Source organism: Kitasatospora sp. NPDC004531 (assembly GCF_053602195.1).
Genome location: NZ_JBSGDD010000014.1, coordinates 1 through 55,707 on the forward strand (window position 1 = coordinate 1; position 55,707 = coordinate 55,707).

General features: G+C 73.8%; 48 protein-coding genes and 1 pseudogene (1 of these 49 only partly in view). 21 read left to right on the forward strand and 28 right to left on the reverse strand.

Annotated elements, in window-relative coordinates; genetic code table 11:
• Together ACWEMJ_RS08945 and ACWEMJ_RS08950 are read right to left on the reverse strand one after the other, a co-directional pair.
• The coding region (locus tag ACWEMJ_RS08945) for a serine hydrolase domain-containing protein (RefSeq protein ID WP_452136296.1) at positions 1 to 641 on the reverse strand (641 nt) is incomplete at its 3' end.
• 84 nt (positions 642 to 725) lie between these two features.
• Entirely contained in the window at positions 726 to 1,124 is a 399-nt protein-coding gene (locus ACWEMJ_RS08950; protein WP_452136297.1) for an ACT domain-containing protein, read from the reverse strand.
• Between the two features lie 274 nt (positions 1,125 to 1,398).
• On the opposite strand from ACWEMJ_RS08950, the gene ACWEMJ_RS08955 reads away from it, so the two are divergent.
• Genes ACWEMJ_RS08955 through ACWEMJ_RS08975 form a run of 5 tightly spaced genes read left to right on the forward strand, consistent with a single transcriptional unit; the run spans position 1,399 to position 6,813 of the window.
• Positions 1,399 to 3,090 carry a hypothetical protein gene (locus tag ACWEMJ_RS08955; protein WP_452136298.1) on the forward strand — a complete coding sequence of 564 codons (1,692 nt, stop codon included), beginning with the start codon at positions 1,399 to 1,401 and terminating at the stop codon, positions 3,088 to 3,090.
• Complete coding sequence (locus ACWEMJ_RS08960; RefSeq protein ID WP_452136299.1) at positions 3,087 to 3,446, forward strand: hypothetical protein; 360 nt, start codon at positions 3,087 to 3,089, stop codon at positions 3,444 to 3,446. The genes ACWEMJ_RS08955 and ACWEMJ_RS08960 overlap by 4 nt, the downstream gene beginning before the upstream one ends.
• Before the next feature lie 60 nt (positions 3,447 to 3,506).
• Positions 3,507 to 4,190, forward strand: a complete 684-nt coding sequence (locus ACWEMJ_RS08965; protein WP_452136300.1) for a vWA domain-containing protein — start codon at positions 3,507 to 3,509, stop codon at positions 4,188 to 4,190.
• Complete coding sequence (locus ACWEMJ_RS08970) at positions 4,187 to 5,092, forward strand: protein phosphatase 2C domain-containing protein (protein WP_452136301.1); 906 nt, start codon at positions 4,187 to 4,189, stop codon at positions 5,090 to 5,092. The genes ACWEMJ_RS08965 and ACWEMJ_RS08970 overlap by 4 nt, the downstream gene beginning before the upstream one ends.
• Entirely contained in the window at positions 5,089 to 6,813 is a 1,725-nt protein-coding gene (locus ACWEMJ_RS08975) for a hypothetical protein (protein WP_452136302.1), read from the forward strand. Before ACWEMJ_RS08970 ends, ACWEMJ_RS08975 begins: the two co-directional genes overlap by 4 nt.
• A 60-nt stretch (positions 6,814 to 6,873) precedes the next feature.
• Here the strand turns inward: ACWEMJ_RS08975 and ACWEMJ_RS08980 are convergent, their stop codons facing one another.
• Positions 6,874 to 7,179 (reverse strand): barstar family protein, encoded by a 306-nt coding sequence (locus tag ACWEMJ_RS08980; protein WP_452136380.1) that lies wholly within the window; start codon positions 7,177 to 7,179, stop codon positions 6,874 to 6,876.
• 141 nt (positions 7,180 to 7,320) lie between these two features.
• Between ACWEMJ_RS08980 and ACWEMJ_RS08985 the strand changes: the two genes are divergently transcribed.
• Entirely contained in the window at positions 7,321 to 7,962 is a 642-nt protein-coding gene (locus tag ACWEMJ_RS08985) for a PadR family transcriptional regulator (RefSeq protein ID WP_452136303.1), read from the forward strand.
• 8 nt (positions 7,963 to 7,970) lie between these two features.
• Here ACWEMJ_RS08985 and ACWEMJ_RS08990 read toward each other — a convergent pair whose 3' ends face one another.
• Positions 7,971 to 8,192, reverse strand: a complete 222-nt coding sequence (locus ACWEMJ_RS08990) for a hypothetical protein (RefSeq protein ID WP_452136304.1) — start codon at positions 8,190 to 8,192, stop codon at positions 7,971 to 7,973.
• A 404-nt stretch (positions 8,193 to 8,596) separates the two neighbouring features.
• Here ACWEMJ_RS08990 and ACWEMJ_RS08995 point away from each other — a divergent pair, with 404 nt between their 5' ends.
• Positions 8,597 to 9,295 carry a bifunctional DNA primase/polymerase gene (locus tag ACWEMJ_RS08995; RefSeq protein ID WP_452136305.1) on the forward strand — a complete coding sequence of 233 codons (699 nt, stop codon included), beginning with the start codon at positions 8,597 to 8,599 and terminating at the stop codon, positions 9,293 to 9,295.
• A gap of 73 nt (positions 9,296 to 9,368) precedes the next feature.
• On the opposite strand, the gene map is transcribed toward ACWEMJ_RS08995, so the two are convergent.
• On the reverse strand, positions 9,369 to 10,214 hold the full coding sequence (map, locus tag ACWEMJ_RS09000) for a type I methionyl aminopeptidase (protein ID WP_452136306.1): 846 nt from the start codon (positions 10,212 to 10,214) through the stop codon (positions 9,369 to 9,371).
• A gap of 125 nt (positions 10,215 to 10,339) precedes the next feature.
• Here map and ACWEMJ_RS09005 point away from each other — a divergent pair, with 125 nt between their 5' ends.
• A complete protein-coding gene (locus tag ACWEMJ_RS09005; protein ID WP_452136307.1) occupies positions 10,340 to 10,558 on the forward strand; it encodes a hypothetical protein in 219 nt (72 codons plus the stop codon).
• 7 nt (positions 10,559 to 10,565) lie between these two features.
• On the opposite strand, the gene ACWEMJ_RS09010 is transcribed toward ACWEMJ_RS09005, so the two are convergent.
• Complete coding sequence (locus tag ACWEMJ_RS09010) at positions 10,566 to 11,876, reverse strand: MFS transporter (protein ID WP_452136308.1); 1,311 nt, start codon at positions 11,874 to 11,876, stop codon at positions 10,566 to 10,568.
• A 58-nt stretch (positions 11,877 to 11,934) separates the two neighbouring features.
• Entirely contained in the window at positions 11,935 to 12,513 is a 579-nt protein-coding gene (locus ACWEMJ_RS09015; RefSeq protein ID WP_452136309.1) for a hypothetical protein, read from the reverse strand.
• A 47-nt stretch (positions 12,514 to 12,560) separates the two neighbouring features.
• Here ACWEMJ_RS09015 and npdG point away from each other — a divergent pair, with 47 nt between their 5' ends.
• Together npdG and ACWEMJ_RS09025 are read left to right on the forward strand one after the other, a co-directional pair.
• On the forward strand, positions 12,561 to 13,262 hold the full coding sequence (gene npdG / locus ACWEMJ_RS09020; protein WP_452136310.1) for an NADPH-dependent F420 reductase: 702 nt from the start codon (positions 12,561 to 12,563) through the stop codon (positions 13,260 to 13,262).
• A gap of 118 nt (positions 13,263 to 13,380) precedes the next feature.
• Positions 13,381 to 13,569, forward strand: a complete 189-nt coding sequence (locus ACWEMJ_RS09025; RefSeq protein WP_452136311.1) for a hypothetical protein — start codon at positions 13,381 to 13,383, stop codon at positions 13,567 to 13,569.
• Between the two features lie 13 nt (positions 13,570 to 13,582).
• Here the strand turns inward: ACWEMJ_RS09025 and ACWEMJ_RS09030 are convergent, their stop codons facing one another.
• The gene (locus tag ACWEMJ_RS09030) at positions 13,583 to 14,398 is read right to left on the reverse strand and encodes a site-2 protease family protein (RefSeq protein ID WP_452136312.1); all 816 of its coding nucleotides are present in this window, start codon (positions 14,396 to 14,398) and stop codon (positions 13,583 to 13,585) included.
• Positions 14,399 to 14,552: 154 nt separating this feature from the next.
• Between ACWEMJ_RS09030 and ACWEMJ_RS09035 the strand changes: the two genes are divergently transcribed.
• Positions 14,553 to 17,858 (forward strand): ATP-binding protein, encoded by a 3,306-nt coding sequence (locus tag ACWEMJ_RS09035; protein WP_452136313.1) that lies wholly within the window; start codon positions 14,553 to 14,555, stop codon positions 17,856 to 17,858.
• A 16-nt stretch (positions 17,859 to 17,874) separates the two neighbouring features.
• On the opposite strand, the gene ACWEMJ_RS09040 is transcribed toward ACWEMJ_RS09035, so the two are convergent.
• From ACWEMJ_RS09040 to pdxH, 8 genes are all read right to left on the reverse strand, one after another.
• The gene (locus tag ACWEMJ_RS09040) at positions 17,875 to 18,705 is read right to left on the reverse strand and encodes an ABC transporter permease (RefSeq protein ID WP_452136314.1); all 831 of its coding nucleotides are present in this window, start codon (positions 18,703 to 18,705) and stop codon (positions 17,875 to 17,877) included.
• Entirely contained in the window at positions 18,702 to 19,682 is a 981-nt protein-coding gene (locus ACWEMJ_RS09045) for an ATP-binding cassette domain-containing protein (RefSeq protein WP_452136315.1), read from the reverse strand. Before ACWEMJ_RS09045 ends, ACWEMJ_RS09040 begins: the two co-directional genes overlap by 4 nt.
• Before the next feature lie 238 nt (positions 19,683 to 19,920).
• Positions 19,921 to 23,922 carry an FxSxx-COOH system tetratricopeptide repeat protein gene (fxsT, locus tag ACWEMJ_RS09050; protein ID WP_452136316.1) on the reverse strand — a complete coding sequence of 1,334 codons (4,002 nt, stop codon included), beginning with the start codon at positions 23,920 to 23,922 and terminating at the stop codon, positions 19,921 to 19,923.
• Between the two features lie 94 nt (positions 23,923 to 24,016).
• Positions 24,017 to 25,267 carry a TIR-like protein FxsC gene (locus ACWEMJ_RS09055; protein WP_452136317.1) on the reverse strand — a complete coding sequence of 417 codons (1,251 nt, stop codon included), beginning with the start codon at positions 25,265 to 25,267 and terminating at the stop codon, positions 24,017 to 24,019.
• A 102-nt stretch (positions 25,268 to 25,369) separates the two neighbouring features.
• A complete protein-coding gene (locus ACWEMJ_RS09060; RefSeq protein ID WP_452136318.1) occupies positions 25,370 to 26,227 on the reverse strand; it encodes an aminoglycoside N(3)-acetyltransferase in 858 nt (285 codons plus the stop codon).
• Positions 26,224 to 28,605, reverse strand: coding sequence for an FxsB family cyclophane-forming radical SAM/SPASM peptide maturase (locus ACWEMJ_RS09065; protein WP_452136319.1), 2,382 nt, complete (start codon positions 28,603 to 28,605; stop codon positions 26,224 to 26,226). Before ACWEMJ_RS09065 ends, ACWEMJ_RS09060 begins: the two co-directional genes overlap by 4 nt.
• Positions 28,606 to 28,638: 33 nt before the next feature.
• Positions 28,639 to 28,824 (reverse strand): FxSxx-COOH cyclophane-containing RiPP peptide, encoded by a 186-nt coding sequence (gene fxsA / locus ACWEMJ_RS09070; RefSeq protein ID WP_452136320.1) that lies wholly within the window; start codon positions 28,822 to 28,824, stop codon positions 28,639 to 28,641.
• A 277-nt stretch (positions 28,825 to 29,101) separates the two neighbouring features.
• Positions 29,102 to 29,725 (reverse strand): pyridoxamine 5'-phosphate oxidase, encoded by a 624-nt coding sequence (gene pdxH, locus ACWEMJ_RS09075; protein WP_452136381.1) that lies wholly within the window; start codon positions 29,723 to 29,725, stop codon positions 29,102 to 29,104.
• 394 nt (positions 29,726 to 30,119) lie between these two features.
• Between pdxH and ACWEMJ_RS09080 the strand changes: the two genes are divergently transcribed.
• Both ACWEMJ_RS09080 and serC read left to right on the forward strand, forming a co-directional pair.
• A complete protein-coding gene (locus ACWEMJ_RS09080) occupies positions 30,120 to 31,220 on the forward strand; it encodes a citrate synthase 2 (RefSeq protein ID WP_380467153.1) in 1,101 nt (366 codons plus the stop codon).
• A 182-nt stretch (positions 31,221 to 31,402) separates the two neighbouring features.
• Positions 31,403 to 32,527, forward strand: coding sequence for a phosphoserine transaminase (serC, locus tag ACWEMJ_RS09085; protein ID WP_452136321.1), 1,125 nt, complete (start codon positions 31,403 to 31,405; stop codon positions 32,525 to 32,527).
• A 58-nt stretch (positions 32,528 to 32,585) separates the two neighbouring features.
• On the opposite strand, the gene ACWEMJ_RS09090 is transcribed toward serC, so the two are convergent.
• The gene (locus tag ACWEMJ_RS09090; RefSeq protein WP_452136322.1) at positions 32,586 to 33,683 is read right to left on the reverse strand and encodes an NAD(P)/FAD-dependent oxidoreductase; all 1,098 of its coding nucleotides are present in this window, start codon (positions 33,681 to 33,683) and stop codon (positions 32,586 to 32,588) included.
• 142 nt (positions 33,684 to 33,825) lie between these two features.
• Between ACWEMJ_RS09090 and ACWEMJ_RS09095 the strand changes: the two genes are divergently transcribed.
• Complete coding sequence (locus ACWEMJ_RS09095) at positions 33,826 to 34,287, forward strand: MarR family winged helix-turn-helix transcriptional regulator (protein WP_452136323.1); 462 nt, start codon at positions 33,826 to 33,828, stop codon at positions 34,285 to 34,287.
• Positions 34,288 to 34,311: 24 nt separating this feature from the next.
• On the opposite strand, the gene ACWEMJ_RS09100 is transcribed toward ACWEMJ_RS09095, so the two are convergent.
• Together ACWEMJ_RS09100 and ACWEMJ_RS09105 are read right to left on the reverse strand one after the other, a co-directional pair.
• Positions 34,312 to 35,304, reverse strand: coding sequence for an aldo/keto reductase (locus tag ACWEMJ_RS09100; RefSeq protein ID WP_452136324.1), 993 nt, complete (start codon positions 35,302 to 35,304; stop codon positions 34,312 to 34,314).
• A 232-nt stretch (positions 35,305 to 35,536) separates the two neighbouring features.
• Complete coding sequence (locus ACWEMJ_RS09105; protein WP_452136325.1) at positions 35,537 to 36,382, reverse strand: AraC family transcriptional regulator; 846 nt, start codon at positions 36,380 to 36,382, stop codon at positions 35,537 to 35,539.
• 94 nt (positions 36,383 to 36,476) lie between these two features.
• On the opposite strand from ACWEMJ_RS09105, the gene ACWEMJ_RS09110 reads away from it, so the two are divergent.
• Positions 36,477 to 38,243 carry a glycoside hydrolase family 35 protein gene (locus tag ACWEMJ_RS09110; protein WP_452136326.1) on the forward strand — a complete coding sequence of 589 codons (1,767 nt, stop codon included), beginning with the start codon at positions 36,477 to 36,479 and terminating at the stop codon, positions 38,241 to 38,243.
• A 114-nt stretch (positions 38,244 to 38,357) separates the two neighbouring features.
• On the opposite strand, the gene thpR is transcribed toward ACWEMJ_RS09110, so the two are convergent.
• The 4 genes from thpR to ACWEMJ_RS09130 form a co-directional block, all read right to left on the reverse strand.
• Positions 38,358 to 38,951, reverse strand: a complete 594-nt coding sequence (gene thpR, locus ACWEMJ_RS09115) for an RNA 2',3'-cyclic phosphodiesterase (RefSeq protein WP_452136327.1) — start codon at positions 38,949 to 38,951, stop codon at positions 38,358 to 38,360.
• A gap of 50 nt (positions 38,952 to 39,001) precedes the next feature.
• The gene (locus tag ACWEMJ_RS09120; RefSeq protein ID WP_452136328.1) at positions 39,002 to 40,564 is read right to left on the reverse strand and encodes an MFS transporter; all 1,563 of its coding nucleotides are present in this window, start codon (positions 40,562 to 40,564) and stop codon (positions 39,002 to 39,004) included.
• Between the two features lie 123 nt (positions 40,565 to 40,687).
• Positions 40,688 to 41,122 carry a MarR family winged helix-turn-helix transcriptional regulator gene (locus ACWEMJ_RS09125; protein WP_100587541.1) on the reverse strand — a complete coding sequence of 145 codons (435 nt, stop codon included), beginning with the start codon at positions 41,120 to 41,122 and terminating at the stop codon, positions 40,688 to 40,690.
• Positions 41,123 to 41,199: 77 nt separating this feature from the next.
• Positions 41,200 to 41,745, reverse strand: coding sequence for an FHA domain-containing protein (locus ACWEMJ_RS09130; RefSeq protein ID WP_452136329.1), 546 nt, complete (start codon positions 41,743 to 41,745; stop codon positions 41,200 to 41,202).
• 168 nt (positions 41,746 to 41,913) lie between these two features.
• On the opposite strand from ACWEMJ_RS09130, the gene ACWEMJ_RS09135 reads away from it, so the two are divergent.
• Positions 41,914 to 42,405, forward strand: a complete 492-nt coding sequence (locus ACWEMJ_RS09135) for a hypothetical protein (RefSeq protein WP_452136330.1) — start codon at positions 41,914 to 41,916, stop codon at positions 42,403 to 42,405.
• A gap of 6 nt (positions 42,406 to 42,411) precedes the next feature.
• On the opposite strand, the gene aspS is transcribed toward ACWEMJ_RS09135, so the two are convergent.
• Positions 42,412 to 43,728: an aspartate--tRNA(Asn) ligase gene (gene aspS, locus ACWEMJ_RS09140; protein ID WP_452136331.1), complete on the reverse strand. Its 1,317-nt coding sequence runs from the start codon at positions 43,726 to 43,728 to the stop codon at positions 42,412 to 42,414.
• Positions 43,729 to 43,960: 232 nt separating this feature from the next.
• Between aspS and ACWEMJ_RS09145 the strand changes: the two genes are divergently transcribed.
• From ACWEMJ_RS09145 to ACWEMJ_RS09155, 3 genes are all read left to right on the forward strand, one after another.
• Complete coding sequence (locus ACWEMJ_RS09145) at positions 43,961 to 45,607, forward strand: helix-turn-helix domain-containing protein (protein WP_452136332.1); 1,647 nt, start codon at positions 43,961 to 43,963, stop codon at positions 45,605 to 45,607.
• A 281-nt stretch (positions 45,608 to 45,888) separates the two neighbouring features.
• Positions 45,889 to 47,199 (forward strand): diaminopimelate decarboxylase, encoded by a 1,311-nt coding sequence (locus ACWEMJ_RS09150; RefSeq protein ID WP_452136333.1) that lies wholly within the window; start codon positions 45,889 to 45,891, stop codon positions 47,197 to 47,199.
• A 27-nt stretch (positions 47,200 to 47,226) separates the two neighbouring features.
• A complete protein-coding gene (locus ACWEMJ_RS09155) occupies positions 47,227 to 47,373 on the forward strand; it encodes a hypothetical protein (RefSeq protein ID WP_452136334.1) in 147 nt (48 codons plus the stop codon).
• Positions 47,374 to 47,435: 62 nt separating this feature from the next.
• On the opposite strand, the pseudogene ACWEMJ_RS09160 reads toward ACWEMJ_RS09155, so the two are convergent.
• From ACWEMJ_RS09160 to ACWEMJ_RS09170, 3 genes and pseudogenes are all read right to left on the reverse strand, one after another.
• Positions 47,436 to 47,582 (reverse strand): annotated as a pseudogene (locus tag ACWEMJ_RS09160) (PIN domain-containing protein); the annotation flags it as partial.
• Between the two features lie 69 nt (positions 47,583 to 47,651).
• Positions 47,652 to 47,867: a type II toxin-antitoxin system VapB family antitoxin gene (locus ACWEMJ_RS09165; protein ID WP_452136335.1), complete on the reverse strand. Its 216-nt coding sequence runs from the start codon at positions 47,865 to 47,867 to the stop codon at positions 47,652 to 47,654.
• 113 nt (positions 47,868 to 47,980) lie between these two features.
• A complete protein-coding gene (locus ACWEMJ_RS09170; protein ID WP_452136336.1) occupies positions 47,981 to 49,441 on the reverse strand; it encodes an NCS2 family permease in 1,461 nt (486 codons plus the stop codon).
• 185 nt (positions 49,442 to 49,626) lie between these two features.
• Here ACWEMJ_RS09170 and ACWEMJ_RS09175 point away from each other — a divergent pair, with 185 nt between their 5' ends.
• Positions 49,627 to 49,893 carry a DUF2530 domain-containing protein gene (locus tag ACWEMJ_RS09175; protein WP_452136337.1) on the forward strand — a complete coding sequence of 89 codons (267 nt, stop codon included), beginning with the start codon at positions 49,627 to 49,629 and terminating at the stop codon, positions 49,891 to 49,893.
• 94 nt (positions 49,894 to 49,987) lie between these two features.
• Positions 49,988 to 52,435, forward strand: a complete 2,448-nt coding sequence (locus ACWEMJ_RS09180) for an HAD-IC family P-type ATPase (RefSeq protein ID WP_452136338.1) — start codon at positions 49,988 to 49,990, stop codon at positions 52,433 to 52,435.
• Here ACWEMJ_RS09180 and ACWEMJ_RS09185 read toward each other — a convergent pair.
• Positions 52,426 to 55,707, reverse strand: the 3' portion of a protein-coding gene (locus ACWEMJ_RS09185) for a sacsin N-terminal ATP-binding-like domain-containing protein (protein ID WP_452136339.1). Its footprint extends 6 nt past the window's final position; 3,282 of the gene's 3,288 nt are visible here — the last part of the coding sequence; the start codon falls outside the window, past its right edge; its stop codon occupies positions 52,426 to 52,428. The genes ACWEMJ_RS09180 and ACWEMJ_RS09185 overlap by 10 nt on opposite strands.

The window sequence follows — 55,707 nt, forward strand, 5'->3', positions numbered from 1 at the left end:
GTGCGGGGCGCGCCGAGCAGCCGCTGCTCGGTCGGGGCGACCTGCGGGCCGCGGGCCAGCGGGCCGTAGGCGGTGCGGCGCAGGCCGAGCTCGTTCCACAGTTCTTCGGCGAGCAGGTGCAGGGGCCTGCCGAGCAGGGCGGGCAGCAGCAGGCCGAGCAGGATGAAGCCGCGGTCGATGTAGCGGTGCCGGCTGCCGGGCGGGCTGACCAGCGGCTCCGCGCACAGGTGCTCGGCCAGCGGGCGGCCGGTGTGCTCGTAGCGGGCCAGGCCGGTCTGCGGGAGCAGGCCGGAGGTGTGGGTGAGCAGCTGCCGGGCGGTCAACTCCCCGCCTGGCGAGGGGAGTTCGGGAAGCCGTTCGCGCAGTGGGGCGTCCAGGTCGAGCCGGCCGGTGCGGACGGCGGCGCCGACCAGCGGCCAGGCGGCGAGCACCTTGGTGAGCGACGCCAGGTCGTACCGGGTGTGCGGGCCGGGCCGGGCGTCGCCGCACTCGGGCGCGACCAGGCCGTGTCCGACGGTGGCCCGCCCGGCGCCGGCCTGGCCGACGGTCAGCACTCCGCCGGGGAACATCCCGTCGTCCACCAGTTCGGCGAGGGCGGCGCCGAGCGCGTCGGCGGTGGCGGTGGTCCAGGCGTTATGCACGGTGTCCCTCTCGTCCGAGCCGGTGTTCTTCTCGGATTGTCACCGCGCCCGGGGGTGCCCGCCAGGGGCCGCCCGTGCCGTTCGTCAGGTGCTCCGGGCGGCCAGTGCGTCGAGGGCGGCCAGGGCCCGGTCGGCGTCGTCGGCGGGGACGAACAGGTGGTCGTGGTGGAAGCCGGCCACCACGTTGCAGCTGATGCCCTGCTCGGCGAGCGCCGTCGCGACGGCGGCGGTGAGGCCGACGGCGTCCAGCGCGGAGTGCACCCGCAGCGTGATCCAGGCGGCGGTGAACGCGTGCGGCAGGCCGAGCGACTCGGCCTCCTGCTCCGCGACCACGAAGGTCACGCCTTCGGGCTCGGCCACCGTGACGACCGGCCGCAACCCGGCGGGCACCCGCCCGGGGAGCGTGCAGTACACATAGCGGCCCGGATTGAGGACGGGACTCAACCCGGACAGCAGCTGTCGAAGATCGCGTTCGCCTGCCATGGCCAGCACCGTAGTGGCTCCACCCACCCGCGCAGAACCCCTGCGGCCGCGTGTCGAGGATGGCCCGGAGTTTCGGCCGGGCCGCCCCGGCAGGCCCCGGAGGGCACTTCGGCCACCTGCTCCCCGGGTGTCCCGGTGGTCGCATGCAGCCGACAACTCCCTTTTCCTGCAACGCACTTGGTTAATCCTTGGCGTGCGTGGTACCACCTTTGTGGTGAGCTCCGTCACGTGTCGCACCCTGTGCCGCAGCCGGTGCTCTCCAAGGGGGGCAGAGATGACCACGGACCCGGACGACAAGGCGGCCAAGCACGGGAAGGCCGTGCCGCCGATGAGACCCACCTTCGCGCCAGCCGACCCACCGCCCGCCCCGCCGCCGGTTCCGCAGGCCAAGGTCCCACAGGCCAAGGGCGTCGCGGGGCCGTCGTCGAGCACCTGGGCGGCGCCGCCGTACCGGGCCCCGGTCGGTCGGACCCCGACCGGCCAGAGCCCGACCGGCCGGACCTCGCCGTCGGCGACGGACGCCACCCGCTACCTCTGCGTCGCCGTCCAGCTGAACAGCGACCTGTCCGCGCGGGCCGTCGACTCCGTCCTGAAGGAGCCGTATCGCGCCGTCGCGTTCTCGCCCGGGGTCGACCTGGCCTGTGTGCTGCGGTACGCGCTGGCCGCGCGGACCCGGCAGGCCACCGTCCAGGTCCTGCTCGCGCTCGTCGCGATCGGCGTGCTGGCGTCGCTCGTCTTCCAGCCCTTCCCGGACAGCTCGGAGACCGTCCTCCCGGTGCCGCTGCCGCCGCTCGTCCTCCCGCTGCTGCTGGCGGCCTGGGCGATCGTGCTGGCCGAGCGGCTGCTCACCTTCTACGGAGTGCTGCGGGCCAAGCTGAGCCGGGACAACTTCGACCCGGACGCGGCTCCCCGGGCCAACCCGGACGACGAGAGGGTGCTGCAGCACGTCGCCGCACCGGGCCGGCAGGGGAACGTGTCCATCTTCGCGGGCTACGACCCGTTCCTCGGCTACGGCGGGCTCGCCAACCCGTGGAACTTCGCCATCGCCGTGGACCGGCCCGACGAGCAGTCCGACCACGTCGTGCCGTTCACCGTCCGGGAGTTGACCACCGAGATCACCGGCGCGCTCCAGGCGCTCGGACTGCCCGGCGTGGCGGTGTCCGAGCGGGTCTTCGTGAACGGTGCCGACCTCGCCCAGCGCCTGGACCCGGCGCTCCGCCGGCTGCTCCTTCCCCGCCCCGACGACCGGCCGCAGACCGAACTGCGCCAGGCCGTGGTCGACAAGCTGTGGGAGAGCGGCTCGGAGCCGGCCCGCCCCTACCTGGTCGCCACCGTCTCCGGGTGGAACGGCGAGCTGGTGGCGGGCTTCGTGGTCCGCTTCTCGCTGAGCGCGGCCCGGGACCTGCTCTTCGTCGAGGGCGGCAGCACCCTGCTCCCGCCGTTCCAGCGGCGCTACCACCAGGTCGACCACCTGCTCGACCGCCCCACCTGGTGGCAGCTGCTCGCCCTCCTCAACGCCTCGGCCCTCGCGGTGCCGGGCCGGCTGCTCAGCAGCCCGTTCCTGGCGTACGGGCTGCTGTTCGGCGGCGCGGCCGACCGGCAGAAGAAGAAGGAGCAGCTGCGGCAGATCACGCTCGGGGCGTTCAACCACGGCGCCGAGCTGAGCCTGCGGGAGCTGGCGGCCGAGACCTCGTTCCACCGGTACTTCCAGCAGGTCGACAGCCAGATGTACACCAAGATCGTCGAGCGGCGCGTCCTGGACACCCTCACCGACTTCCTCGCCGACCGGCAGGTGGACGTCTCCGAGCTCCGGGAGCGCCAGAGCGTGATCTACAACGGGGGCGTGTTCGCCTCCGGCAACGCCAAGGTCAGCTTCGTCAACTCCGCGGTGGCCGCCGGCGCGGGCAGCAGGCTCGCGCGCCTGGCCGGCCGTGCCGCGGACGGGATGAGAAAGGAAGGCCGATGACCGAGGACCGGCACATCACCGGCGGTCTCCACATCAGCGGCAACGCCCAGGTCACCATCAGCGGCGGCGCGATCGCGGCGGGCCAGGACTCCTCCGCCACGATCCACGCCCCGGCGGTGGACGAGGAAGCCGTCGCCCGCCGGGTGCTCGCCCTCGTCGAGCAGCTGCGGCAGAGCCAGGACCCGGCCGCGGTCCGGACGGCGGACGAGCTCGAACAGGTGGTGGCGGGGCCCACCAGGCGCTGGGACCAGGTCCTGCGGTTCCTTGCCCGGGCCGGCCGGGGCGTGGCCGCGACCACCGCGGTGGCCACCGAGATCCAGGGGCTGGAGCAGGCCGTCACGGCCCTGCTCTCCTAGCCGGCAACACCGTAGAAGTTCGGATACCAGGCGCCGCTCGGGCGCCGCGAGGGGGACGCAATGGCCGAGATCAAGGGTGTACTGCTGCCGGCCTACGTGCTGGCGGACGAGTCAGCGTCGATGGGCCCGTACCTGGACGAGCTGTCGGACGGCCTGGTCTCGCTCTGCGAGGGGCTGCGGGCGGAGCCGATGATCGCCGCGAAGCTGCGGCTCGCGGTGCTCGGGTTCTCCGACGACGTGCAGGTCCGGCTCGCGGTCGCCGACATGCGCACCGAGACCAGCCTGCCCGAGGTGGTGATCCGCGGGTCCACCCGCTACCGGGCGGTCTTCGACGACCTGCTGCAGCGCATCCCCACCGATGTGCAGTGGCTCCGCGGCCAGGGGTACCGGGTGCACCGCCCGGTGGTGTTCTTCCTCAGCGACGGCCAGCCGACCGACGGCAACGCCTGGCGGCGGCCGCACGCCGAGCTGGTCGACCGGGCCCGCACCCCCACCGCCCCCAACATCATCGCCTGCGGCATCGGCAGCGCCGAGGCCCGGACCATGCTGGAGGTCGCGACCCGGCCGGAGTTCGCGTTCGTGGCCGTGCCGGGGGCCGACATCGGCCGGGCCATCGCGGAGTTCTTCCACTCGCTCACGGCGAGCCTGGTCGCCTCCGGCCACGCGCTGAACTCCGCCGACCCGCGGCTCGTCGTCAACCGGCCGGACCAGTTCACCCTGGCCATCGACGAGGTCGGCCTGTGAGCCCGAACGGCGTCGAGGTCCCGCCGTGGCGGCGGATCGCGGTGGGCACCCCCGGCGTCGCGTTCGAGGCCCGGCCGCCCGGCGAGGAGGCCTTCGACGTGCCGGACGCCGAGTGCGACGGCTGGTCGACGGAGGCCCTCACGCTGCGGCTGGCGTCGGTGCGGGGCGCCCAGCACCGCTACTACGGCAAGCCGCGCCAGGACGCCGCCCGCGCCGTGCCGCACCGGCCGAGCGGCGCCGTCGTGTTCGCCGTCGCGGACGGCGTCTCCAGCGCCGCCCGGGCCGAGCAGGGCGCCGCCGAGGCGTGCCGGGCCGCGCTGGACCGGATCCTGCTCCAACTCGCCTGGAGCCCGGCCTCGTTGGACCTCCGCGACGTCGCCCTGCACGCCGCCGAACGGCTGCGGCGGCTGGCCGGCGTGCGGCTCAACAAGGCCGAGCCCGACCCGGCCGAGGTCGCGGCGCTGTACGCGACCACGCTGGTCACCGGCGTGGTCCGCCCCCACCCGGAGGGGCCGGTGGTCGAGCTGTGCCGGATCGGGGACTCGGGCGCCTGGCTGCTCGACGGCCGGCAGGCTGCCTACCGGCCGGTCTTCCCGTCGAAGACCGGCTCGGACACCCTGCTGGTCTCCAACGAGGTCAGGGCGCTGCCCGCGGTGCCCGCCGCGGTCGAACAGGTCACCGGGCGCCTCGCGCCCGACCAGGTGCTGCTGATCGGCACCGACGGCTTCGGCGACCCGCTCGGCGACGGCGACGGCCTGGTCGGCGCCCTGTTCGCCGACCAACTCGCCACGCCCCCGGCCCCGTTGTGGCTCGCGCACGTGCTGGACTTCGACCGGGAGACCTTCGACGACGACCGGACGCTGCTGGCCGTCTGGCGGCGAAGCCCCGCCGCGCCGCGATGAGCCCCGACGCCGGAAGGGCCGTCGACCGGGGAGCCCTGGTGCTGGACGGCCGCCTCGGGCAGGGCGGGCAGGGCGTCGTCCACCGGGTCGCCAACCGCAGGATCAACCGGGCCGCGGAGGACGGCGGTTGGGAGGTCGTCTACAAGGAGTACGCGCCCGACCTGCTGCCCGAGCTCGACGCCGCCGTGCTGACCGCGATGGTGGACCTGCGCGGCGAGCTGAGCGCCCACGAGGGCCGCTGGCTGTTCGAGAAGACCGCCTGGCCGGCGGCCGTGGTCCGGGTGGAGGGCCGGGTCGGCGGATTCCTCATGCGGGCCGCCCCGGACCGCTTCCGGTTCGACTTCCGCAGCCTGGGCGGGGCGGGCGCCACCCGCCGGCTGGCGAACCTGGAGTTCCTGCTCAACAGCGACGCGTACGCCACCGGGATCGGACTCGCCGTCGGGGACCGGGACCGCCTGCTGCTGCTGGCCGACCTCGCGGCGACGCTCGGCCGGCTGCACCGCATCGGCATCGGCGTCGGGGACCTGTCGCCGAAGAACCTGCTGTTCGCCGCCGCGGACCCGCCCGAGTGCTTCCTCATCGACTGCGACGCGATGCGGCTGCGCGGCGCCAGCGTCCTGCCGCAGGCCGAGACCCCGGACTGGCAGCTCCCGGAGGGCGAGGAGAAGGCCACCCCGGCCGGCGACGTCCACAAACTCGGGCTGCTCGCGGTCCGCCTGATCGCCCGCGACCAGATCACCACCGACCCCACCGCGCTGGCCGCGCTCGACCCCGGCCTCGGCGGGCTCGCCCGGCGGAGCCTCGACGCCGACCCGGCCCGCCGGCCGTCGCCGGGCGAGTGGGAGGAGCACCTGCGGGCGGTCGCCCCGACCGTTCCGCTTCCCGCCCCCGCCACCGCCGTCGCAGCGGATGACGACGAGGCGGACGACGGGCCGTCGAAGCCGTCGAAGCCGTCGAGCAGTGCGGGCCCGATTCTCGCCGCCGTCCTGGTGGCGGCGCTGCTGCTCCTGGTGTACCTGGTCAACCGGCCCTCCGACCCCGTCCGCTCCGCCGAGCCGACCGCCACCGCGAGCCGCTCGTCGACCCCCTCCCCGACGCCGTCCTCGACACCGTCCCCGACCCCCGAGCGCACCACCCGCCCGCCCTCGCCGACGGTCACCACCCCCACGTTCGACCCCAGGTCGCTCGACAGCGGGCAGACCGACCGGACGCCGCTGAGCGTGGACGCGCTGCTGCCCCGCTCCTTCACCGACTCCAAGGGCGTGACGTACACCCTGACCAGCGGCGGCGCGAAGGGCTGCACCGACGGCACCTCGGGAAAGGCCTCGTCCGTGCTGCGCGCGGCCGACTGCGACCAGGCGATGATCGGGACGTACGGCGACTCCCAGGGCCGGGTGCTGGTGATGGTGACGGTGATCCCGCTGGCGGACGCGCAGACCGCCAAGGACGCCTACGACGCGCTCGACGACGCCTACACCACGGACTGGGGCCTGTGGTGCCCGAAGGAAGGCCCCGGCTCCGAGCCCTGCGCCAGCACCGACGCGACCATCCGCCGGGCCGCCCAGAGCGGCTACCGCAAGCAGTACCACCGCTACCTGATGTCCTCCCGGGCGCTGTACGCCAACCTGACCACCGACTCCAGCGCCGAGGAGTGGACGGCGACGGCCGCCGAAGGAGCGGTCGACGGGGCCGGGCCGCAGAACTGGTTCGGCAATCGCTGACAGCGGGGGCGGACGGTTCCCGCCGACTCCTGGGCCGGGACCGCTGCACCGGTGACACGGTCACACAGGCAGCGCCGGCCCGTGGACGACGAGCCGGTTCTGCTCGCCGTCGAAGGTCGAAGCCAGGATGAGGGCTTCCTCCCGGTGCCCTTCGAACAGGCCCCGCCGGTCGACGTGCACGACCAGGCGGTCGTGGCCGTCGATCACCTCGGAGATGCCCCGGGTCTCGATCGTGTCCGACCACGCGTTCAGATTCCGGCCGAACCACGTCGGCAGCCCGCAGGGCCCGCTCACCGCGTCCCAGAAGTCGTTCAGTGTCTCGATCCGCCGACCGCGCAGGTCAACGATCAGCTCGCTGTTCATCACCACCACTGTATGTGCCCCTCGACCGACTGGACGTCGACCTTGACGGGCGGTAGTGGTTGTCGAACGACAGTTACCGATATATCGTCGAGTTATCGAGATGCTTCGACGATCGGGGTGTCCGACAATCAAGGGGAGTGGCACATGCGCTTCGAGAAGCGCCGTGGTGAAGAGCGTCGGGGCCGTTGGGCGGAGGCCCCGGGCGGTGAGGGCGAGGAGTTCGGGATGCGGGCGGCGTTCGGGCCGTTCGGGGTGCCGGGGCGGCCGATGCCGCCGTTCGGGCCGCGCGGGCGGGGGTTCGGCGGGCACGGGATGCGGGGGCACGGTGGTGGTCGGCGCGGCGGGCGGGCGCGGCGGGGCGATGTGCGGGCCTCGCTGCTCGCGCTGCTGCGGGAGCGGCCGATGCACGGCTACGAGATGATCACCGAGATCGGCGAGCGCACCGGCGGGGTCTGGCGGCCCAGCCCGGGCTCGGTGTACCCGACGCTCCAGCTGCTGGAGGAGGAGGGGCTGATCAGGGCCGACGAGGAGTCCGGCAAGAAGCTGTTCGAGCTGACCGAGCAGGGCCGGGCCGAGGCCGAGCAGGGCCCGGAGTCGCCGTGGGACGAGGCCGGCCGGCGGGACGAGTGGGAGGCCGTGCAGGAGGTCGGCGCCGCGCTGGCGGCGGTGGAGCACGCGGTGCGCCAGGTGATGATGACCGGCACCGAGGAGCAGCGCGCCAAGGGCCTGGTGGTGCTGGCCGAGGCGAAGAAGAAGCTGTACCTGATCCTGGCCGAGGAGGCCTGAGCGGCCCGTCAGCCGCTGGCGGCGTCGTCGTACTCGTAGCGCCAGCGGAACCGGCCCTTGGCGTTGTACTCCTTGGCGCGCCGGTAGACCAGCGTGGTCGCGGGGGTGTCGCCGTGCGCGGGCACGGGCACCCGGTAGACCTTCGGCACGGAGTGCAGCGGGCTGAGCAGGATCGGCAGGACCCGGCCGTCCAGCGGGCCCCCGAGGAATGCGGTGTCGGCGCTCTTCACCGCTCCAGGGTAGGCGCACGGGCGGGATGCCCGGCGTGGGCGGGTGTGTCCGCCGCCCGGCGGCGAGTGTGACGCGGACGGCACCGCGGGCGGTCATGCGCGGGCCTCCGGGAGCCTTATCCTGCTACGTACGCCCCCGGGGGTTGCCCCGGGTCCGCGGGCCCGTACGGGCCGGGTGGGGCGCGCCGAGGTGCGCCCGTCCGCCGAGCGCGACTCTCGAACTCCGTACCCGTCCCCGGACGTCGGCCGGCCGGAGAACCCGGCACCGGTCGACGGCAGACGCCCCCCGCGCGTGGTGCACCGATTCGGGAAGCAGCGAGCGGCCGCGTGCGTTGGCGTCGTTTGTTGCGTCGGTGGCCGTGCCGTACCTGGCACGGCAGCTCAGCAGGTGCGGAAGGGGCCAGATGGAAGCCAGCAGCAGGTGGACGTCCTGGTGGCGGCGGGACCGGAAGCAGGACGACCCGGGCGCCGGAGGGGACGCGGCTGTGAAGCTGGACCTGCTGCTGGGGGCGGTCCGGGCGGGGTTCCCGGTGGCGCCGGCGGCGCACCCGGCCGGGTACCGGTGTTCGTGCGACCGGGTCGGCTGTCCGGCGCCGGCCCAGCATCCGGTCTCGTTCGCCTGGCAGTCCCAGGCCACCACCGACGCCGAGCAGTTGGCGCACTGGCTGACGCGCGACCCGGAGGCGAACTTCGTCACGGCGACGGGCCGCGCGCACGACGTGCTGGACGTGCCGGCCGAGGCCGGGGTGCTGGCGCTGCGGCGGCTGGACGCGCTCGGCGTGGGCGGTCCGGTGGCGGCGGTCGGCGGCGACCGGTACCTGTTCTTCACCGCCACCCGCGGCACCCCGCAGGACGAGGACGAGTGGTGGCCCAGCGCGCTGGACGCCACCCCCGAGACGGTCTCCGAGCACCCGGGGCTGCGCTGGCACTGCCGCGGCTCGTACACGCTCGTCCCGCCGGCCGCGCTGACCGACGGCTCCCGGGTGCGCTGGCTGCGCGGCCCGGACCAGCCGCTGCCGGACCCGCTGCGGGTGCTGGACGTGCTGACCGACGCGTGCACCGAGGTCGGCGCGGTCGCCGAGGAGCAGTGGCTGATCGGCTGAGCCGGAGAGCGGAGCAGGAACGATAAAGCGGCCCGTCACCCCTGCGGGGGAGGCGGGCCGCTTCCGTCGCCGGTCACGGCAGGGTGAGGATCTCCGCGCCGTCGGCGGTGACCACCAGGGTGTGCTCGAACTGGGCGGTGCGCCTGCGGTCCTTGGTGACCACCGTCCAGCCGTCCGGCCAGATGTCGTAGTCGTAGCTGCCCAGGGTGAGCATCGGCTCGATGGTGAAGGTCATGCCCGGCTTGATCACCTGGGTGGCCCGCTCGCTGTCGTAGTGCGGGACGATCAGGCCGGAGTGGAACGAGGTGTTGATGCCGTGGCCGGTGAAGTCGCGGACCACGCCGTAGCCGAACCGCTTGGCGTAGGACTCGATGACCCGCCCGATCACGTTGATCTGCCGTCCGGGCTTGACCGCCCTGATCGCCCGGTCGAGGGATTCCCGGGTGCGCTCCACCAGCAGCCGGGACTCCTCGTCCACGTCGCCGCACAGGTAGGTGGCGTTCAGGTCGCCGTGCACCCCGTGGATGTACGCGGTGGCGTCGATGTTGACGATGTCGCCGTCCTGCAGCACGGTCGAGTCCGGGATGCCGTGGCAGATCACCTCGTTGATCGAGGTGCAGATCGACTTCGGGAAGCCCCGGTAGCCGAGGTCGGACGGGTAGGCGCCGTGGTCGCACATGTACTCGTGGGCGACGGCGTCGAGCGCGTCGGTGGTGACGCCGGGGGCGATCAGCTTGGCAGCCTCCGCCATCGCCTGCGCCGCGATCCGGCCGGCGATCCGCATCTTCTCGACGGTCTCCGCGGTCTGCACCTCGGGGCCGGTGTACGGCGTCGGCGCGGGCTTGCCGACGTACTCCGGACGCGCGATGTGCGCCGGGACCTTGCGGGTGGGGGACTGCGTGCCGGGTACCAGAGCCATGACCGCGAGTGTAACGGCCGCCATCCGTCCGCCCCGGGCCGTGTGCGCGGCCGGGCCACCGGGAATGATCACCACTGACCGCCGCGGCCGCCGCCGCGGGGTCCACCAGGACGGGAGACGAGACGATGGCGTTCGGTCGCGGCAAGCCCACCGGGAAGCCGGGGGAGTGGTTCTACTGCATCAAGCACGGCAAGGTCGAGGAGGGCCCCGAGTGCCCGGCCAAGGACCGGCTCGGCCCGTACGCCACCCGCGAGGAGGCCGCGCGCGCCCTGGAGACCGCCGCCGAGCGCAACGAGGAGTGGAAGCAGGACCCGCGCTGGAACGACGAGGCGCCCGGGGCCTGACGCCCCCTCACACCTCGGCGGCCGCGGCCGCCTCGGCCTGCTGCTTCTCGTGCTGCGCCCGCACCGCCAGTACGTGCGGATCGGTGCGGGAGTCCCAGGCCAGCAGCTTCGGGATGGACGCCGTCAGGGCCAGCACGCCCAGCACGCACATCACGCCGCCCGTCCAGATCGAGGCCCGGGTGCCGACCAGCGCGGCCATGCCGCCGGCCCGGACCTGGCCGAGCTGCGGGCCGACCGAGTACGACAGCAGCTCCACCCCGGCGAGGCGGCCGCGCAGCTCGTCGGGGATGGACTGGTTCCAGATCGTCGACCGGGCGACGCCGCTGATCTGGTCGGCCGCGCCCGCCAGCGCCAGGCACAGCAGCACCAGCCAGACGTTCCCGGCCAGGCCGGCCAGCGCCATCGAGCCGCCCCAGCCGAGCGCCGCGAACAGCAGCATCCGCCCGTGCCGGTGGACCCGCGACAGCCAGCCGCCGGTCGCCGACACCAGCAGCGCGCCGACCGCCGTCGCCGCGTACAGCAGGCCCAGCGCCCACTCGGCGTCCAGCGAGTCCGCCAGGAACGGGAAGACCGCGACCGGGAAGGCGAACAGCATCGCCACCGTGTCGATCGCGTAGGTGCCCAGCAGGTCCTTGCGGCTCCACGCGTAGGCCAGGCCCTGCCCGAGGCTGCGCAGCGAGGGCCGGTCGGCGCTCTCGGCGGGCGGGATCGGACGCATCCGGGCGATCAGCGCCAGCGACACCAGGAACGTCAGCACGTCCAGCGCGTAGGCGCTGCGCGCCCCGGCCACCGCGACGACCACGCCCGCCAGCGCCGGGCCGGCCACCGAGGCGGCGTTGCGGTACAGCGAGACGAGGGTGAACGCGGCGGGCAGCTGGTCGTGCGCCACCACCCGGGGGAACATCGAGTCCAGCGCCGGGCGCTGGATGCCGTCCAGCGCCGCGGTCAGCGCCCCCACCAGGTAGATCGGCCACAGCATCGGGTGCGGCAGCAGCGAGTTGGCCAGCAGCAGCACCGCCATCAGCGTCAGCCCCGCCTCGCTGAGCAGCACCAGGCGGCGGCGGTCCAGGGCGTCCGCCAGCGCCCCGCCCCACAGGCCGAACACCACCAGCGGCACCAGCTCGAAGGCGCCGGCCAGGCCGACCGCGAGGGTCGAGTCGGTCAGCTGCTTGATCTGGATCGGCACCGCGATGTACGTGAGGAAGCTGCCGAACGCGGTGACGCACCCCGACGTCCAGAGCAGCCGGAACTCCCGGGAGGCGCGCCAGGGCGTCAGATCCGGGATCAACTTGCGCACGAAGCGGGCAGCAGCGGTCACATGACCGGATGCTGACGGAGCGGGACGGATCGGGGCAAGCGATTTTTCCGCCGCCCCGTCACCAGCGCACCACCGGCGAGGCGGCCAGCCGCTCCGCCAGCCGGGCCAGCCGGGAGCGCGGCGGCACCGTCGAGGTGGCCGAGCTGACCAGGTGCTGCACCAGCTCGAACGGCTCGGGCTCGACGTCGGGCACGGTCAGCCGCTCGTGCGCCAGCGCCGTCAGCTCGGGGTCGCCGTCGTCCAGGGTGAGCAGCACCGCGCCGGCCCGGCGGGCGCCGTCCAGCCGCTCCAGCAGGGGCGCGTCGGCGGGCGCGGGGGCGACCAGCAGCACCGTCGCGCCGCCCCGCGCCTCTTCGAGCCGGGGCAGTCCGCACGCCAGATGGCCCGGCGCGCCGGCCGGGACGGTGTGCCGCACCAGGGTCGGGACGAGCTCCGGCACACCGCTGTACGCGGCCTCGTCGCTCAGGTGCGCGGCCAGGTGCCAGGGCTCGTAGCGCGGGGTGCCGACCAGCAGCAGGCCGCTGGCGCTGCGCCTGGTCACCGAGCCGCGCAGCGCGGCGGCGAAGGCGCCCGCTCGTTCGGGCCAGCCGGTGCCGGCCAGCGACTGCCGGAGTGCGGAAACTCTCACCGCGTCCATGCGCGACAGCATGCTGGCCGGGCGCGGCGTTTGGCAGGATCTTCCGCATGACGCAACCCGATTCAGTGAACCCGACGGCCGGCCCGGGCCGTGAACTGCCCGACGTCTCCGACCTCGTGGTAGGAGTCCTCGGCGGCACCGGCCCCCAGGGCCGCGGCCTCGCCTACCGGCTCGCCAGGGCGGGCCAGCAGGTGGTGATCGGCTCCCGCAGCGCCGAGCGCGCCGAGGACTGCGCCACGCAGCTCGGCCTGGGCATCCGCGGCGCCGACAACGCGCGCTGCGCCCGGGAGAGCGACGTGGTGATCGTCGCGGTGCCGTGGGACGGCCACGCCGAGACGCTGACCGCGCTGCGCGCCGAACTCGCCGGGAAGATCGTGGTGGACTGCGTCAACCCGCTGGGCTTCGACAAGCAGGGCGCCTACGCGCTGCCCGTCCCGGAGGGCTCGGCCGCCCAGCAGGCCGCCGCGCTGCTGCCGGACTCCACCGTCACCGCGGCCTTCCACCACCTGTCGGCGGTGCTGCTCCAGGACGAGTCGCTGGAGACCATCGACACCGACGTGATGGTGCTCGGCGAGGACCGCGCCGCCACCGACACCGTGCAGGCGCTGGCCGGCCGGATCCCCGGCATGCGCGGCGTCTTCGCCGGGCGGCTGCGCAACGCCCACCAGGTGGAGGGGCTGGTGGCCAATCTGATCTCGGTCAACCGCCGCTACAAGGCGCACGCCGGCCTGCGGATCACCGACGTGTGACCGCCCGCGCCGCGGTGTGACCGACGCCGCGGCGCGCTCCGGCCACCCCCGGCCGGAGCGGGGTGTTCGGTCGGCGAGAATGGCGGGGCCACACCGCGCCCGCCCGAGGAGTCCCGTCATGCCCCGCAACGCCCTGTACGCCGTGATCGTCCTGGTCCTGGCGGTGGCCGCCGCCGTGGTCTCGTTCGTCCAGGGCAACTGGCTCGGCGTGGTGTGGGTGCTGATGGCCGGGGTGGCCAGCAACATCGCCTGGTACTACCTGCGCAAGGACCGCGCCACCCGGGCCGCCGCCCAGCAGGCGCGGTAGCCGCGCCCCGGGCTCAGTCGGTCGTCCAGAAGGTGAACATCTTGTGGCCCATCCCGGCGAGCCACGGGTCGGCGCCGAACAGGTCGAAGACCGAGGCGGTGAGGTCGAACAGCCACGCGCCGACCTGGCTCTGCCACACCAGCGCGAACAGCAGCAGCATGCCGTAGGGCGCGTACGGGGCGACCGCCCGGCGGACCTTGTACGACAGCCAGGGCTCGACGATGCCGTAGCCGTCCAGGCCGGGCACCGGCAGCAGGTTCAGGATCGCCGCCGTCACCTGCAGGTAGCCGAGGAAGGCCAGCGCGGCGGGCAGCGGGGAGAAGTACTGCTCCTGCCCGTCGTAGTGGGCCGGCACGTCCGGGTTGTCGAACCAGCCCTGGCCGACCGCCACCAGCAGCAGGACGCCGAACACCGCGTTCACCAGCGGGCCGGCCGCCGAGATCAGGCTGTGCTTGAGCCGGCCGGAGATCCGGTCCCGCTCGATGTACACCGCGCCGCCGGGCAGGCCGATGCCGCCCATCAGCACGAACACCACCGGCAGCACGAAACTCAGCACCACGTGCCCGTACTTGAGCGGGTTCAGCGTCAGGTAGCCCTTGGTGCCGACCGTGATGTCGCCGCCCGCCAGCGCGGTGCGGGCGTGCGCGAACTCGTGCAGGCACAGCGACACCATCCAGCCCGCCACCACGAACAGGAATATCCCGAGCCGGTCGTTGCCCCAGCCGGTGGCCAGCGCGACGCCGGACGCGAGGAAGGCGGCGGCCAGCGCCAGGAAGATCGGGCTGACCCGGCTCTCCGCGCTGCGCTGGCCGGTACTGGCGTAGGTCATGGCGAGGGGCTCCGGAACTGGGGGTGGGGCGGACGTCCGATCATGCCGGGTGCCCGGCGCACCGGACAAGCGGCCCCGGATGAACGGACGGCGGCGGCCGGTCGTTCCGCACGGACGTACGCCCGGGGTTCCGCGCGTCCCCCAGAATGGGCGGGTGCATTACGGCATCCTCGGCACCACCACCGCCCACCACGACGACGGCACCCCGGTCGCGCTCGGCGGCGCCCGGCTGCGCGCCCTGCTGGCCGCGCTCGCGCTGCGCCAGGGCCGGCCCGTCCCGGCCGAACTGCTCGCCGACGAGGTGTGGGCCGAGGAACCGCCGCAGGACGCCGCCGCCGCGCTGCAGACCCTGGTCGGCCGGCTGCGCCGCACCGTCGGCCGGGCCGAGATCGGCTCCGGACCGGCCGGCTACTGGCTGACCGGCCCGCACACCGACGTCGCCGAGTTCCAGCGGCTGGCCGCCGACGGCGCCCGCGCCCTCACCGACGGCGACCCGGCCGCCGCCGCCGACCGGCTCACCGCCGCCCTCGCCCTGTGGCGCGGCCCCGCGCTCGCCGACCTGCCCGACCGCACCGCCCCCGCCGCCCGCCTGGAGGCCCAGCGCGAAGAGGCCCGCCGGCACCGGCTGAACGCCCAGCTCGCCCTCGGCCGGGCCGCCGAGGTCGCCGCCGAACTCGCCGAACTCTGCCGCGACCACCCCCTCGACGAACAGCTCCACGCGCTGCGCCTGCGCGCCCTGCGCGCGGCCGGCCGCACCGCCGAGGCGCTCGCCCGCTACGAGGAGGTCCGGCGCACCCTCGCCGAGCAGCTCGGCACCGACCCCGGCCCCGAACTGCGCGCCCTGCACCGCGAGTTGCTCACCACCGCGCCCGAACCCGCAGCCCCGCCCGCCACCGCCCCCGCGCCGGGCAACCTGCGCCCCGGCCGCACCAGCTTCGTCGGCCGCGAGGACGAACTCGCCACCGTCGCCCGGGCGTTGACCGCCGGACGGCTCACCACCCTGACCGGGCCCGGCGGCTCCGGCAAGACCCGGCTGTCCGTCGAGGCCGGCCGCCGCGAACAGGACGCCGCCCGCTGGCCCGGCGGCATCTGGCAGATCGAACTCGCCCCGCTGGAGGACCCGGCCGCCGTCCCCGACGCCGTCGCCGCCGCGCTCGGCCTGCGGGAGACCGTCCTGCACACCGGCGGCACCGTCGCCGAAGCCATCGAGGGCGGCCGCAAGGACCCGGCCTCCCGACTGGTCGACCACCTCGGCCGCCGCCGCGTCCTGCTGCTGCTCGACAACTGCGAGCACGTCGTCCAGGCCGCCGCCGACCTCGCCGACCGGCTGCTCGCCGACTGCCCCGGCGTCACCGTCCTCGCCACCAGCCGCGAACCGCTCGGCGTCCCCGGCGAGACCGTGCTGCCCGTCGAACCGCTGCCCGACCCGACCGCGCTGCGCCTGCTCGCCGAACGCGGCGCCGCCGCCCGCCCCGGCTTCCGCACCGACCAGGACCCGGAGGCCTGCGCCGAACTCTGCCGCCGCCTCGACGGACTGCCGCTGGCCATCGAACTCGCCGCCGCCCGGCTGCGCGGCCTCACCCCGCGCCAGCTCGCCGACCGCCTCGACTCCCGGTTCGCGCTGCTCACCGCCGGCTCCCGCACCCTGCTGCCCCGCCAGCAGACCCTGCGCGCCGTGGTCGACTGGTCCTGGGACCTGCTCGGGCCGCGCGAGCGCGCCGTGCTGCGCCGGCTGGCGGTGTTCGCCGGCGGCTGCACCCTGGAGTCCGCCGAGGCCGTGGTCGCGGACGCCGAGGTGCCCCGCGAGGAGGTCGCCGACCTGCTGCTCTCGCTGGTCGACAAGTCCCTGCTGGTGGCCGGGCTCGGCGACCGGCCCCGCTACTGGATGCTGGAGACCATCCACGAGTACGCCGCCGAACGCCTCGCCGAAGCGGCCGAACCCGAGGTCGGCCACCGCCACACCGCCCACTACCGCGAACTCAGCCGCACCGCCTACCTGAACCTGCACGGACCCGGGCAGCTCGACGAACTCGCCCGCCTCGACCGCGAACAGGAGAACGTCCGCGCCGCGCTGCGCCGGGCCGTCGACACCGGCCAGGAGCAGGAGGGCCTGGCGCTGGTCCTGTCGATGGCCGGCTACTGGATGCTGCGCGACTACCGCACCGAGTCCGGGAGTTGGTTCCAGGCGGTCGCCGCGCTCGGCCCCGACCCGTACGCGGACGACGCCCCGCCGCCCGTCCCGCTCACCGGCGGCCCGCTGGACGGACCGCTGCCGATGCCGCCCGCGCTGCTCGACGAGGCCCGCCGCCAGCTCGGCCTGCTCCGGCTGATCAGCCGGTTCTCCGGCGACATGAGCCTGCTCGACAGCTCGGGCGCGCTGCACACCGCCGAACGCATCCTGGCCACCTACACCCCCGACCTGCCGCAGTCCTACCGGCAGCCGGTGCTCGCCCGGGTCTTCACCGTCTTCCTCACCGGCGAGATGCGGCGCACCCGCGAGGTGATGGACGACGCGGTGGCCGGCGCCCGGGTGCACGGCGGCCCGCTCGACCTGGCCTTCGCCCTGCAACTGCGGGCCCGGCTGCTCAACGACCTGGCCGGCTCGCTCGACCAGGCGATCGCCGACAGCGAGGAGGCGCTGGCCCTCTACACCGCGGCGGGCGACCGCTGGGGCATGTCCGACGCGCTCTCCGGCAAGGCCGAGAACGCCACCAAGTCCGGCGACACCGCCCAGGCCGAGGAGGCGTTCCGGCAGGCCATCGAGCTCTCCGTCCAGCTCGGCGCCCACCAGGAGGTCCCGATGCTGCGGGCCCGCCTCGGCGAGGTGCTGGCCGACCGCGACCCGGAGGCCGGCGAGCGGATGGTCCGCGAGGCGGTCGCCGACGCGGCCGAGGACCGCTCCGACGCCGAGGGCGCCCGGATATACGGGCGGATGGTGCTGTGCCACCTGTCCGTGCAACGCGGCGAGTACGCCGAGGCGCTGGCCGTGCTCGACGAACTGGGCACCACCCACGGCCGGCGCGGCCCGGTGCCCTCGGTGTTCGCCGGCGTCGTCGGCTGCATCCGCGGCTGGGTGGTCGCCCGCGCCGGCGACCCGGTGGCCGGACTGGAGCTGATGCGGGTCGGACGCCGCGAGATGACCGGCGTCGAAGGCGGCGCCACCATCTTCGTCGAGCACATGGCGATGATGCTGATGACCCCGGTGGCGGCCGGCCTGATCGAGTACGCCCGCGCCTTCGGCGAACCCGCCGCCGCCCGCCGCGCCGTCGAACTGCTCGGCGCCCACGAGGCCATCAGCGGCATGCCCGGCTCGTTCATGGAACGCTCCGAGCACGCCCGCTGCACCGCCGAGGCCCGCGAACTGCTCGGCCCCGACGACTTCCTGGCCGCGCACCGGCAGGGCGAACGACTCACGCTGGGTGAGGCGTCCGCCCTGCTGAACGAACCCTTGGCGTTCTGAGCGGCGGCGGCCGGACTCACGTGCGCTTGCGGAACCGGGCCACCGCCAGCGGCGCCGTCACCACGGTGATCGCCGCCGCCCAGATCAGCACCGTCACCACCGAGTTGCCCACCGGCTGGTCGTTGATCAGCGCCCGGCAGGCGTCGGCCAGCGCCGACAGCGGGTTGTGCTCGGTGAACGCCCGCAGCCAGCCCGGCATGGTGGACGGGTTCGCGAAGATCGAGCTGCCGAACTGCAGCGGCATCATCACCAGCATCGACATGCCCTGCACCGCCTGCGCGCTGCGCAGCGACATGCCCAGCAGCATCGACACCCACATCAGCGAGGAGCCGAACACCAGCGACAGGCCGACCGCCGCCAGCAGCTTCAGCGGGCCGCCGGCCACGTCCATGCCGAGCAGCATCGCGAAGCCGATCAGCACCGCGAAGGCCACCACGGCCCGCAGCGTCTCCGCGATCATCTTCGACAGCAGCACCGCAGAGCGGCCGATCGGCAGGGTGCGGAAGCGGTCCATCACGCCGGTCTGGAAGTCGGTGTTCAGGCCGGTGCCCAGCGCCATCGCCAGGTTCAGGCCGGTGGTGCCGAGCAGGCCCGGCACCATGTACTGCATGTACGTGTGCTGGTCGGCGGCCATCGCGCCGCCGAACACGTAGACGAACAGCACGATCATGATGACCGGCACCAGCAGCGCGTCCAGCATGGACTCCGGGTCGGCCTTGATCCGCATCAGGTTCCGGCGGGTCAGCGCCCCCAGGTGCCGCAGGCCGGCGCGCAGCCCGATCCGGGAGTCGTCCGCGCCCGGCGCCGCGGCGGGCGCGGTGGTCGGGGTCAGGGTGGCGGTGCTCATGCGACGGGCTCCTTCTCGCGGGCCGGGGCGGGGACGGACGGCTTGCCGGTGATGGACAGGAAGACCTCGTCCAGGCTCGGCAGCTTGGTGTCGATGCCGGCGATCCCGAACCCCCGGGTGCCCAGCACGCCGATCACGGTGGTCAGCCGGGCCTCGTCCGTGAGATGGACCGAGAGCAGGCCGGACTCCTCGGAGAACGTCGCCGGGATGCCGGCGTCCTGGAGCGCGCGGGCCATCTCCGGGAGCTCCGCCGGGCGCTGCGGGCGCACCTGCAGGCTCTGGCCGCCGACCTGGGTCTTCAGCTGCTCGATGCCGCCGTTGGCGATCACCCGGCCCTTGTCGATGACGGTCAGCGCGTCCGCGAGCTGCTCCGCCTCCTCCATGTACTGCGTGGTCAGCAGCACCGTCGAGCCCTCGCCGACCATCCGCTGCACCTCGTCCCACACCTCGTTGCGGGTCCGCGGGTCCAGGCCGGTGGTGGGCTCGTCCAGGTACAGCACCTTCGGGCGGCCGATCATCGACGCCGCGAGGTCGAGGCGGCGGCGCATGCCGCCGGAATAGCCCTTCGCGGGGCGCTTGGCGGCCTCGGTGAGCGAGAAGCGCTCCAGCAGTTCGGCGGCGCGGGCCTTGGCGTCCCTGGCGGAGAGGTCGAGCAGGCGGCCGATCAGGTAGAGGTTCTCGTAGCCGGACAGCAGCTCGTCCACCGAGGCGTACTGGCCGGTCAGGCCGATGGTGCGGCGCAGCTGCTTCGGCTGGCGGAGCACGTCGTACCCGCCGACGAACGCCGTGCCCGCGTCCGGCTTGATCAGCGTCGACAGCACCCGCACCAGCGTGGTCTTCCCGGCCCCGTTCGGCCCGAGCAGGCCCAGCACCGTCCCCTCGCGCACCGTCAGATCGACCCCGTCGAGGGCCTTCGTCTCCCCGTAGTGCTTCACGATGCCGTGGACCTCCACGGCGTTCCGTTCGATTCGCGTCATGGGAACACCGTGCCGGGGGCGGCTGTCACGCGACTGTCAGCCCGCTGTCACGGGCGCGACAGCCGACGGGCGCACCACCAGGGGCGCGGGGAACTGCGCGAAGCGGAAGGCACCCCACCGCAAAGATCGCGACGCAGGACAATGACCTGCACGTGATCGCGACCTTGCGGACGTGACTTGCGCTTGTCGCGCAGTTCCCCGCGCCCCTGTCGGTGCGCTCCCCGGTCTGCCCCCGCCCCTACAACGGCTGCGGCTCCAGGTCCCGGTTGCTGCGCTGCCACCCCCGCGCCGCGACCACCGACGGGTGGTCCTCGCCGAAGAGTTCGACCAGCGCCGCGACCGCCTGCATCCGCAGGTTCTCCGCCTCGCTGCGCCGCCCGGCCAGTCGCAGGGTGATGGCCAGGTTGGCCTGGCAGATCAGCGAGTCGGGGTGGTTGGCGCCGTAGCGGGCGACCAGGCCGTCCCACGCGGCGCGGGCCATCGCCTCGGCCTCGGCGAGTTCCCGGTTCTCGGCGAGCGCGTTGGCCAGGTTGATGCTGGCGTTGAGGGTGAACGGGTGCTCGGGGCCGAGCACCCGTGCGAGGCCCTCTGTCGCGCTGCGGCCGTGGGCGATGGCCCCGGCCACGTCGGAGGATCCGCGCAGGTAGATGGAGAGGTTGTTCTCGCAGGCGTAGGTGAAGGGGTGCTCGTCGCCGAACAGCCGCCGGTGGCCCTCGTAGGCGTCGGTGGCGATGTCCCTGGCGGTCTCCTTGTCGCCGGCGGCGCTGAGGTCCGCGGCGAGGTTGAGCCGGCAGGCGAGGGCGTCGGCGAAGTCGGGCCCGAACAGGTCGACGTAGCGTTCGTAGGTGCGTTCGGTGAGTTCGCGGGCCTCCGCGTACTTGCCGGCCCGGCGGAGCGAGACGGCGAGCGACTTGGCGTTGCGGAGTTCTTCCGGCAGGTCGGACTGGGTGAGGTCGGCGAAGGCCTCGGTGACTTCCCGCAGCAGGTCCACGGAGCCCTTGTAGTCGCCGAGTTCGCGCAGGTCGCGGGCGACGCTGGACTTGGTGCCGAGGGTGTAGGGGTGGTGCGAGCCGCGGACGGCGGAGTTGCGTTCGAAGGTGTCCTGGTCGAGTTCGAGGGCCTCGCGGCTGTTGCCGACCAGGCGGTGGTCGATGGCCAGGTTGTTGGCGACGGTGAGGGTGCGCGGGTCGTCCTCGCCGAAGAGTTCGACGAACTGGCTGTAGGTGTCGAGGTCGAGCGCCAGCGCCTCCTGGAAGCGGCTGAGGTAGCGCAGGTCGGCGGCCATCGAGTTGGCGGTCATCAGGGTGTACGGGTGGTGCTCGCCGAGCAGGTCGCGCTGGCCGGCGAGGGTGGCCTGGTCGAGTTCCAGGGCGTCGTTGTAGGCGCCCTGGGAGCGCAGCACGTTGGCGATCTGGAGGCGCAGGCTGAGGATCTGCCGCTGCCAGGTGCGCTTCTCGACCGGGTCGGCCTCGGTCTCGGAGCGGGCGGTCCAGACCTCGTCGAGCTGGCGGCCGAGTTGCAGGGCCTGGGAGAGGTCGACGCGCTTCCACAGGTAGCGGACGCGGTCGATGAGGAGTTCGCGGACTTCGCGCTCGTCGCAGTCCTGCGCGCGGGAGGGCGCGAGGTGCGGCCAGATCTTCTCCAGGGTGGGCCAGTTGGCGGGGTCGTCGGTGTCGCCGCGGGGCGGCCGGGCGTTGACCAGGATGCGGTGCACCTGGTGCGCGGCGATGTTGCGTTCGGCGTCGGTCATGCCGCTGCGGACGACGGCCTGGACGAGGCGGTGGACCTGGAAGGAGTCGGAGCCGGCGTCGGTCTTGGCGAGGGCGTAGCGGCTGACGGCGCGCAGCACCTTGCCGAGCAGGAAGGTGTCGGTGAGTTCCTCGTCGTACGGGTAGAGCGCGAGGCGCATCTGCTCGGAGAAGAAGAACTGCTTGAGCGAGATCGGCTCGGGGGCGAAGAACGCGCACAGTTCCAGCAGCCGGACGGCGGCGGGGGACTGTTCGCGCAGCCGGGTGATGGAGACGTTCCAGGTGAGGCCGACGGGCGTGGGGTAGTCGACGGGGGTCTCGCCGGCCGCCAGGACGCGGGTGGCCTCGGCCTTGAGCTGGCTGACGTAGGTGTCGACGGGAGTGCGGGTGGTCTCCAGCCAGGCGGCGGCGACCTCGACGGCCAGCGGGAGGTCGCCGACGGCCTCGGCGACCCGGTCGGCGTCGGCGCGGGCGAGGCCGCGGACCCGGCGGGTGAGGTGGTCGACGGACTCGGTGCGGTCGAAGACGTCGACGTTGAGCACGCCGGCCTGCCCGGACCAGCCCTGGTTGCGGGAGGTGACCAGGATGTGGCCGGGGCCGTCGGGGAAGAACCGGCGGATCTCGGCGGGCTCGTCGGCGTTGTCGAAGATCAGCAGCCAGTTCGCCGTGGGGTTGCCCTGGCGCAGCGCGTCGCGGGCGGCCTGGGCGGCCTCGTTGACGTTGTCGCCGACGCGCAGGCCCAGCCTGCTGGCGAGTTCGGCGAGGTCGACGACGACGTTCTCGCTCTGCTCGGCGTCGATCCACCACACCAGGTCGTAGTGCGACATGTAGCGGTGCGCGTACTCCAGCGCGACCTGGGTCTTGCCGACGCCGCCGAGGCCGTACAGGGTCTGCGGCGGCGGCAGCACGGCGGTGGTGCCGCCGGCGAGTTGGGCGCGCAGGTCGTCGAGGACCTTGACCCGGCCGGTGAACGAGTGGTTGCGCTGCGGGACTTCCCAGTAGGTGGGCTTGGTGCCGGGGAACCGGGGCGCGCCGGGGGTGCGTTCGGGCAGTTCGGTCTCGTTGCGGCCGAGGGCGCGCAGCAGCGTGGTGGCGGCGGCCTGTTCGTCGCGGCCGATCAGGTCGACCGGGTTGCGGCTGTTGTAGGGGGCGTTGAGGCGCACGTCGGACACCCGGACGGGGATCAGCTGCCGGCGGGCGCCGGCCGGGTCGGCGAGCACGGTGCGGTCCCACAGCGCCTGGGCCTGCGGCGACTGCAGGTAGGCGGCGGACAGCAGGGCGACGGTGCGGTACGCGGAGTCGATGCCGCGCCCGGTGGCCTCGCGCGGGTTGGCGCCGGCGCCGACGTCGCGCGGCACGACGCGGTATCCGGCGTCGGTGAGCAGCGCGGACACCCAGTCCGCCCAGGCCCGGTCCTCGGGGACGTAGCTGAGGTACAGGTCGGCGGGCGCGGTGGGGCGGCGGCGGGCGAAGCCGTCGAGGTGGCGCAGCCGCAGGTCCTCGGGCATGGGCGGCAGTCCGGCGACCCGGCCCTGGGTGATCTCCCGGGTGAGGCGTTCGTTGGCGGCCAGCATGGAGCCGGGCAGGCCGGGCTGGTCGCCGAACGGGGCGAGGATCTCCTCGTAGGCGTAGAACGGCCGGTAGGGGATCTCCACTCCGGCCCAGTAGCGAGCGAGGTCGCTCTCGGAGAACCCGGCGGGCAGCCCGGCGAACTTGATCCGGGCCAGTGCCCGGCCGGCGTCCGCCTTCTCCTTCTCGCCCTCGTCGATGCGCATCGGGACGGGCAGGATGCGGATGTCGCGGTCGCCGTAGCGGTCCTCGATGACCCGGGCGATCCGGGAGGCGCCGTCGATGGACTGGTCGCTGAGGGTGAAGCAGACCACCAGGTCGTCGGGCATCTCGACGGTGCAGATGTCGGCGGTGTCGGTGAGCCCGGTACGGCTGTCGATCAGCACGTAGTCGTACCGGCGCTTCATGTCGGCGCGCAGCGACTGGATGAAGCGGCGGCCCTCGTAGCGCTCGTACAGCAGGTCCCAGTCGAGCCGGGAGACCGAGTAGTCGCGGTTCTGCTGGCCGGCGGGGACGAGGTCGATCCGGCCGCTGCCGGGGAAGTGCGGCCAGGCGAGGGAGAGCGCGTGGGGGTGGATGCGGGCGAAGTCCTCGATCCACTCCGGGTCGCGGTCGATCGGCCGCCGGGCCTCTTCGAGGTAGTCGGCGAACAGGTCCATGATGCCGGTGGTGGCGGCGACCACCTCCGGGTTGAGGAACGGCCGGAAGAACTGGGCGAGGCCGGGCGCCTCCAGGTCCCAGTCGACGACCAGCACCCGGTAGCCGTTGGCGGCCAGTATCCAGGCGGTGTTGGCCAGCGCCATGGTCCGGCCGGTTCCGCCCTTGTACGAGTAGAAGGTGACGATCCGTCCGTGGCGGTTCTCCACGGTGGCGTCGCGGCGGCGCGCCTGGATCTGCGGGCCCTTCGCCGGCCTCTCGGTCATGACGTTCCCTCCCCCGGGCCCTTGGTGCCCGTTGTGTCCCGCACGCCGTGCCGCCGGACGGAGTCCCGACCGTCCGGCGTCCTGCTGGTGTCGTTCAGGGGCCGATACTGGGTCTGCGGTCGGCCGGCCCGTCGCCGGGCCGCTCGCGGTGCTGCTGTTCGTGGGCGGTGCAGGCGCGCATCACGGCGCGTTCCATCTCGCCGCGGAACTCCTCCAGGCTGCCGGGCGCGCCGCCCGGGCCTTCGTCGCGCAGGCTGGGTCGTTGGCGGGCGCCGCGGCTGACGGTCAGCACGCTGTCGCCGATCTCGTTGAGCATCCGTTCGTGGTCGCGGCTCTGCTGGTCGTCGCGGTTCCAGGGTTCGAGGATGGCCACCGAGCCGAGGTTGCGCCGGTCGAGCCGCCGCACCGCCTCGGCCCGCCGCCCGTCCAGGAACGCCCACCGGTCGACCAGCAGGACGCAGGGCGCGGAGGGCCGTTCACTGGTCAGCAGGTGTTCCGTCTCCTCCTCGAACTCCCTTACGGTGGGCTGGAATCCCATGCTGCGGGCGACGTCGGCGGCGTCCTGGGCGAGCGGCCGGCCGGAGTCCGGGCGGAACGGCTGCCAGTCGGTGCGCTGCTCGCCGTACCAGGCGGCGCTGCGGTTGGGCGGGAGTTCGGGCTGCCGGTAGGAGAACACCGAGATCCGCACGTTGTCGGCGCTCTCGGGCGGGTCGAAGGCGGACGGCTGCGACTCGAACTCCAGCACCTGGCCGGTCGGGATGACGGTCTGTTCGGCGACGTCCACGATGCGCTGGGCGAGGCGCCACACGGCGGTGTGGTACTGCGAGCTGTAGGTGGCGATCTTCATCAGCGCGTACAGGCCCTCGGCCGCGTAGTCCGGGCCGAAACTGTCGTGGTTGAACTGCAGTTCGCCGGCCACCCGGGGCAGCGGGTAGTGGTCCATCGGCACCCACAGCGCCGGGACTATGCCGGTCATCCGCTCGGTGGTGGGCCTGCGCTGGTAGACCGAGCGCCGGGTGAACAGGTGCCATTCGCGGCCGCAGGCCTCGGACTTGAAGTACCGCGGCGAGTACAGCGGCACGAACACCCGGCAGGTGGCCAGCTCCCGGGACAGCCGCTCGGCCCACTTCTGGCCCTGGTGCATGGAGCGGTCCATGAAGCCGATCGGATGCCCGGCGGGTGCGTCGGTGATCTGCAGGATCGCCTCGCACAGGTCCTGGTGCAGCTTCGCGACCCACAGGTTGGGGTCGGCCGCGCCCCGCGAGGCGACCCTCGGGGTGTGCGCGTAGCTGAGGAAGAAGTACGGCCGCGGTGTTTCCTTCCCCCGGACCGCTGGGCTGTTCACACGCGCCTCCCCCGAGCCCGCCTGTCACTGATTCCCCGAAAGGGACTCAAGTGTAGGAACGGCGAGGGCCCGAATGGAATAGGGCCTTGATCTGACGGATCTTCATATCGGCCTGTTCGGAAACCACTTGGCGGCGAAGTCGACCGCCTCGCGAATCGGCATCAGGAAGCAGGCGGCGTCCCCCACCGGGCCGCGCCGCAGCTCCGGCAGGCCCTGCTCCAGCTCGCGGCCCAGCAGCGGGAAGTGCGAGTCGTCCAGCCGGACGCCGGTGAACCGCTCCCACTTCCGCCCGCCGTCCGGGGTGCGCACCACGCAGCTGTACAGCTGCGTCGGAGCCTCGGGCTGCCAGTACTCCAGCAGGTGGAGCGGGGTGCAGCACCACACCGGGACGCCGATCATCAGGCAGCGCGCGCCGTCCCGGTACAGCCGGTGCGCGGGCGAGTGGGCGCCGAGATGGCTGGTCAGCGGATGGACGGCGGTCAACTCCCGGGCGGCGGGGCCGATCGCGGCGAACGAGGTCTGCGGGTGCGGGCTGCGCAGCGCGCCGGGCAGCAGCCTGACCTCCTCCGCGAGCCGCCCCATGGCGGGCGAGGCGGGGGTGGTCGCGGCGTCCCAGGCGGGCATCCGCTCGTGGTATCGCTCCAGCTCGGCGGGGGTGAGCCCGGCCGTGGCGGCCCGGTAGTACGGGGAGGTGCGGGAGTTCTCGGGCGTAGCGGTGTAGACGACCAGCGTGCCGTCCGCCCCGAGCGCCGCCATGAGCGCCTTCACCACCCCGCGCGCCCCCTCCGCGACCGGCCCGAGCGCCCGCAGCGAGGACTGCACCAGCAGCGTCTCGCCCTCCCGCACGCCCAGCGCCCGCAGGTCGTCGGCCAGTTGGCCCGCGGTGCGGGCGCCGCCGGTCGGCGCGGGCTCCGCGGCACCGGTGCGCGGGGCGGTGGCCCGCGCACCGACCGCGGTCACGGCCGGCCCGCCGCGTCCCGCCAGGCGGCCCGGCCGGCGACGACGGCCTCCTTCGCGGCCCGCTCGGTGGCCGCGCCGACCGGCACCGCCAGCGAGGGCTCCAGGGTCTGGCGCATGCCCTCGGCGAAGCGCATCCCGAGCGGGGTGAGCGAGCCGGAGTCCGCCAGCGTCACGATCGCGTCGGCGGTGTGCGCCCGCCAGGTGGCCAGCTGCAGGCGGGCGGTGGTGGCGGCGTCCCCCCGGATGCCGTCGAAGGCCCGCACCCGCGCGGCCCAGTACGCGGCCACCGCGAGGTGCGCGTAGGTGCCCTGCAGCAGCCCCTCCAGCGGGCGCGGGTCGGGCCGCCACGGCGCGTAGTACAGCTGCTGGTCGTCCCGGTCGTACAGGTCGTACTGGTCGAGCACCGCGCCGAGCTTGACGTGCTGGAACTCGTGCGCGAGCAGCAGCGCCAGCACCGGCGCGGTGGTCGGCCGGGCGATGCCGACCGCCCCGAACGCCTGCCGGGCGGCGGAGCTGATGTCGCGCCCGGCCGCCCCGGGAGCCAGCGGGGTGACGGTGCCCAGGCCCGCCGCCAGGCCCACCGCGTACTGCGGCAGGTCGCGGCCGAGCAGCTCCCAGGCCTCCCGCAACGCGCCCGCCCAGTCCAGGAATTCGCCCTCCGACAGGCGCTCCGCGACGGGCCACTGGTGGCTGTCGCGCTGCGGGTCGACGTCCTCCAGGGCCACCGTCCAGCCGGGCAGCGCGACCCGCCGGACGGGCTGCCACAGGTGGTCGCCGGGTCGGTCCCAGCGGACGGTGTGCTCCCCGCAGCGCAGCCCCTCGGCGTCGCCGCGCAGCACCGCCTCGGTGCGCCCGTCCAGCCGCAGCCGCCCGAGGGTCGGCAGGTGCAGCCAGCCGGAGCGGACCGGCAGCTGCAGTTCGAACTCCGTCCGGGCGCGGGCCGCGGCGGCGGCGGCCAGCTCGGCCAGCGTGCCGAGGTCGCCCCCCGGCTCACCGCCCAGGCTGCGCACCGCCCAGGCCCGGGTGTACGGGTGGGCGAGCACCGGGTTCAGCGCGCCGGGCGCGCGCAGGTCGGTCTCGACCAGCAGCTGCCAGGCCGGGCTGTTGCCGCTCGCCCCGACGGCGGTCACCAGCCGCCGGGAGAACCCCAGTTGGGTCTCGGCGAGGGCGCCGATCGCGGCCGGGCCGCCCAGCCCGCGGGCCAGTTCGGCGAGGTGTTCGTCGGACAGCGGCGCCCGGCCCTGGGCGGGCACGGCGGCGGTGGGCGAGACCCGGTCACGGATGGTGGTGATGAGCTTCAAGAGGTCCCCGCAGTACACGGACGGGTGGTCGAAGCCCCCGCCGGTTCGGTATCGGTGGGCGTACAGACCGCCGCCGCAGGACCTGACCACCGGGCAGGCGCGGCACTGCTCGGCGAGCCCGGCCAGGCCGGACTGCCGCTCCAGCATCCCCGGGTGCCGGGCGACCTGGTCCAGGCTGTGCGCGAACACGTCGAAGCCGGTGGCGGGCGCCCCGTCGTAGGCGGTCTTCAGGGAGTCGGCCTGCTCCAGCGTCCCGTCGGTCTCGATCACCACCAGGTCCGCCGGGTCCAGCCCGAGCGACTCGGTGAGGCTGGAGCGGCCCCGCAGCGTGCGGTGCACCGAGTCGAAGATCCGCACCGGCACCGGGCGGCCCTGCGCCGTCCAGTGCCGGTGGATCGTCAGCAGCCAGTCGGCGTACGGCGTCGGGCCCGCGCCCTCGGGACGCGCCGGGGGATTGTCCCAAGTGGCGTGCGGCAGCAGGAAGTCGATCCGCGGCGGCCGCTCGGCGACCAGCGCCTCGTACACCGCGATCGGGTCGTTGGCGACGTCGATGGTGCACAGCAGTCCGGCGTACAGGTGCCGGAACCGCGGCTCGCGGAGCAGGGCCAGCGCCGCCAGCACCTTGGCGTGGCTGGAGCGGCCGTCGGCGAAGTTCCGGTGCCGGTCGTTGGCGACGCGGTCGCCGTCCAGCGAGACGCCGACCTTGATGTCCTGCTCGACGAAGAGCTCGCAGAACCGGCGGTCCAGCAGCACGCCGTTGGTGTGGATCCGCAGATCGAGCGCGCAGCCCTCCGGCAGTGCGGCGCGCAGCAGTTCGGCGGCCCGGCGCAGTCTGGCCGGGCCGGCCAGCAGCGGTTCTCCGCCGTGCAGTACCACGTGCACGGCGGAGAGCCGGTGGGCCGCGGCATGCTCGCCGATCCGTCCGGCGGCCCGTTCCAGCACCTCGTCCGCGGCCGCCCTGGGGCGCCCGCGCCAGCTCGTGTCCGCGTGCTCGTACACGTAGCAGTGGTCGCAGGCCAGGTCACAGCGACTGTGGACCTTCAGCACGAATTGGCTGAACGGAACGGGAACGGACATGAGGAGCGAACCGGTTCGGCAGTACCCGCCCGATCAGATCGAGGACTGGAAGGCGGCCACCGCCACCTGTCGGGCTGCCGCGGCCGGCAGTACCCGCTCGATCTGTGCGGTGAGGTCTTCGGCATCCAGTGCGGCGAGGTCGGCCAGCGTGGCGTCCTCAAGAGCGACCTGGGCCCCGGTCAGGTCTTCGGCCGGGCCGGCGGCGAGTGCAGTGGTCATGGCGTCCTTCTTCACTGAGGCGTGCGGACTGGGGAAGCGCCGCAGCCAAGCGCAAGCCGAAGCCGCAGTGTCGTTCTCTGCGGCATGACACCGGGGTCAGCATAGCGCCGAAGTCTTCCCGCGCGACCCTGATCAAAAACCTCGGGTCACTCCTTTTCCCTTGAGTCACACGGAAGTTGACGGTACGCCAGAAAACCGCGAATCACCCGCTCAGCGGTACCGTCGCTCGCCTGTCCGTGCTAACGACCGAGACTCGAACTGACGTCGACCCCGCGGCTCACGGGCAGAGCCGCTCCACCCGCCACCCCTCGCCCTCGGCGACGAAGCGCAGGCGGTCGTGCAGCCGGTTCTCCCGGCCCTGCCAGAACTCGACGGTGCGGGGAACGACCCGGTAGCCGCCCCAGAACGGCGGGACGGGGACGCCCTCGCCCTCGGGGTAGCGGGCGGCGAGGTCGGCGTAGCGCTGTTCGAGGACCTCGCGGCCGGCCACCGGGCTGGACTGCTCGCTGGCCCAGGCGCCGAGCTGGGACCCGTGCGGCCGGGTGCGGAAGTAGGCGGCGGTCTCGTCCCGGCCGACCTTCTCGACCCGGCCGCCGATCACCACCTGGCGGGCCAGGCCGATCCAGGGGAAGAGCAGCGAGGCGTTGGGGTTGGCGGCGAGGTCGGCGCCCTTGCGGGAGCCGTAGTTGGTGAAGAAGACGAAGCCGCGCGGGTCGTAGCCCTTGAGCAGGACGGTGCGCGAGGAGGGCAGGCCCTCGGCGTCGGCGGTGGAGACGACCATCGCGTTGGGCTCGACCACGCCGGCCTCGACGGCCTCGTGGAACCAGCGGGCGAACTGCCGGAACGGGTCCTCGGCCAACTGCTCCTCGGACAGGCCCTCGTGCTGGTAATGCCTGCGCATCACGGTCAGGTCCGGCAGCGGCCGCTCCTCGGCCGGCGTGGACAGGGCGCTCGGGTGGCTGTGGCGTTCCGCGGTAGGCACGCCAACATCATCCCGTACGACAAGCGTCGAGCGCCGCTCCGTCCGCGCAAACACCGCGCAGCTGCCCCCGGGGCGCCGCACCACCCGGCTGTTTCGTCCGGTTTCCGCCGCAAGCACCCCGGAAAGTCCCCCGGCGATGCCCGGGCCCACGGGGGTTCGAGTGGCGCGTGGGGGAAACATCACCGTCGTGGTGTATGGCGCAATGCACTCCGTGCCTGCCACTCTGACACCGAGTGCCAACCACCATCGGTCACCGGCGTGCCGCCCCACCACGGCCGCGCGCCGTGTCGGATCACTGAAGGAGCCGTTCTACATGTCGGACTTCGTACCCGGCCTTGAGGGTGTCGTCGCCTTCGAGAGCGAGATCGCCGAACCCGACCGCGAGGGCGGCGCGCTGCGCTACCGCGGGGTGGACATCGAGGACCTGGTCGGTCAGGTCTCCTTCGGTCACGTCTGGGGCCTGCTGGTGGACGGCCGGTTCGCGCCGGGCCTGCCCGCCGCCGAGCCGTTCCCGATCCCGGTCCACTCCGGCGACATCCGGGTCGACGTGCAGTCGGCGCTCGCCATGCTCGCCCCGGTCTGGGGCCTCAAGCCGCTGCTGGACATCTCCGCCGAGCAGGCCCGCGACGACCTCGCCCGGGCCGCCGTGATGGCGCTGTCGTACGTGGCCCAGTCGGCCCGCGGCCAGGGCCTGCCGATGGTCCCGCAGCGGGAGATCGACAAGGCCGAGACCATCGTCGAGCGGTTCATGATCCGCTGGCGCGGCGAGCCGGACCCGAAGCACGTCAAGGCCGTCGACGCCTACTGGACGTCCGCCGCCGAGCACGGCATGAACGCCTCCACCTTCACCGCCCGGGTGATCGCCTCCACCGGCGCGGACGTCGCGGCCGCGCTGTCCGGCGCGGTCGGCGCGATGTCCGGCCCGCTGCACGGCGGCGCGCCGTCCCGGGTGCTCGGCATGATCGAGGAGATCGAGCGCACCGGCGACGCGGTCGGCTACGTGAAGAAGGCCCTGGACAAGGGCGAGCGCCTGATGGGCTTCGGCCACCGCGTCTACCGCGCCGAGGACCCGCGCGCCCGGGTGCTGCGCCGCACCGCCAAGGAGCTCGGCGCGCCGCGCTTCGAGATCGCCGAGGCGCTGGAGAAGGCCGCGCTGGAGGAGCTGCACAACCGCCGCCCCGACCGCGTGCTGGCCACCAACGTCGAGTTCTGGGCCGCCATCATGCTGGACTTCGCCGAGGTCCCGGCACACATGTTCACCTCGATGTTCACCTGCGCCCGCACCGCCGGCTGGTCGGCGCACATCCTGGAGCAGAAGCGCACCGGCCGGCTGGTCCGCCCGGCCGCCCGCTACATCGGCCCGGGCTCCCGCACCCCGCAGGAGATCGAGGGCTGGGACCAGATCGCCCGCTGACACCCGCACGGGTGAATCTCTGACGGGCCGTCAGCGCCCGTGACGCCGCCACCGGGCGCGCGCACCACCCCTGACCAGGGGCAGCGCGCGCTCCGGTGAGCGCTGTCCGGTTCCACGAAGATCACGTCTCAGCGGCCGGACGGGCCGTACGGCCGGGATATTCGGGGCGATAGGGTGCGGGTGTGGCTCAGATTCAGATCCCCGCCGACAATCTGCCCAACGACGGCCGCTTCGGCTGCGGCCCCTCCAAGGTGCGCCCCGAGGCCCTGAGTGCCCTCGCCGCCACCGGAACCTCCCTGCTGGGCACCTCCCACCGCCAGGCCCCGGTCAAGAACATCGTCAAGCGCGTCCGCCAGGGCGTCGCCGACCTGTTCTCGCTGCCCGAGGGCTACCAGGTCGTGCTCGGCAACGGCGGCTCCACCGCGTTCTGGGACATCGCCGCCTTCGGGCTGGTGCGCGAGAAGTCGCAGCACCTGAACTTCGGCGAGTTCTCCTCCAAGTTCGCCTCCTCCGTGCAGGCCGCCCCGTGGCTGGCCGACCCGTCCGTCATCAAGACTGAGCCGGGCACCCACCCGCTGCCGGTCGCCGAGGCGGGGGTGGACGTCTACGCGCTCACCCACAACGAGACCTCCACCGGTGTCGCCATGCCGATCCGCCGCCCCGAGGGCGCGGACGCCGGCTCGCTGGTGCTGGTCGACGCCACCTCCGGCGCCGGCGGCCTGCCCGTCGATATCCGCGAGACGGACGTCTACTACTTCGCCCCGCAGAAGTCCTTCGCCTCCGAGGGCGGCCTGTGGCTGGCCACCTTCTCCCCGGCCGCGCTGGAGCGCGCCGCGGAGATCGCCGGCTCCGGCCGGTACATCCCGCCGTTCTTCGACCTGCCGACCGCGATCGACAACTCCTCGAAGGACCAGACGTACAACACCCCGTCGCTGTCCACCCTCTTCCTGCTGGCCGACCAGCTGGAGTGGATGAACGGCCAGGGCGGCCTGGACTGGGCGGTGGCCCGCACCGCCGAGTCCTCCTCGATCCTGTACTCCTGGGCCGAGAAGTCCTCGTTCGCGCAGCCGTTCGTCGCCAAGGCGGAGGAGCGCTCGCAGGTCGTCGGCACCATCGACTTCGACGAGTCGGTGGACGCCGCCGCGGTCGCCAAGGTGCTGCGCGCCAACGGCATCGTGGACACCGAGCCGTACCGCAAGCTGGGCCGCAACCAGCTGCGCATCGCGATGTTCCCGGCGATCGACCCGGCGGACGTCGAGAAGCTCACCGGCGCGATCGACTACGTGGTCGAGCACCTGAACGACTGACCCGCCCGTCCTTCGAAGGCCCCGGTCCCCGGACCGGGGCCTTCGTCGTCCCCGCGCGTCACGCCGCGTTGGGGCCGAACTTCTCGACCATCCGCGCGGTGAACAGGTCGGCGCCCTTGAACTCGGCGATCATCGCGGCCGGTGCGACGAACGGGCCGTCCGGCGACGGAAGTTGGCCGACGCCGCCGGTGCTGCCGAGCGGCAGCATGATCAGCGGGTGGCCGAGCGGACGGTAGGTCTCGACGGGCTGTTCGCCGCGCAGTTGGGCGGAGATGTTCTTCGCCACCACCTCGGCGTGCTGCATCGCGAAGCCGGCCATGTCGGCCTCGGGCAGGTCGGCGAGGTCGCCGATCGCGTAGACGTGCCGGTGGCCCTCGACGTTGAGCCGCTCGGTGACGGCGACCCTGCCGCGCGCGGTGCGCCCCGTCAGCTTGCCGTCGGCCAGGTAGTCGCCGTTGACGGCGGCGCCGTACGCCCGGTACCAGAGGTCGGCGGTCAGCCGCTCGCCCGCGACGGTGGTGACGCTGAACTCCCCGGCCCGGCCGGCCTCGCCGGCCGGCGGTTCGACCAGGGCGGCGCCGAGCCGCAGTTCGACACCGAGGGCGTCCAGCTGCCGGTGCAGTTCCTCACGCACCTCGGGCAGGAAGCCGGGCAGCAGGGTCTCGCCCGGGTCGACCAGCACCACCCGCTTGTCCGGCCAGACCTCCTTGATCTCCCCGGCCAGCTCCAGGCCGACCGGCCCGGCGCCGAGGATCAGCACCCGCCGCGCGCCGGCCAGCTCCCGGTGCGAGGCGTGGAAGGCCTCGATCGCGTCGGCCGTGCCGTCGGCGGCCGGGTGCGCCGGGTGGCCGCGCCGGGAGCCGGTGGCCAGCACCAGGTAGTCGGCGGGCAGGTGCTCGCCGGAGGCCAGCGTCACGCCGCTCGGGTCGACCGAGACCGCCCGGTCGCGGACCACCCGCCCCTCGGTCAGCAGCGTCTCGTACGGGAAGAACAGGTTCCCCGCCCAGTCGGGCCTGGCCAGCGCCCGCAGCGAGCCGGCCACGTTGACGAACGCGTCCCGCGGGTCGACCAGCACCACCTCGGCCTCGGCCTGCAGCGCCCTGGCGACCGAAGCGCCCCCGTAGCCCCCACCGATCACGACGACGGTACGACTCATGACTCCCCACCCCTTCGGTGTCCGACGCGAACGGCGTTCCGTTCGTGCCACGAACTTAGTTGTTCGCAGCGCGAATTACCAGGCCATTCGAAAAGAAACTTCGCGCCGCGAACTACACGCCTTCCCGTGATACGCTCTCCGGATGGCGAAACCCGAAGCCGGCCCGATGAGCCTGGTCGCGGCCCTGGTGCGGTCCTCCTTCCTGGTGAACGCCGCCTACGCGCAGGCCGCCCGCGAGCAGGGCCTGACCCCGCAACAGGGGCAGCTGCTGTGCGCCCTGATGGCCCGCCCGTACGGCATGGGCGAGCTCTCCGTCACCCTCAACCTGGCCAAGTCCTCGCTCACCGGGCTGGTCGACCGCACCGCGCAGCACGGCCTGGTCCGGCGCGAGGACGACCCCCGCGACAGCCGCGCCGTCCGGGTCGCGCTCACCCCCGTGGGCAGCGCGCTCGCCGAACGCTTCTACGCCGACGCCTGCCGCCGGGTCGACGCCCTCGGCGACGGCCTGGACGCCGAGCAGCGCGAGGGGCTGGCCGCGCTGCTCGGCCGGGTGGTGCTGGACAACGAGGCCCCGGTGGTCTTCGTGGAACCCGACCGGGCCTGAGCGGGGCCTGCTCGGAACGAGCCGCTACCAGGCGTAGGCCTCCGGCGCGGGGCCGCCTCCGTTCGGGCCGGGCGGCGGGAACAGCCGGTCAAGCTCGGCCAGCAGGGCCGCGTCCAGCTCCAGGTCGAGGGCGGGCAGCGAACCGTCCAGCTGCGCCACCGTGCGCGGTCCGATGATCGGGCCGGTGACGCCCTGCTGGGCCAGCAGCCAGGCCAGCCCGACGTGCGCCGGGTCCGCGCCAGCCGCGGCGCACAGCTTCTCGTACTCCTCGATGACCCCGGCGTGCTCGGCCAGCGCCGCCGCCGAGTGCCCGCTGCCGCCGCGCGCCGCCGTGCCCTCGCGGCGCTTGCGCAGCACCCCGCCGAGCAGGCCGCTGTTCAGCGGGCCCCACGGGATCACGCCGATGCCGTAGTGCCGGGCGGCAGGCAGCACCTCCAGCTCCGCCCAGCGGGTCATCAGGTTGTACCGGGACTGCTCGGCGACCAGCCCGAGGAAGTGCCGCTCGCGGGCCGCCTCCTGGGCCTGCGCGAGGTGCCAGCCGGCGAAGTTCGAGGAGCCGAAGTACAGCACCTTGCCCTGCTGCCGCAGGACGCCGAACGCCTCCCAGATCTCGTCCCACGGCGTGTGCCGGTCGATGTGGTGCATCTGGTAGAGATCGATGCGGTCGGTGCCGAGCCGGCGCAGCGAGTCCTCGCAGGCGCGCCGGATGTGCAGCGCGCTCAGGCCGCCCTCGTTGGGGCGGCCGCCGGTCGGGATGAACACCTTGGTGGCCAGCACCGTCCGGTCCCGGCGCTCGGGCGAGCCGGCGAACCAGCGGCCGATGATCTCCTCGGTGGAGGTCTCCCCCGGCCGGGTGCCGTAGACGTTCGCGGTGTCGAAGAAGTTGATGCCGTGCTCGTGCGCCCGCGCCATGATCGCGTGGCTGTCCTGTTCGGAGGTCTCGGTGCCGAAGTTCATCGTGCCGAGCACCAGCCGGGACACCGTCAGCCCACTGCGGCCGAGCCGGGTGTACTCCATGAATTTCCGCCCCCTGCGTCGCGGCGGACCCCACGGTCGGGCCCGCGTCGCGCCCCACCCTACGGACCGACCGCCCGCGGACCGGCCGAAATCGCCCGCTCGGCGCCGGGCCGGGGCTACTTCTGCACGAGGGCGCTGATGATCACTACGGCGAGCAGCAGGACGAACGCGCCGGTGACGATCCGCATACGGGTCTTCGGGTCCACCCTTCGAGACTAGTCGGTCGCCCGGCCTACCCCTGCTCCGGCCCCTGCTTCGCGGGCAGGGCACCACCCCGGTACTCGCGCTGCCGGAAGACCGTGGGGGCGACGCCGACGCGGCGGGTGAACAGGCGGGTGAAGTACGCCGGGTCCTGGTAGCCGACCCGGCGGGCCACCGCCGCGACAGGCAGTCCGCTGGCCGCCAGCAGGTGTTTGGCCTCGTTCAGGCGGACGGTCAGCAGGTACTCCTTGGGGCTGGTCGCGCCCTGCGCGCGCACCGCGCGGCGGAGCTCCTCCACGCCCATGCCGGCCCGCCGGGCGTGGTCCGCCACCGACAGCGGCAGGCAGGCGTCCCGGCGCAGCAGCTCCATCACCGGCGCGCCCTCCGGCCCCAGGTCGGCGCGGTGCCGGTGCAGCTCCACCAGCAGCTCGTGGACCGCCGCCGACGCCTCCGCGCCCGCCGTCGGCCCGCCGCGGCGGCAGATCGCGGCGATCCGGGCGATCACCCGCTGCGCGGCCTCCGCGGAATCCAGCGGCACCACCTCGGCCTCCGGCAGCAGGCCCAGCTCGGCGTACCCGGCGGTGCCCTCGCCGGTGAAGTCGACGAAGGACTCCGCCCAGCCGTCCGCGTCCGGCCCGTAGTGGTGCGCCACCCCCGGCCGCAGCCACAGCACCGCCGGCGCCGCCACCGGCAGCCGGCGCCCGCCCGGCAGCGCGTACCAGCCGCGGCCCGAGCCGACCACCACCGCCACCCAGCGGTCCAGCACCCGCGGCCCGACCACCGGCAGCCGCCCGCGCTGCAGGCCCACGCCCAGGCACGCCAGGCCGGTGCGCAGCTGCGCCGGCCCGGGCGTCAGGTAGTGCCACCAGCGCTCCATCGTCCTCCGTCCGCGAAAGATCCCCGGACAAGTCCAACACGCCGCCCCGTTTTGTCCATGGCCCGGGCCGGTGCCTTCTTGCAGGCTAGGACGCATGCTCACCTACGACTCGACCGGTTTCAGCCTCGACGGCCGCCCGCTGCGCATCCTGTCCGGCGCGATGCACTACTTCCGCTCCCGCCCCGAGCAGTGGCCCGCCCGCCTCGCCGCGCTGCGCGCGATGGGGCTGAACACCGTCGAGACCTACGTGCCCTGGAACCTGCACGAGCCCTCGCCCGGCCGCTTCGAGCGCCTGGACGAGCTCGGCGCGTTCCTGGACGAGGCGCACCGGCAGGGCCTGTGGACGATCGTCCGGCCCGGCCCGTACATCTGCGCCGAGTGGGACAACGGCGGCCTGCCGTCCTGGCTGACCGCCCGGGTCGGCCGCCGCGCCCGCACCAGCGACCCGACGTACCTGGCCGCCGTCGACTCCTTCTTCGACGCGCTGCTGCCGCAGGTGGTCGAGCGCCAGTGGGGGCGGCCCGGCGGCACCGTGCTGATGGTGCAGGTCGAGAACGAGTACGGCTCGCACGGCAGTGACCAGGTCTACCTCCAGCACCTCGCCGACGGCCTGCGCGCACGCGGCGTCACCGTGCCGCTGTTCACCTCCGACGGCCCCGAGGACCACATGCTCGGCGGCGGCACCGTCCCCGGCGTCCTGGCCACCGTCAACTTCGGCTCCAACCCCGAGGCCTCCTTCGAGACGCTGCGCCGCCACCGCCCCGAGGACCCGCCGTTCTGCATGGAGTTCTGGAACGGCTGGTTCGACCACTGGGCCAAGCCCCACCACACCCGCGGCACCGACGACGCCGCCGACACCCTGCGCCGCATCCTCGCCGCCGGCGGCTCCGTCAACCTCTACATGGCCCACGGCGGCACCAACTTCGGCACCACCGCCGGCGCGAACCACGAGGACGCCCCCTTCAACTCCACCGACTGGACGCACTCCCCGTACCAGCCGACCACCACCTCCTACGACTACGACGCCGCCCTCGACGAACGCGGCCTGCCCGCCCCCAAGTTCGACGCCTTCCGGCAGGTCATCGCCGAGTTCGCCGCCGAGAACCCCTCGCTGGTGCACTACCTGGACGACCGCACCCCCGAACTGCCGCCCGCCGCACCGGTGCTGGCCGCGCGGGACGTCACGCTCGACGAGTTCGCCGAGCTGCCGTTCGGGGACGCCGTCGCCTCCCCCGTACCGCCGCTGTTCGAGGAACTCGGGCTCGAACACGGCCTGGTCCGCTACACCACGACGGTGCCCGCGATCAGCGACGCCCGACCGCTCACCGTCGAGAACCTCCGCGACCGCGCCGCGCTGCGGATCAACGGCAAGCACGCGGCGTCCCTCGAACGCGGCGTCGCCCCCGCGGAGGTCACCGCGAGCGGCGGCGACCGGGTCACCCTGCTCGTCGAGTCCCTCGGCCGCGTCAACTACGGCCCGCTGGTCGGCGAGACCAAGGGCATCACCGGCCTCCGCCACGAACGCCAGTACCTCCACGGCTGGCACGCCCAGCCGCTGGCGCTCGACCCGCTGCCCGCCGCGACGTACGCCCCCGGCGAGGCCGCCCCCGAGACGCTCGCCCGCGGCACCTTCGAACTCACCGCCACCGGCGACACCTTCCTCGCCGTCCCGGACGGCGACCACGGCTACCTGTGGATCAACGGCTTCCTCCTCGGCCGCTACGACCGCCGCGGCCCCCAGGTCACCCTCTACTGCCCCCAGCCCCTCCTCCACGAGGGCCCCAACACCCTCACCCTCCTGGAACTGGGCCAGGCGACCCCGACCCGCATCGAACTCCGCGAGTCGCCCGACCTCGGCTAGCAGACGCAAAGACCAGGGAGCGCACAACCAGGGGCGCGGGGAACTGCGCGAAGCGGAAGGCACCCCGTCCGCAAGATCGCGACGCAGGACAATGCCCTGCACGTGATCGCGACCTTACGGACGTGGTGTGCGCTTGTCGCGCAGTTCCCCGCGCCCCTGGTGGTGCGCTCCTTGTCCGCCCACCCGCCAGCTCTCGATCACGGTGTACCGCGCCGGCCCGAACCCCGTCTCGCTGCGCATCAGCTGGAGGCTCGCCGCCTCCCACTCCGCCCCCCGGAAGCCGTGCAGCGCGTCGGCCAGGGCGCGAAGCCCGCCGGCGCTTGCGCGGGTACGGGCCAGCGTGAGGTGCGGGTGGAAGCGGTGGTCGTCCGTGACGTCCAGCGCGTCGCGGACCGCTTCGGCGAGCCGTCGCAGTGCGGCGGTCTCGCCGGTGACGCCGCACCACAGGACCCGGTCGCCGAAGGTGCCCGCGCCGGCCAGGCGCAGCCGGTGCGGGTGGTGTTCGGCGGCGACGCCCGCCAACTTCCGTGACAGTTCCGGCACTTCGTCCGAGGGAACGTCCCCCAGGAAGGCCAGTGTCAGGTGCCACCCGGCACTCTCGCTCCAGCGCAGCCGGTCCGCCCCGGGCAGGTCGCGCAGCGGGGCGGCCGCGGCAGCGAGCTGCTGGACGGCGCGGGCGGGCGGGGTGACGGCGACGAAGAGCCTCATCCCGTCATCCTCCCCCACCCCGCGCCTGCGCAGGAGCCCCGCGCAGCCGATCAGCAGGCCGTCGCCAGGTCGTCCTTCTGCACCACCGAGAACACCCGGCCGCGGGCCCGCACCGGGTGCAGGTCGAGGCGCAGGCGCAGTCCGCCGATCCGGCCGAGGACCAGGGCGACCACGCCGGCGGCCGCGGCGGAGACCAGTCCGCAGGCGAGCAGGCCGAGGCGGGGTCCGTACTGGGCGGTGATCCAGCCGACGAGCGGGGCGCCGATGGGGGTGCCGCCGGTGAAGACCAGGACGAGCAGGCCCATGACGCGGCCGCGCATCTCGGGGTCGGTGCCGAGCTGGAGCGCCGCGTTGACGGAGGTGTTGAAGGTCAGGCCGAAGACGCCGATCAGGGTGAGCAGCAGCGCGAACGTCCAGTAGCCGGGCGCGAACGCGGCCGTGATCTCCAGCGCGCCGAAGGCCAGCGCCGCGAAGACCAGGCGGCGCAGCCGGGGCGCGCCGCGCCGTGCGGCGAGCAGGGCGCCGGTCAGCGAGCCGACCGCCATCGCGGTGTTGAGCAGGCCGTACGCGCCGGCGCCGACGTGGAAGGTGTCGTGGGCGAAGCCGGCCAGCAGGGTCGGGAAGTTGAACCCGAAGGTGCCGATGAAGCCGGCCAGCACCATCGGCCAGAGCAGTTCGGGGCGTTCCCGGACGTAGCGCAGGCCTTCGCGGAGCTGTCCGCGTTCGCGGGCGATCCGCTCGACGGGGCGCAGTTCGCTGCTGCGCATGGCGAGCAGGCCGCCGATGACCGCGGCGAAGGACAGCGCGTTGAGCGCGAACGCCCAGCCGCTGCCGACGGCGGCGATGAGCGCGCCGGCCACGGCGGGGCCGACCAGCCGGGCGGTCTGGAAGTTGGCGGCGTTCAGGCTGACCGCGTTGGCGAGGTCCTTCGCGGGGACCATTTCGCTGACGAAGGCCTGCCGGGTCGGGTTGTCGACCACGGTGACGAGGCCGAGCAGCAGCGCGAACAGGTAGACCGCGACGGGGGTGACGGTGCCGGTGATGGTGAGCGCGGCGAGGCCGACGGCGAGCAGGCCCATCGCGCCCTGGGTGGCGATCAGCAGGCGGCGCTTGGGCAGCCGGTCGGCGAGGACGCCGCCCCACAGGCCGAACAGCAGCATGGGCAGGAACTGCATGGCGGTGGTGATGCCGACCGCGAAGGGGCTGCCGGTGAGGCTGAGGACCAGCCAGTCCTGGGCGATGCGCTGCATCCAGGTGCCGGTGTTGGAGACCACCTGGCCGGCGAAGTAGTACCGGTAGTTGCGGATGCGCAGGGACGAGAACATCCCTCCCGGGCGGGTGAACCGGCCCGGCGAAGCGGCGGGGAGCTCCGCCGCGGTGCGTTCCTCGGGGTCGTCGTCGCCGCTGCCCGGCAGGCCCGTGGGAGCGGGCGCCTGGGTCTGCGCGGCGGGGGCGCCGGTGGGCGCGGGTTCGGCGGCGGCCGTTTCGTCGGTGAACGGTTCGTCGGTGCGCTGCCCGGCGGGTCGGGCGGTGATGCGTCGGGGGTCGGTGCGGAAGTCGGTGCGGATGGTCGCGGTGCGGATCGCGGCGGCGCGGGCGGCCGGCGGTGTCACAGTGGTCTCCCCTCGACGCGCCGCGACCGTGGAAGCGGTCGCGGCGCGGTGTGTGGCGCTGGTGGGTGCTGCGGTGATGCGGTTCTCCTTCGTTCGCCCTGAGACGGCGGGGCCTGGCGGCCCTTACAGGTGGGCCAGTTTGTAGAGGACGGGTGCGGCCGCCTTGAGCCGTTCCCACTCGTCCTCGTCGAGGCCCTCGGCGAGTTCGGCCAGCCAGGCGTTGCGCCGGCGGCGGGACTCGTTGAGGATCTGCTCGGCCTGTTCGGTGCTGCTGACCACCACCTGTCGGCGGTCCTCCGGGTGCGGCTCGCGCCGTACCAGGCCCTTCTCCTCCAGCATCGCGATGATCCTGGTCATGGAGGGCGGCTGGACGTGCTCCTTGCGGGCCAGCTCGCCGGGCGTCGCCTTGCCACAGCGGGCAAGCGTGCCGAGCACCCCCATCTCGGTGGGGCTCAGCGACTCCTCGACCCTCTGGTGTCGCAACCGTCGGGCCAGGCGCATCGCGGACGACCGCAGCTGGCTTACCGCCACCAGGTCGTCCTCGGACATCTCGGGCATGTCCTTAGCCTACGTCATTACCAAGGCTAAAGAAAATTGATTTCGATCACCCCGCTGACCGGCCCGGATGCCCGAGGTCAGTCGGCGCTGAGCTGGAAACCGAGCCGTCCGAAGCGCAGGCGGTCGCCGGGGCGGACGACGGTGCCGCCGGCCAGGCGGCGGTCGTTGACGAAGGTGCCGTTGGCGGAGCCGAGGTCGTGGAGCAGCCAGCGGCCGTCCTCGAAGCGCAGCTCGGCGTGCCGCCGGGAGACGGTCGCGTCGCCGAGGCGCAGGTCGGAGCCGGTCATCCGGCCGATCAGCAGGCGGCCGACGGCGGGGTCGGGCAGGCACAGCCGGGTGAGCTGCTCGGTGTGCCAGGTCTGCCGCAGCCGGACGTTCAGCGCGGAGACCTTGGCGACGGTGCGCAGCAGCATCCGCGAGACCGGGCCGTAGGTGCGCAGGTCGCTGACCACGTCGGCGAGCTCGGCGCGGCTGCGGGCGGTGAGCACGAGCTCCATGCGGCGCACGAAGGTGTCGTGCGAGAGGCGGCCGCTGCCGACGCCGTCCCGCAGCACTTCCAGCGCGCTGTCCCGCTCGCCCTGCGAGGGGCGGGCCAGTTCGGTGCGGAACTCCGGTGCGCTCATGGCGCGATTGTCGGCCGGGCGGGGCGCGACTGTCCAGCGTGCGGCGCACCGCGATCCGTGCGCCCCTCAACTGCCGCTCCACTGGCCGCTTTTCGGTGAATCGCCCGCCCGACAGGGCCTTCCTGGCAGGATCCGGACCAGCACCGCAGAGCAGCAGGGAGCACCGCCATGCCCGTGATCGCCGTGACCGGGCACCTGGACCTCGCCCCGGCCACCGCCCGCGCGGTGCGGGCCGCCCTCGACGCGCTCCTCGCGCCCTACCCGGCAGGCGAGTTGACGGGCGTCTCGTGTCTCGCCCCGGGCGCGGACACGCTGTTCGCGGACGCCGTGCTGGCCCGCGGCGCCCGCCTGGTCGCGGTGCTGCCGAGCCCGTCCTACCCGCCGGACGGGCCCGCCTCCGCCGTCGAGCGCGCCGACTTCGACCGGCTGCGGGCCGCCGCGCACCGCGTGCTGGTGCTGCCCGCGACGGTGCTCGACGACGCCGCCTACGTCGCCGCCAACAACGAACTGCTCGCCCTGGCCGACGAGTTGGTGGCGGTCTGGGACGGCGGTCCGGGCAACGGCCCGGGCGGGACGGCCGACATGGTCGCCACCGCCCGGGCCGCCGGGGTGCCGGTGCGGGTGGTGTGGCCGCCCGGCGCGGCCCGCACCGGCCGGTGAACCGCCCTACGGCTCAAGGCGGTTCGGGCCGCGGAACAGGAAGACGGCGTCCCGGATCGACGGCAGCCCGAGGGCGAGCATCAGCACCCGGGCGAGTCCCAGGCCGAAGCCGCCGTGCGGGGGCATGCCGTAGCGGAAGCAGTCCAGGTAGCGGCCGAGCGGGCCCTCGGGGCTCGCGTCCATGCCCTTCTCCCGGGCCTGCGCGACGAGTTGGCCCAGCCGGTGCTCGCGCTGCGCGCCGGTGGTGATCTCCACGCCCTTCCACAGCAGGTCGAAGGAGTCGGTGACGGCCGGGTCCTCGGCGGGCCGCCGGTGGTAGAACGGCCGGACGGACGCCGGGAACCGGGTGACGAACACGAACTCGTGCCCGCTCTCCTGCGCGACCAGCTCACTGAGCAGCCGCTCGCCCTCCGGGTCGAGGTCCTCCCGGACGCCCTCCTCGTCCCATCCGGCGGCCCGCAGCTTCGCCGTCGCCTCGGCCATCGTCAGCCTGGGGAACGGGAGTTCGGGCACCACCACGCGGGCGCCGAGCTGGCGCCCGATCTGCTCGCCGTGCCGTTCGGCGACCCGGGTCAGCACCCGGCGCAGCATCCGCTCCTCGAAGGCCATCACGTCCTCGACCGAGTCGATCCACGCCAACTCGACGTCCACGCCGGTGAATTCGGTGGCGTGCCGGGAGGTGAAGGAGGGTTCGGCGCGGAACACCGGGCCGATCTCGAAGACCCGGTCGATGCCGGCGGCGATCGCCATCTGCTTGTAGAACTGCGGGGACTGCGCCAGGTACGCCGTCCGCCGGAAGTACCCGACCTCGAATACCTCGGCGCCGGACTCGGAGGGCGTGCCCATCAGCTTGGGCGTGTGCAGCTCGGTGCAGCCCTCCTCGGCGGCGACCTCGCGCATCGCCTGCTCGACGGTGGTCTGCACCTCGAACACCAGCCGCCGCTCGGGGCGGCGCAAGTCCAGGAAGCGCCAGTTCAGCCGCTGTTCGGGGCCGGTCTCCGGGTCGATCGGCAGCCCGGTCGCGGCGGCCGACACCACCTCGATCCGCTCCGGGACGATCTCCAGGCCGCCGAGCTTCACCACCGGGTTGGCGACCACCCTGCCGGTGACCTCCACCGCCGACTCCGGCGTCAACCCCCGCAGCAGCGCGTCCAGTTCGTCACCGCCGTCGCCGCGCCGGTGGGTCACCTGGACCGCCCCGGTGTGGTCCCGCACCACCACGAACTGCATCCTGCTCTGCAGCCGCAGCGTGTTCACCCACCCCTTGACCGTCACCGTCTCGCCCACCGAGGACGCCAGCTCACCGACGAGGGTACGCACCATGTTCAGCAACTCCCTGGGTTGCGGGCGCGTTGTTCGCGCCACGAGAAGAGCGGTAGACAGCCGCCCTGGGACCGCCCACCCTAACCGCCCGCACCCGCGCGGCACCTCCGGTTTTCCGCCGCCGAGGCCGCCGCCCGCGCCCCCGTCCGGCCGTAGGATGGCCCGACTCGGCTGCGCCAAGGGGGAGTTGACGGCCGAGCGGCATGACGCGCGCAGGAGGGGAGATCGTCCGATGGACGAGGATGCGTGGGAGCGGCCGACAGCACGGCCGCAGACCGTGGAGGACCTGATCGAGAAGGTCGACCGCCGGATCAAGGCGGCGGCACTGCCCCCGGTGCAGACGCCCGTCCGGCAGCTGGTGCTGTACGACCCGCTCGACCGGCCGGTCGGCCGCGGCGATCTGGTGGTCGCCGCCGGGCTCGACCCGGACGGCGCCGAGGCCGCGAAGCTGCTGCACGACGCCGGGGCGGCCGGCGCGGCGGGCGTGGTGCTGCGCGAACCCCAGCACCCCGACCGCAGGCAGCACCTGACCGCGCTGGCCGAACAGGCCGGCACGGCACTGCTGTTCCGCGCCCCGTGGATGACCTGGCGGCAGCTGCTCAGGATCCTGGGGACCGCCGTCGCCGTCGACCCCGTCCCCGAGAACGCCAACGTGCCGCTCGGCGACCTGGGCGGGCTGGCCCGCCTGATCGCCGCCGAGGTGCACGGCGCCGTGACCATCGAGGACCCCGAATCCAGGGTCCTCGCGCACTACGCGCCGAGCGCCGAGCTCGACCCGATCCGGATCCTCACCATCTCCACCGGGCAGGTCCCCGAGGAACGCCGCCGGGCGATGACCGAGGACGGCTTCTTCAAGGAACTCTGGTCCACCGACCGGGTGCTGCACCGCCGCGCCACCGACCAGGTCCCGGAACGGATGGCGGTGTCGATCCAGGCCGGCGGCGAACGCCTCGGCTCGATCTGGGTCGCCGCACTGAACGGGCAGACCCTCCAGGACAGCGCCGCCGACGCCCTGCAGGTCGCCGCCCGGCTGGCCGCCGCCCACCTGCTGCACCACCACTCCCGCCACCACGGCCGCAGCGAACTGCTCACCGAGGCCACCCGCGCGGTGCTGGACGGGCGCGGCTCCGGCGCCCTGCTCGCCCGGCACAGCGGCCTGCCCGCCGACAGCCGCTGCGCCGTCCTCGCCGTCGGCGTCGCCGGGCCCCTCGACGACGACCTGCGGGTCCGGCTCGTCCGGCACGCCGGCTGGCACCCCGCCGGGGTCGGCCGCAGCTCCCTGCTGCTCCCCGGTGAGCACGGCGTGCTGATCCTGCTGGCCGGCCTCGCCGCCGACCCGTCCACCGCCGAGCTCCAGGTCGCCGACTACGGCAACCGGCTCACCGCCGACCTGGGCGTCCACCTCAAGACCCGCGTCCTGGCGGGCCTCGGCCCGGTCCAGGACCGCCTCGACCACGCCGCCCGCTCCCGCGAGTCCGCCGAACTCGCCCTCAGCGGACTGCTGCTCGGACGCCCCGGGCCGCGCAGCAGCGCCACCGTCGAGCAGGTGGCCGACGCGGTGGCGCTGTGGCACATCCTGGAGTCCCTGCGCGACCTGCCGCTGCCGGTCCGGACCTCAGCGCTCCGGCTGTTCGAGGACGCCGAGAAGAGGAGCGACGACAGCCAGTTGATCGCCCTGCGCGCCTACCTCGAACACTCCGGCGAACTCGGCCGCGCCGCCGACTCGTTGGGCGTGCCCCGCACCACCTTCGCCGACCGCTTCCACAAGAAGGTCCTGAAGACCGCCGGGCTGGACGTCACCGACCCCGATGCCCGCCTGCTCGCCCACCTCCAACTGCGGCTGCTGGAGCACAAGGCCGGACGGCCCGCCGCGCCCTGACACCGATCCGGGCCGCCGAACCGGTGCCCCGGCACCGGTTCGGCCCCGGCCCGCCGCTCGCCCGTCCGCCCGCGCACCCCCGGCCCGCCCGCACCGCCGCCCCGCACCGGGCCCACCCGAACGGGTGAGCCCCGCGGTGCGCGCGCCCGGCCGCACCCGCCGAAACCCGGCGCGGCGGGCATGGAAACAGGGGCGCCCCGCACCGCACGCTGGAACCACGGCCCGGCGCCCACTCCCGGGTCCGTTCCCCCGTCCTGCCGACACCGCGCGGAGCGTGCCCCATGACCGAACACCAGCCCCTGATCGGCGCCGAGCGCCGCGAACTCCTCCTCCGCGCCGCCGTCCAGCGCGGCCTGCTCGACCCGGAGGACACCCCGCTCGCCGCCTTCCTCGACCTGGACGCCGTCACCGAGACCGTCGCCGCCCTGCACGCCGCGTTCCCCGCCCGCCTCGACGTCCTGCACGCCTTCGCCGCCAAGGCCAACCCGCTCGGCCCGGTGCTGCGCCGGCTGCGCGGCCTCGGCATGGGCTGCGAGGTCGCCAGCCCCGGCGAGTTCGCGCAGGCCCTCGCCGCCGGCTTCGCCCCCGACCGGATCGTGCTCGACTCCCCCGCCAAGACCCGCCGCGAACTCGCCCTCGCGCTCGACCTCGGCGTCGCCGTCAACATCGACAACTGGCAGGAACTCGCCCGCGTCGACGCCCTGCTGGCCCACCGCCCCACCGCCTCCCGGATCGGCGTCCGGGTCAACCCGCAGGTCGGCGGCGGCAGCATCGCGGCGATGAGCACCGCCACCGCCACCTCCAAGTTCGGCATCCCGCTCGCCGACCCCGGCAACGCCGACCGCCTGATCGACGCCTTCCGCGCCCGCCCCTGGCTGACCTGGCTGCACTGCCACATCGGCTCCCAGGGCGTCGACCTGTCCCGGATGGCGGCCGGCGTCGGCGCGACCGTCGACTTCGCCGAGCGCGTCAACCGCGAGCTCGGCCGCCGCCAGGTCACCGGCATCGACCTCGGCGGCGGGCTGCCCGTCAACTTCGCCGACGACCGCGTCGCGCCCGCCTTCGACACCTACGTGGACGAGCTCCGCCGGCACGCGCCCGCGCTCTTCGACGGCGGCTACCGGCTGGTCACCGAATTCGGCCGCTCGATCCTCGCCAAGGCCGGCTTCACCGCCACCTACGTCGAGTACACCAAGCAGGCGGGCGGCCGCGCCATCGCCGTCGGCCACGCCGGCGCCCAGGTCGCCACCCGCACCGTCTTCATGCCCGACAGCTGGCCCCTGCGCGTCACCGCCCACACCCCGAGCGGCGCCGCCAAGCACGGCGACCCCGTCCGGCAGGACGTGGCCGGCCCCTGCTGCTTCGCCGGCGACCTGGTCGCCCGCGACCGCCCCCTGCCGCTCCTCGAACCCGGCGACCTGGTCTGCCTCCTCGACACCGGCAGCTACTACTCCTCCCACCACTTCAGCTACAACTCCCTCCCCGAGCCCCCCGTCCACGGCGCCCGCACCGCCCCCGACGGCACCGTCCACTTCGAACTCCTCCGCCCCGCCCAGACCATCGACGACCTGGTCGCCCGCACCACCCTCTGACCCCCGCCCCAGAAGGAGCCACCCGCCATGCCCCGCTCCCGCCCCTACCCGCCCCCCGAGCGCCTCGTCCTGATCATCGTCGTCCTGATCCTCACCACCCTCCGCCCCACCACCGCCCCCGCCCTCCTCACCACCGCCACCCTCCTGGCCACCCGCCGCCCCGCCCTCCGCTGACCTCCCCCGAAACCGCCGAACGGCCCTCCCCGCCCCGTGCAGGAGGGCCGTCACCACGAAGCTCAGTCGGCGGTGCCCGACGGCACGACCCAGCGGGTGGGCTGCCCGGTGATCGCGGCGATCATGTCGTAGTCGCCGTCGTAGTGCAGAACGGTGACACCGTGCCGCTCGGCAGTGGCGGCGATCAACATGTCGGCCATCGACAGGGCGCTGCGACAGGTCGTCGAGGACGGGCCGCACCGCAGGCTTTCCCCGGCGGGCCAAGGCCGACGTGTCGATCAGGTGGCACTCCCGGGCCGCGCCGCCGACTTACCCGACTCGTCGAGGAGGTCGAACTCCCCGCCGGCGATGGCATCGGCCAGTTCTGTCCGCCTGGCCAGCTTCACAGCCTCCAGCAGCGCCGCACTGACCGTGGCGACCTTCATGGTCGTGCCGAACAGCCGCTGGGCCTCGGCCAGAAGGTCGTCGTCAATGTCGATCACGATTTGAGCCACAGCTGTTCCTCCCACGGGCGACAACAGGAAACGGCATCGCTTCAGCGTCATCCTCGCTGTCAAAACGGCCCCGCGCTCCGAGGAGCGCGGGGCCGTCGTGGCGACCTGGGCGGTCAGAGCAGGCCGAGGGCCGGCATCAGGTAGTAGAAGGCGAAGACCGCGGCGACCGCGTACATCGGGATCGGGACGGTGCGGGCGCGGCCGGCGACGGCGCGCAGGAGGCAGAAGGCGATGAAGCCGAAGCCGATGCCGTTCGTGATGGAGTAGGTGAACGGCATCATCGCGATGGTGAGGAAGGCCGGCATCGCGATGGTGTAGTCGCTCCAGTCGATCTCCTTGATGGAGTTCGCCAGGATCAGGAAACCGACGGTGACCAGCGCGGGCGTGGCGGCCTGGGCCGGGACCATGGTCGCGAGCGGGGTCAGGAACAGCGCGACCATGAACAGCGCGCCGGTGACGATGGACGCGAAGCCGGTGCGGGCGCCCTCGCCGACGCCGGCGGTGGACTCGACGAAGCAGGTGTTCGCGGAGGACGAGGTCGCGCCACCGGCAGCGGTCGCGATGCCGTCGATCATCAGGACCTTGTTGATGCCGGGCAGGTCGCCCTTCTCGTCGAGCAGGTGGGCCTCGTCGGCGACGCCGAGGATGGTGCCCATCGCGTCGAAGAAGCAGCTCATCAGCACGGTGAAGACGAACAGGATGCCGGTCAGCACGCCGACCTTGGAGAAGCCGCCGAACAGGCTGACCTCGCCGACCAGGCCGAAGTCGGGGGTGGCGACGGGGTTGCCGGGCCAGGCCGGAACGGTCAGGCCCCAGTTCTCGGGGGCCAGGTCCGCGAAGTTCTGGATGATCACCGCGGCGGCGGTCATCACGGCGATCGAGATCAGGATCGCGCCGGGCACCTTGCGCACGACCAGCGCCATGGTGAGCAGCAGGCCGACGATGAAGATCAGCACCGGCCAGCCGTGCAGGTGGCCGCCGACGCCGAGCTGCAGCGGGACGGTGGTGTGGGCGGCGTCCGGGATGCGGGAGACGAAGCCCGCGTCGACCAGGCCGACCAGCGCGATGAACAGGCCGATACCGATGGCGATGGCCTTGCGCAGCCCGAGCGGGACGGCGTTCATGACGCGCTCGCGCAGGCCGGTGGCGACCAGCAGCATGATCGCGAAACCGGCGAGCACCACCATGCCCATGGCGTCCGGCCAGGTCATCTTGGGGGCGAGCTGGAGCGCCACGATGGTGTTGACGCCCAGGCCGGCGGCGAGGCCGATCGGGACGTTGCCGATGACGCCCATCAGCAGCGTGGTCAGACCGGCGGTGAGGGCCGTCGCGGTGACCAGCTGGGCGCTGCTGAGGTGGGCGCCGTTCATGTCGGTGGCCGAGGCCAGGATGATCGGGTTCAGCACCAGGATGTACGCCATGGTGAAGAACGTGGCGACGCCACCGCGGATCTCGCGCGGCAGGGTGGAGCCGCGCTCGGATATCCGGAAGTAGCGGTCCAGCGCACCGGCCGGGGGCTGCGGCGTGTGCTGGGAGGGCTCGGGCGACGCAGTGGCCGACTTGGCCTGAGACATTCGGGCGTCCTCGATCGGAGAGAGGCAAGGGTGGGGGGAGTTTCAGTATGGCTATCGCCGTCGTGGACGCGCCATCTTCGCGCGTAGAGCGAGGCCCTTACGATCACCGAACGGTCAACATCGGCCAACGATGGAAGAACGCCGGTCCCTCCCGGCCCTCCCGGCCCGCCCCGTAGGCTAGGCGCATGCCCAAGACCGCGCTGCGCTCCGCTCCCCCGCCGCTAGAGGCGAACGACGTCGCCATCGTCGGCACCGGCACGGTGCTGTGGTTCGTCGGCTTCGTGGCGCTGCTGCCGTTCCAGGGCTGGCTGTCCGACCACGGCCACGGCAACTGGCCGTGGGTGTGCCTGTCCGGCGGCCTGCTGGGCCTGATCGGACTGAAGTACTGCACCGCCCGCCGGAACGCGATCCGCCGCGCCCGCGCCGCCGAGGCCGCCGACTCCCCGCAGTAGCCCCGGGCGGGCACCGTGTGACGCTGCACTCGTCCGGACCGAAACCGGCCGAGGCAGGGCGCACCGCCCAAATCGCCCACCTAGAGTCGGTGCCATGACGCACCCAGCGGAAGGCACGTCCCCTGCGGGCCCCGGCGCGCACCCCACCGGCGCGGGCGGCGCGTACCAGCCCGGACTGAGCGCCGCGGAGGTCGCCGAGCGCATCGCCCGCGGGCAGGTCAACGACGTGCCGGTGCGTTCCAGCCGTTCGGTGCGGGAGATCGTCCGGGCGAACGTGTTCACCCGGTTCAACGCGATCATCGGCGTGATGTTCGGCATCATCCTGGTGGTCGGCCCGCTCCAGGACGGCCTGTTCGGCCTGGTCATCGTCGCCAACACGGCGATCGGCATCGTGCAGGAGCTGCGCGCCAAGAAGACCCTGGACAGCCTGGCGCTGATCGGCGAGGCCCGCCCGCAGGTGCGCCGGGACGGCGCGGCCGTGCAGGTCGCCACCGGCGAGATCGTGCTGGACGACACGGTGCTGCTCGGCATCGGCGACAAGGCCGTGGTGGACGGCACCGTCACCGAGGCGGACGGCCTGGAGATCGACGAGTCGCTGTTGACCGGCGAGCCGGACCCGGTGCTCAAGCACCCGGGCGACCACGTGATGTCGGGCTCCTTCGTGGTGGCCGGCGCGGGCGCGTTCACCGCCACCAAGGTCGGCCGGGAGGCGTACGCCGCCAAGCTCGCCGAGGAGGCCAGCCGGTTCACCCTGGTGAAGTCGGAGCTGCGCACCGGCATCGACCAGATCCTGCGGATCATCACCTACCTGCTGATCCCGACCGCGCTGGGCCTGATCGTCAGCCAGCTCGCGGTGCAGCGCAACGACTGGAAGGAAGCCGTCCGGCGGATGGTGGCCGGCATCGTGCCGATGGTCCCGGAGGGCCTGGTGCTGCTGACCTCGGTGGCCTTCGCGATCGGCGTGATCCGGCTGGGCCGCAAGCAGTGCCTGGTGCAGGAGCTGCCCGCGATCGAGGGCCTGGCCCGGGTGGACACCGTCTGCCTGGACAAGACCGGCACCCTCACCGAGGGCGGCATGGACCTCGTCGACCTGCGCCCGATCGGCGACGCGACCAAGACCCGCCTCGCCGAGGCGCTCGGCGCGATCGGCGCGGCCGACACCCGCCCGAACCCCAGCATGCAGGCCGTCATCGACGCGTACGGGCCGCCGGAGGAGGGCCGCTGGCGGGTGCTGGAGGCGATCCCGTTCTCCTCGGCCCGCAAGTGGAGCGGCGTCCAGCTGCTGGAGCCGGGCGGCACCGAGGGCAGCTGGCTGCTGGGCGCCCCGGACGTGCTGCTGCCGGCCGGGCACCCGGCGCTGGCCGAGGTGGACGAGCTCGGCGCGAAGGGCCTGCGGGTCCTGCTGCTGGGCCGCAGCCCGCTGCCGCTGGACGACCCCGACCCGGCCGCCGAACTGGAGCCGCTGGCCCTGCTGGTGCTCCAGCAGCGGCTGCGCGAGGACGCCGCGGACACCCTGCGCTACTTCCGTTCGCAGAACGTCCGGGCGAAGGTGATCTCCGGCGACAGCGCGGTCTCGGTCGGCGCGGTCGCCGCCCACCTGGGCCTGCCGGGCGCGGAGACCGCCACCGACGCCCGCTCCCTGCCCACCGACCCCGAGCAGCTGGCCGAGGCCGCCGACCGCACCGCCGTGTTCGGCCGGGTCACTCCGCAGCAGAAGCGGGCCCTGGTCGGCGCGCTGCAGTCCAAGGGCCACACGGTGGCGATGACCGGCGACGGCGTCAACGACGTGCTGGCGCTGAAGGACGCCGACATCGGCGTGGCGATGGGCACCGGCTCGGACGCGACCCGGGCGGTCGCCCAGATCGTGCTGCTGGACGACCGCTTCGCCACCCTGCCGTCGGTGGTCGCCGAGGGCCGCCGGGTGATCGGCAACATCGAACGGGTCGCCGGGCTGTTCCTGGTGAAGACCGTCTACTCGGTGCTGCTGGCCCTGCTGGTGGTGTTCACCCAGGTCCCGTACCCGTTCCTGCCGCGCCACTCGACGGTGCTGTCCTCGCTGACCATCGGCATCCCGGCGTTCTTCCTGGCGCTGGCGCCGAACAACGAACGGGCCCGCACCGGCTTCGTCCGGCGGGTCCTGCGCCTGGCCGTCCCGGGCGGCGTCATCTGCGGCACCGCCACCTTCGTCGCGTACGCGCTGGCCCGCTCCGACCAGGAGACCGCGCTGAAGGCGGACACCTCGGTCGCCACCCTGACGCTGTTCATCGCCGCGATCTGGGTGCTGGCGATCGTCGCCCGCCCGTACACCTGGTGGCGGCTGCTGCTGATCGGCACCATGTCCGGCGCGTTCGCGCTGGTGCTGGCCGTGCCCTGGCTGTCGGACTTCTTCCAGCTCCAACTGGTCGGCTGGCGCGACCCGTTGACCGGCGTGGCGATCGCCGCCGTGGCGGGCTGCCTGCTGGAGGTGACCTCGCGGGTGTTCGTCGAGAAGAAGGAGGAGGAGGCCCGCCCCGGGCAGGCCCCCTCCGGGCGTCACTCGTAGTCGCGTGCCGCCAGCAGCTCGTACGCCCGGTCGGGCTCGGTGAGCGCGGCCAGGATCTCGAACCGCCGGTGCCACTGCTGCACCGACCAGGCCAGGCCCGCCGCCAGGCCCTCCGGGGTGGCGGCGTGCAGCAGGCCGGGGACGGGCGGCACCTCGAACTCGTCGTCCTGGTCGGCCTCTTCGGCGTCCTCGGGGTCGTAGGGCAGCTCGGGCGCGGTGGCGGCGGTGTCCCAGCGCCAGTCCACCCGGGCGTCCTCGCCGTCCGGGCCGACCACCAGCAGTTCCTCGTGCTCCTCGTACACGGCGGGGCAGCCGGGCAGCAGCTCGCGGACCACGGCGGGCGTGCGGTGCAGGGCACCCTCGGACAGCACCCGGCCGCCGGCCACCTCGCTGGCCAGCGACACGTGCAGCCGTTCGGCCAGCGCCGCGGCGAGCGCGGGGTGGACGGGCAGCACCGGGTGGTCGTGCAGCAGCTCGACCAGGTCGGGCGCGTCGGCGACGACCGCGGCCGCGGCGTCCACGATCACCGTCCGGTCGTCCCGCCGACCGGTGCCGTCGTCCAGCGGAGCCAGCGCCCGCACCACGTCCAGCGCCTCCACCCGCTCGGCCGGCAGCGCCGCCAACGCGCTGTAGATGCCGTGCAGTTGGCGGTGGGTGACGTCGGACAGCGGATCGGTGAGGCGGTCGATCAGCTCCTCGGGCCCGTGCGGTTCGGCGAGCAGCGCGGCCAGCGTGGTGCGCACCCCGAGCGCGTGCAGGAACTCCGGGTCCAGGTCGGTCCGGGCCTCGTCGTACAGCCCCCGCAGCAGCGGGTCGGCCCCGGCCGCCCGCAGACCGGCGGGCTCCCGGCCGTCCAGCACCGGGTGGTCACGCAGCCACCAGGCGGTGTACGGCGGCAGGTCGGTGTAGGTGCCGTCGGGCAGCAGCGTGCGCACCGGCGTCACCACCGCGTCCCGGTACGGCGGACGGGCCAGCAGCGCCAGCGCCTGCGGCCAGGCGTCGTCGGCGACCAGGTCGAGGTCGCGGACGGCCAGCAGCTCGGCGGCCACCGGCGGAACGCCCAACTCCCCGGCGTCGTCGGCGTGCAGGGACTCCAACGCGTCCTCGCACCACTCCGCGAGCCCGTCGGGGGCCTCGTCGATCAGCCCGGTCGGGGCGCCGCCGGCCGCCCGGTCGGCGGGGGCGGTGGGGTCGAGCCGCTCCAGGTCGTCGGGGTCGAGCACCACGTCCTCGGCGCGCACCAGCGTGAACGTGGTCAGCACCCCGGCCGCCGCCAGCACCTCCGGGCCCCAGCGCTCCAGCAGGTCCTCGTCCACGAACGCGGCCTCGTCCTCGCCCGCCAGGTTCGCCAACGGGCTTTCGGGGAGCAGCAGTTCGCCCGCCCGGGCGAGTTCGCCCTCGTCGTCGGGCAGCGCCAGCCGGGCCAGCCACGGGTGTCCGCCGGGGGCGGGCGCGGCGGCCTTCACCACCGCCAGAACGGCGTCCGCGAGGTCGATGGCCGCGTCGTAGTCGTCCTCGCCGAGCTCCAGCGAACGGGCGACCGCCGCGCGCAGCTCGGGGGTCTCCAGCAGCCCGCCGGGGGTCGCCGTGGCGGCGCCCAGCTTGGCCAGCAGCGGATGCGCGGCCTCGGGGTGCGCCAGGCGCAGGTCGAACAGGTCGAGGGCCTCGGCCAGCGACTGCGGGTAGCCCTCGAAGCCGGCCCAGTCGGCGGCATCGGACGGCAGCAGCACCCGGCGCGGACCGGTCACCGTCCGGCCGTCGGCCAGCGGGACGGGCAGTGCGCCGAGCGCCTCCGGGTCGGCCCCGGCCAGCGCCGCGTACAGGCTCCGCCACCAGGCCGGTTCGCGTTCCAGGCCGCCCAGCTGGTCGACCACCTCGGCCAGCGGCACCCGCCGCACCCGCAGCGTGCGCAGCTCGTTGCGGCGCTCCAGGCCGGACGGCAGCAGGCCCGGGAAGATCGGCGCGAGGGCCTCCACCACCGAGTGGTCGGCGCCCTCCAGCACCACCGCGTCGCGCGGCCGCAGCGCCGGGGTGCCCTCCTCGGTGCCGCGCGGGTGCGGCAGGAACGGCGTCCCGGGCAGCCGGTCCAGGATCGCGGTGCGCAGCGCGTTGTCGAGCGCGCCCGCGCCCAGCGGGGACGGCACCAGGTCCAGCGAGTGGGCGTCGGCCCCGCGGGAGCGCAGCAGCTCGGCGTACGCGTCGGCGGCGCGCTCGACCAGGAAGTCGGTCAGCGGGCCGGGGGCGACGTGCCGCCGGGTGGAGTCCAGCGGGAACGAGGCGATCAGCAGCGCGGGCACCCCGAGCGGCTCGTCGCTCGGCGTCGGGGCGTGCACCACGGCGGCGGTGGCGGGCCGCTGCGGCCGGCCGTGCCCGTCCACCGGCACCGCCCAGGTCAGCGTCCACTCCGGCCGGGCCCGCTCCTCGGTGGTCCGGTCCGCCAGCAGCTCCGCGCCGGCCGTCCCGGACGCGCCGACGGTCTGCCAGGTCGTGCTGCGCTCCCCGTCGGTGACGACCACCGTCGGCAGCTGTTCGGGCCGCACGGGCTGCGCGGTGCGGGTCAGCGTCCGCACGCCCTCGGCGGTCTCCACCACCACCTCGGCCAGGCCCGGCAGGGTCAGCAGCAGCGCGTCGTCGACCGCCGTCAGCAGCCGCGCCGTCAGGTCCTCCGCCGCCCGGTCGCGCAGCGGCAGCACCACCACGGTGTCGTAGCCCTCGGGCGCCCGCCCCTCCGCCGGGAACGGCAGCCGCAGCAGCGGCACGTGGCCCTCGCGCCGGGTCAACTCCTCGGCCAGTTCCGGCCGTTCCGCCACCAGCGCCCGGGCCTCGCCCAGCGACCAGCGCACCCCGCCCGCCTGGCTCAGCACCGCGGGCTCGTCACTGACGGCCAGCACCGCCGAGAAGCCCACCCCGAACCGGCCGACCACCGGCCGCTCCTCGCCGCGCTTCGCCGACGCCCGCAGCGTGGACAGCGACTCCACCGCCTCGGCGTCCAGCGCCGCCCCGGTGTTCGCCGCCGCCAGCACCCCGTCCCGCAGCGTCAGCCGCAGCCGCCCCGCGACGCCCGCGCGCGCCGCCGCGTCGGCCGCGTTCTGCGCCAACTCGACGATCAGCCGGTCCCGGTAGCCCCCGAGCGCCAGCTCCTCCTCGGCGTTGGCGTCCTCCCGGAACCTCGCCGGCGCCGCCGTCCACGCCCCCAGCACGGCATGCCGCAACCGCCCCGTACCGAACACATCCGGCCCCTCGGGGGACTCCGCACTGCCGATGATCCGAGA

What these genes read in the sequence shown, in the direction of transcription:
- ACWEMJ_RS09175 (WP_452136337.1), top strand. Translation starts at nt 49,627, where the DNA reads ATGCCCAAGACCGCGCTGCGCTCCGCTCCCCCGCCGCTAGAGGCGAAC.
- ACWEMJ_RS09080 (WP_380467153.1), top strand. Translation starts at nt 30,120, where the DNA reads ATGTCGGACTTCGTACCCGGCCTTGAGGGTGTCGTCGCCTTCGAGAGC.
- fxsT (WP_452136316.1), bottom strand. Translation starts at nt 23,922, where the DNA reads ATGACCGAGAGGCCGGCGAAGGGCCCGCAGATCCAGGCGCGCCGCCGC.
- ACWEMJ_RS09015 (WP_452136309.1), bottom strand. Translation starts at nt 12,513, where the DNA reads ATGGACGCGGTGAGAGTTTCCGCACTCCGGCAGTCGCTGGCCGGCACC.
- ACWEMJ_RS09040 (WP_452136314.1), bottom strand. Translation starts at nt 18,705, where the DNA reads ATGAGCACCGCCACCCTGACCCCGACCACCGCGCCCGCCGCGGCGCCG.
- ACWEMJ_RS09090 (WP_452136322.1), bottom strand. Translation starts at nt 33,683, where the DNA reads ATGAGTCGTACCGTCGTCGTGATCGGTGGGGGCTACGGGGGCGCTTCG.
- ACWEMJ_RS09145 (WP_452136332.1), top strand. Translation starts at nt 43,961, where the DNA reads ATGGACGAGGATGCGTGGGAGCGGCCGACAGCACGGCCGCAGACCGTG.
- pdxH (WP_452136381.1), bottom strand. Translation starts at nt 29,725, where the DNA reads ATGCGCAGGCATTACCAGCACGAGGGCCTGTCCGAGGAGCAGTTGGCC.
- ACWEMJ_RS08960 (WP_452136299.1), top strand. Translation starts at nt 3,087, where the DNA reads ATGACCGAGGACCGGCACATCACCGGCGGTCTCCACATCAGCGGCAAC.
- ACWEMJ_RS08950 (WP_452136297.1), bottom strand. Translation starts at nt 1,124, where the DNA reads ATGGCAGGCGAACGCGATCTTCGACAGCTGCTGTCCGGGTTGAGTCCC.
- ACWEMJ_RS09155 (WP_452136334.1), top strand. Translation starts at nt 47,227, where the DNA reads ATGCCCCGCTCCCGCCCCTACCCGCCCCCCGAGCGCCTCGTCCTGATC.
- ACWEMJ_RS09110 (WP_452136326.1), top strand. Translation starts at nt 36,477, where the DNA reads ATGCTCACCTACGACTCGACCGGTTTCAGCCTCGACGGCCGCCCGCTG.
- npdG (WP_452136310.1), top strand. Translation starts at nt 12,561, where the DNA reads ATGACGCAACCCGATTCAGTGAACCCGACGGCCGGCCCGGGCCGTGAA.
- ACWEMJ_RS09100 (WP_452136324.1), bottom strand. Translation starts at nt 35,304, where the DNA reads ATGGAGTACACCCGGCTCGGCCGCAGTGGGCTGACGGTGTCCCGGCTG.
- ACWEMJ_RS08965 (WP_452136300.1), top strand. Translation starts at nt 3,507, where the DNA reads ATGGCCGAGATCAAGGGTGTACTGCTGCCGGCCTACGTGCTGGCGGAC.
- ACWEMJ_RS09045 (WP_452136315.1), bottom strand. Translation starts at nt 19,682, where the DNA reads ATGACGCGAATCGAACGGAACGCCGTGGAGGTCCACGGCATCGTGAAG.
- ACWEMJ_RS09150 (WP_452136333.1), top strand. Translation starts at nt 45,889, where the DNA reads ATGACCGAACACCAGCCCCTGATCGGCGCCGAGCGCCGCGAACTCCTC.
- aspS (WP_452136331.1), bottom strand. Translation starts at nt 43,728, where the DNA reads ATGGTGCGTACCCTCGTCGGTGAGCTGGCGTCCTCGGTGGGCGAGACG.
- ACWEMJ_RS09030 (WP_452136312.1), bottom strand. Translation starts at nt 14,398, where the DNA reads ATGACCTACGCCAGTACCGGCCAGCGCAGCGCGGAGAGCCGGGTCAGC.
- ACWEMJ_RS09180 (WP_452136338.1), top strand. Translation starts at nt 49,988, where the DNA reads ATGACGCACCCAGCGGAAGGCACGTCCCCTGCGGGCCCCGGCGCGCAC.
- fxsA (WP_452136320.1), bottom strand. Translation starts at nt 28,824, where the DNA reads ATGACCACTGCACTCGCCGCCGGCCCGGCCGAAGACCTGACCGGGGCC.
- ACWEMJ_RS08975 (WP_452136302.1), top strand. Translation starts at nt 5,089, where the DNA reads ATGAGCCCCGACGCCGGAAGGGCCGTCGACCGGGGAGCCCTGGTGCTG.
- ACWEMJ_RS09125 (WP_100587541.1), bottom strand. Translation starts at nt 41,122, where the DNA reads ATGCCCGAGATGTCCGAGGACGACCTGGTGGCGGTAAGCCAGCTGCGG.
- ACWEMJ_RS09025 (WP_452136311.1), top strand. Translation starts at nt 13,381, where the DNA reads ATGCCCCGCAACGCCCTGTACGCCGTGATCGTCCTGGTCCTGGCGGTG.
- ACWEMJ_RS08985 (WP_452136303.1), top strand. Translation starts at nt 7,321, where the DNA reads ATGCGCTTCGAGAAGCGCCGTGGTGAAGAGCGTCGGGGCCGTTGGGCG.
- map (WP_452136306.1), bottom strand. Translation starts at nt 10,214, where the DNA reads ATGGCTCTGGTACCCGGCACGCAGTCCCCCACCCGCAAGGTCCCGGCG.
- ACWEMJ_RS08955 (WP_452136298.1), top strand. Translation starts at nt 1,399, where the DNA reads ATGACCACGGACCCGGACGACAAGGCGGCCAAGCACGGGAAGGCCGTG.
- ACWEMJ_RS09095 (WP_452136323.1), top strand. Translation starts at nt 33,826, where the DNA reads ATGGCGAAACCCGAAGCCGGCCCGATGAGCCTGGTCGCGGCCCTGGTG.
- ACWEMJ_RS08995 (WP_452136305.1), top strand. Translation starts at nt 8,597, where the DNA reads ATGGAAGCCAGCAGCAGGTGGACGTCCTGGTGGCGGCGGGACCGGAAG.
- ACWEMJ_RS09065 (WP_452136319.1), bottom strand. Translation starts at nt 28,605, where the DNA reads ATGTCCGTTCCCGTTCCGTTCAGCCAATTCGTGCTGAAGGTCCACAGT.
- ACWEMJ_RS09005 (WP_452136307.1), top strand. Translation starts at nt 10,340, where the DNA reads ATGGCGTTCGGTCGCGGCAAGCCCACCGGGAAGCCGGGGGAGTGGTTC.
- thpR (WP_452136327.1), bottom strand. Translation starts at nt 38,951, where the DNA reads ATGAGGCTCTTCGTCGCCGTCACCCCGCCCGCCCGCGCCGTCCAGCAG.
- ACWEMJ_RS09130 (WP_452136329.1), bottom strand. Translation starts at nt 41,745, where the DNA reads ATGAGCGCACCGGAGTTCCGCACCGAACTGGCCCGCCCCTCGCAGGGC.
- ACWEMJ_RS09105 (WP_452136325.1), bottom strand. Translation starts at nt 36,382, where the DNA reads ATGGAGCGCTGGTGGCACTACCTGACGCCCGGGCCGGCGCAGCTGCGC.
- ACWEMJ_RS09170 (WP_452136336.1), bottom strand. Translation starts at nt 49,441, where the DNA reads ATGTCTCAGGCCAAGTCGGCCACTGCGTCGCCCGAGCCCTCCCAGCAC.
- ACWEMJ_RS09135 (WP_452136330.1), top strand. Translation starts at nt 41,914, where the DNA reads ATGCCCGTGATCGCCGTGACCGGGCACCTGGACCTCGCCCCGGCCACC.